This is a genomic window from Cryobacterium sp. Y82, assembly GCF_002929495.1.
Lineage (GTDB): Bacteria > Actinomycetota > Actinomycetes > Actinomycetales > Microbacteriaceae > Cryobacterium > Cryobacterium serini.
Window position 1 is genome coordinate 1 of record NZ_PJJJ01000019.1, and the last position, 56837, is coordinate 56837.

The 56837-nt window shown below is 62.9% G+C and carries 54 protein-coding genes; 38 read left to right on the forward strand and 16 right to left on the reverse strand.

The features are described from left to right. Positions 1 to 425: 425 nt before the first annotated feature. Complete coding sequence (locus tag CXY70_RS01270; protein WP_233205665.1) at positions 426 to 1205, forward strand: alpha/beta fold hydrolase; 780 nt, start codon at positions 426 to 428, stop codon at positions 1203 to 1205. Positions 1206 to 1251: 46 nt separating this feature from the next. Here the strand turns inward: CXY70_RS01270 and CXY70_RS01275 are convergent, their stop codons facing one another. Continuing rightward, positions 1252 to 1647 (reverse strand): hypothetical protein, encoded by a 396-nt coding sequence (locus CXY70_RS01275; protein WP_104190595.1) that lies wholly within the window; start codon positions 1645 to 1647, stop codon positions 1252 to 1254. A gap of 595 nt (positions 1648 to 2242) precedes the next feature. Then, complete coding sequence (locus tag CXY70_RS01280; protein WP_104190596.1) at positions 2243 to 2827, reverse strand: XRE family transcriptional regulator; 585 nt, start codon at positions 2825 to 2827, stop codon at positions 2243 to 2245. A gap of 101 nt (positions 2828 to 2928) precedes the next feature. Here CXY70_RS01280 and speB point away from each other — a divergent pair, with 101 nt between their 5' ends. The 5 genes from speB to CXY70_RS01305 all read left to right on the forward strand — a co-directional run bounded on the left by speB (position 2929) and on the right by CXY70_RS01305 (position 6772). Further along, a complete protein-coding gene (gene speB, locus CXY70_RS01285) occupies positions 2929 to 3891 on the forward strand; it encodes an agmatinase (RefSeq protein ID WP_104190597.1) in 963 nt (320 codons plus the stop codon). A gap of 75 nt (positions 3892 to 3966) precedes the next feature. After that, positions 3967 to 4362, forward strand: a complete 396-nt coding sequence (locus CXY70_RS01290) for a nuclear transport factor 2 family protein (protein WP_104190598.1) — start codon at positions 3967 to 3969, stop codon at positions 4360 to 4362. A gap of 29 nt (positions 4363 to 4391) precedes the next feature. Continuing rightward, positions 4392 to 5768 (forward strand): cytosine permease, encoded by a 1377-nt coding sequence (locus CXY70_RS01295; protein WP_104190599.1) that lies wholly within the window; start codon positions 4392 to 4394, stop codon positions 5766 to 5768. After that, complete coding sequence (locus tag CXY70_RS01300) at positions 5749 to 6429, forward strand: cyclase family protein (RefSeq protein WP_104190600.1); 681 nt, start codon at positions 5749 to 5751, stop codon at positions 6427 to 6429. Before CXY70_RS01295 ends, CXY70_RS01300 begins: the two co-directional genes overlap by 20 nt. After that, a complete protein-coding gene (locus tag CXY70_RS01305; protein WP_104190601.1) occupies positions 6422 to 6772 on the forward strand; it encodes a hypothetical protein in 351 nt (116 codons plus the stop codon). Before CXY70_RS01300 ends, CXY70_RS01305 begins: the two co-directional genes overlap by 8 nt. 66 nt (positions 6773 to 6838) lie before the next feature. Here the strand turns inward: CXY70_RS01305 and CXY70_RS01310 are convergent, their stop codons facing one another. Beyond that, positions 6839 to 7345 (reverse strand): GNAT family N-acetyltransferase, encoded by a 507-nt coding sequence (locus CXY70_RS01310; protein WP_104190602.1) that lies wholly within the window; start codon positions 7343 to 7345, stop codon positions 6839 to 6841. Positions 7346 to 7860: 515 nt separating this feature from the next. Between CXY70_RS01310 and CXY70_RS01315 the strand changes: the two genes are divergently transcribed. Together CXY70_RS01315 and CXY70_RS01320 are read left to right on the forward strand one after the other, a co-directional pair. Then, on the forward strand, positions 7861 to 8616 hold the full coding sequence (locus tag CXY70_RS01315) for a hypothetical protein (RefSeq protein ID WP_158250875.1): 756 nt from the start codon (positions 7861 to 7863) through the stop codon (positions 8614 to 8616). Further along, a complete protein-coding gene (locus tag CXY70_RS01320; RefSeq protein ID WP_104190604.1) occupies positions 8613 to 9146 on the forward strand; it encodes an RNA polymerase sigma factor in 534 nt (177 codons plus the stop codon). Before CXY70_RS01315 ends, CXY70_RS01320 begins: the two co-directional genes overlap by 4 nt. Positions 9147 to 9243: 97 nt before the next feature. Here the strand turns inward: CXY70_RS01320 and CXY70_RS01325 are convergent, their stop codons facing one another. Continuing rightward, on the reverse strand, positions 9244 to 9873 hold the full coding sequence (locus tag CXY70_RS01325) for a cysteine hydrolase family protein (protein ID WP_104190605.1): 630 nt from the start codon (positions 9871 to 9873) through the stop codon (positions 9244 to 9246). 374 nt (positions 9874 to 10247) lie between these two features. Between CXY70_RS01325 and CXY70_RS17945 the strand changes: the two genes are divergently transcribed. Further along, complete coding sequence (locus CXY70_RS17945; RefSeq protein WP_199183331.1) at positions 10248 to 11036, forward strand: hypothetical protein; 789 nt, start codon at positions 10248 to 10250, stop codon at positions 11034 to 11036. 464 nt (positions 11037 to 11500) lie between these two features. Here the strand turns inward: CXY70_RS17945 and CXY70_RS18535 are convergent, their stop codons facing one another. Next, positions 11501 to 11638: a hypothetical protein gene (locus CXY70_RS18535; RefSeq protein WP_199183332.1), complete on the reverse strand. Its 138-nt coding sequence runs from the start codon at positions 11636 to 11638 to the stop codon at positions 11501 to 11503. Between the two features lie 52 nt (positions 11639 to 11690). Between CXY70_RS18535 and CXY70_RS01335 the strand changes: the two genes are divergently transcribed. After that, on the forward strand, positions 11691 to 13115 hold the full coding sequence (locus CXY70_RS01335; protein ID WP_104190606.1) for a GntP family permease: 1425 nt from the start codon (positions 11691 to 11693) through the stop codon (positions 13113 to 13115). Here CXY70_RS01335 and CXY70_RS01340 read toward each other — a convergent pair. After that, positions 13099 to 13878, reverse strand: coding sequence for an IclR family transcriptional regulator (locus CXY70_RS01340; RefSeq protein WP_104190607.1), 780 nt, complete (start codon positions 13876 to 13878; stop codon positions 13099 to 13101). The two genes, CXY70_RS01335 and CXY70_RS01340, sit on opposite strands and share 17 nt — an antisense overlap. 113 nt (positions 13879 to 13991) lie before the next feature. On the opposite strand from CXY70_RS01340, the gene CXY70_RS01345 reads away from it, so the two are divergent. The 5 genes from CXY70_RS01345 (at position 13992) to CXY70_RS01350 (ending at position 17163) form a co-directional block, all read left to right on the forward strand. After that, positions 13992 to 15041, forward strand: a complete 1050-nt coding sequence (locus tag CXY70_RS01345) for a tartrate dehydrogenase (RefSeq protein WP_104190608.1) — start codon at positions 13992 to 13994, stop codon at positions 15039 to 15041. Between the two features lie 544 nt (positions 15042 to 15585). Continuing rightward, positions 15586 to 15756, forward strand: a complete 171-nt coding sequence (locus CXY70_RS17680; RefSeq protein WP_158250876.1) for a hypothetical protein — start codon at positions 15586 to 15588, stop codon at positions 15754 to 15756. A gap of 180 nt (positions 15757 to 15936) precedes the next feature. Next, positions 15937 to 16086 carry a hypothetical protein gene (locus tag CXY70_RS17685; protein WP_158250877.1) on the forward strand — a complete coding sequence of 50 codons (150 nt, stop codon included), beginning with the start codon at positions 15937 to 15939 and terminating at the stop codon, positions 16084 to 16086. Further along, positions 16056 to 16175, forward strand: a complete 120-nt coding sequence (locus tag CXY70_RS18125) for a S26 family signal peptidase (protein ID WP_233205666.1) — start codon at positions 16056 to 16058, stop codon at positions 16173 to 16175. The genes CXY70_RS17685 and CXY70_RS18125 overlap by 31 nt, the downstream gene beginning before the upstream one ends. Before the next feature lie 292 nt (positions 16176 to 16467). Next, on the forward strand, positions 16468 to 17163 hold the full coding sequence (locus CXY70_RS01350; protein ID WP_104190609.1) for a hypothetical protein: 696 nt from the start codon (positions 16468 to 16470) through the stop codon (positions 17161 to 17163). Between the two features lie 219 nt (positions 17164 to 17382). On the opposite strand, the gene CXY70_RS01355 is transcribed toward CXY70_RS01350, so the two are convergent. The 5 genes from CXY70_RS01355 to CXY70_RS01375 all read right to left on the reverse strand — a co-directional run bounded on the left by CXY70_RS01355 (position 17383) and on the right by CXY70_RS01375 (position 23304). After that, entirely contained in the window at positions 17383 to 18822 is a 1440-nt protein-coding gene (locus CXY70_RS01355) for an amidase (RefSeq protein ID WP_199183333.1), read from the reverse strand. Further along, positions 18822 to 20102 (reverse strand): M20 family metallo-hydrolase, encoded by a 1281-nt coding sequence (locus tag CXY70_RS01360; protein ID WP_104190610.1) that lies wholly within the window; start codon positions 20100 to 20102, stop codon positions 18822 to 18824. Before CXY70_RS01360 ends, CXY70_RS01355 begins: the two co-directional genes overlap by 1 nt. Before the next feature lie 52 nt (positions 20103 to 20154). Continuing rightward, entirely contained in the window at positions 20155 to 21486 is a 1332-nt protein-coding gene (locus tag CXY70_RS01365; protein WP_104190611.1) for an MFS transporter, read from the reverse strand. Positions 21487 to 21776: 290 nt separating this feature from the next. Then, on the reverse strand, positions 21777 to 22691 hold the full coding sequence (locus CXY70_RS01370; protein WP_104190612.1) for a LysR family transcriptional regulator: 915 nt from the start codon (positions 22689 to 22691) through the stop codon (positions 21777 to 21779). Positions 22692 to 23076: 385 nt separating this feature from the next. After that, the gene (locus CXY70_RS01375) at positions 23077 to 23304 is read right to left on the reverse strand and encodes a transcriptional regulator (protein ID WP_104190637.1); all 228 of its coding nucleotides are present in this window, start codon (positions 23302 to 23304) and stop codon (positions 23077 to 23079) included. Positions 23305 to 23798: 494 nt separating this feature from the next. Here CXY70_RS01375 and CXY70_RS01385 point away from each other — a divergent pair, with 494 nt between their 5' ends. The 4 genes from CXY70_RS01385 (at position 23799) to CXY70_RS01405 (ending at position 29358) form a co-directional block, all read left to right on the forward strand. Beyond that, complete coding sequence (locus tag CXY70_RS01385) at positions 23799 to 24362, forward strand: dihydrofolate reductase family protein (protein WP_104190614.1); 564 nt, start codon at positions 23799 to 23801, stop codon at positions 24360 to 24362. A 686-nt stretch (positions 24363 to 25048) separates the two neighbouring features. After that, positions 25049 to 25360, forward strand: coding sequence for a thioredoxin family protein (locus CXY70_RS01395; protein WP_104190615.1), 312 nt, complete (start codon positions 25049 to 25051; stop codon positions 25358 to 25360). Positions 25361 to 26197: 837 nt separating this feature from the next. Further along, a complete protein-coding gene (locus tag CXY70_RS01400) occupies positions 26198 to 28039 on the forward strand; it encodes an McrB family protein (protein ID WP_104190616.1) in 1842 nt (613 codons plus the stop codon). Between the two features lie 2 nt (positions 28040 to 28041). Further along, the gene (locus CXY70_RS01405; protein ID WP_104190617.1) at positions 28042 to 29358 is read left to right on the forward strand and encodes a hypothetical protein; all 1317 of its coding nucleotides are present in this window, start codon (positions 28042 to 28044) and stop codon (positions 29356 to 29358) included. Between the two features lie 12 nt (positions 29359 to 29370). Here CXY70_RS01405 and CXY70_RS01410 read toward each other — a convergent pair whose 3' ends face one another. Continuing rightward, positions 29371 to 30288, reverse strand: coding sequence for an IclR family transcriptional regulator (locus CXY70_RS01410; RefSeq protein ID WP_233205667.1), 918 nt, complete (start codon positions 30286 to 30288; stop codon positions 29371 to 29373). A gap of 135 nt (positions 30289 to 30423) precedes the next feature. On the opposite strand from CXY70_RS01410, the gene CXY70_RS01415 reads away from it, so the two are divergent. From CXY70_RS01415 to CXY70_RS01460, 10 genes are all read left to right on the forward strand, one after another. Beyond that, positions 30424 to 31062, forward strand: a complete 639-nt coding sequence (locus CXY70_RS01415; protein ID WP_369851367.1) for an ABC transporter permease — start codon at positions 30424 to 30426, stop codon at positions 31060 to 31062. Further along, positions 31055 to 32095, forward strand: a complete 1041-nt coding sequence (locus tag CXY70_RS01420) for an ABC transporter ATP-binding protein (RefSeq protein ID WP_199183334.1) — start codon at positions 31055 to 31057, stop codon at positions 32093 to 32095. Before CXY70_RS01415 ends, CXY70_RS01420 begins: the two co-directional genes overlap by 8 nt. Before the next feature lie 2 nt (positions 32096 to 32097). Beyond that, on the forward strand, positions 32098 to 32886 hold the full coding sequence (locus tag CXY70_RS01425) for an ABC transporter permease (protein WP_104190618.1): 789 nt from the start codon (positions 32098 to 32100) through the stop codon (positions 32884 to 32886). 83 nt (positions 32887 to 32969) lie between these two features. Beyond that, entirely contained in the window at positions 32970 to 33908 is a 939-nt protein-coding gene (locus CXY70_RS01430; protein ID WP_104190619.1) for a glycine betaine ABC transporter substrate-binding protein, read from the forward strand. After that, positions 33908 to 34462, forward strand: coding sequence for a formaldehyde-activating enzyme (gene fae / locus CXY70_RS01435; RefSeq protein WP_104190620.1), 555 nt, complete (start codon positions 33908 to 33910; stop codon positions 34460 to 34462). Before CXY70_RS01430 ends, fae begins: the two co-directional genes overlap by 1 nt. Then, entirely contained in the window at positions 34459 to 35562 is a 1104-nt protein-coding gene (locus tag CXY70_RS01440) for a mandelate racemase/muconate lactonizing enzyme family protein (protein WP_104190621.1), read from the forward strand. Before fae ends, CXY70_RS01440 begins: the two co-directional genes overlap by 4 nt. Next, positions 35559 to 37082, forward strand: coding sequence for an aldehyde dehydrogenase (locus CXY70_RS01445; protein ID WP_104190622.1), 1524 nt, complete (start codon positions 35559 to 35561; stop codon positions 37080 to 37082). The genes CXY70_RS01440 and CXY70_RS01445 overlap by 4 nt, the downstream gene beginning before the upstream one ends. Positions 37083 to 37116: 34 nt before the next feature. Further along, complete coding sequence (locus tag CXY70_RS01450) at positions 37117 to 38190, forward strand: NAD(P)-dependent oxidoreductase (protein WP_104190623.1); 1074 nt, start codon at positions 37117 to 37119, stop codon at positions 38188 to 38190. Beyond that, positions 38187 to 39416 (forward strand): iron-containing alcohol dehydrogenase family protein, encoded by a 1230-nt coding sequence (locus tag CXY70_RS01455; protein ID WP_233205669.1) that lies wholly within the window; start codon positions 38187 to 38189, stop codon positions 39414 to 39416. Before CXY70_RS01450 ends, CXY70_RS01455 begins: the two co-directional genes overlap by 4 nt. A 2-nt stretch (positions 39417 to 39418) precedes the next feature. After that, positions 39419 to 40945 (forward strand): NAD-dependent succinate-semialdehyde dehydrogenase, encoded by a 1527-nt coding sequence (locus tag CXY70_RS01460; RefSeq protein ID WP_199183335.1) that lies wholly within the window; start codon positions 39419 to 39421, stop codon positions 40943 to 40945. Positions 40946 to 41003: 58 nt separating this feature from the next. Here the strand turns inward: CXY70_RS01460 and CXY70_RS01465 are convergent, their stop codons facing one another. Both CXY70_RS01465 and CXY70_RS01470 read right to left on the reverse strand, forming a co-directional pair. Continuing rightward, complete coding sequence (locus CXY70_RS01465) at positions 41004 to 41642, reverse strand: MBL fold metallo-hydrolase (protein ID WP_104190624.1); 639 nt, start codon at positions 41640 to 41642, stop codon at positions 41004 to 41006. 141 nt (positions 41643 to 41783) lie between these two features. Beyond that, positions 41784 to 42107, reverse strand: coding sequence for a putative quinol monooxygenase (locus CXY70_RS01470; protein ID WP_104190625.1), 324 nt, complete (start codon positions 42105 to 42107; stop codon positions 41784 to 41786). 213 nt (positions 42108 to 42320) lie between these two features. On the opposite strand from CXY70_RS01470, the gene CXY70_RS01475 reads away from it, so the two are divergent. From CXY70_RS01475 to CXY70_RS01505, 7 genes are all read left to right on the forward strand, one after another. After that, positions 42321 to 43214: a glycerophosphodiester phosphodiesterase family protein gene (locus tag CXY70_RS01475; RefSeq protein WP_104190626.1), complete on the forward strand. Its 894-nt coding sequence runs from the start codon at positions 42321 to 42323 to the stop codon at positions 43212 to 43214. A 125-nt stretch (positions 43215 to 43339) separates the two neighbouring features. Further along, on the forward strand, positions 43340 to 43981 hold the full coding sequence (locus CXY70_RS01480; RefSeq protein ID WP_104190643.1) for an NADPH-dependent F420 reductase: 642 nt from the start codon (positions 43340 to 43342) through the stop codon (positions 43979 to 43981). A gap of 156 nt (positions 43982 to 44137) precedes the next feature. Continuing rightward, positions 44138 to 47857: a nitrate reductase subunit alpha gene (locus tag CXY70_RS01485; RefSeq protein ID WP_104190627.1), complete on the forward strand. Its 3720-nt coding sequence runs from the start codon at positions 44138 to 44140 to the stop codon at positions 47855 to 47857. Next, entirely contained in the window at positions 47857 to 49614 is a 1758-nt protein-coding gene (narH, locus tag CXY70_RS01490) for a nitrate reductase subunit beta (protein ID WP_104190628.1), read from the forward strand. The genes CXY70_RS01485 and narH overlap by 1 nt, the downstream gene beginning before the upstream one ends. Next, positions 49611 to 50231, forward strand: coding sequence for a nitrate reductase molybdenum cofactor assembly chaperone (narJ, locus tag CXY70_RS01495; protein ID WP_104190629.1), 621 nt, complete (start codon positions 49611 to 49613; stop codon positions 50229 to 50231). The genes narH and narJ overlap by 4 nt, the downstream gene beginning before the upstream one ends. 1 nt (position 50232) lies before the next feature. Continuing rightward, a complete protein-coding gene (gene narI / locus CXY70_RS01500; RefSeq protein ID WP_104190630.1) occupies positions 50233 to 50985 on the forward strand; it encodes a respiratory nitrate reductase subunit gamma in 753 nt (250 codons plus the stop codon). Positions 50986 to 50987: 2 nt separating this feature from the next. Further along, the gene (locus tag CXY70_RS01505; protein ID WP_104190631.1) at positions 50988 to 52214 is read left to right on the forward strand and encodes an MFS transporter; all 1227 of its coding nucleotides are present in this window, start codon (positions 50988 to 50990) and stop codon (positions 52212 to 52214) included. Positions 52215 to 52224: 10 nt separating this feature from the next. Here the strand turns inward: CXY70_RS01505 and CXY70_RS01510 are convergent, their stop codons facing one another. Both CXY70_RS01510 and CXY70_RS01515 read right to left on the reverse strand, forming a co-directional pair. Further along, positions 52225 to 53322 (reverse strand): SDR family oxidoreductase, encoded by a 1098-nt coding sequence (locus CXY70_RS01510; RefSeq protein WP_104190632.1) that lies wholly within the window; start codon positions 53320 to 53322, stop codon positions 52225 to 52227. A gap of 185 nt (positions 53323 to 53507) precedes the next feature. Then, entirely contained in the window at positions 53508 to 54089 is a 582-nt protein-coding gene (locus CXY70_RS01515) for a HutD family protein (RefSeq protein ID WP_104190633.1), read from the reverse strand. 248 nt (positions 54090 to 54337) lie between these two features. On the opposite strand from CXY70_RS01515, the gene CXY70_RS01520 reads away from it, so the two are divergent. Together CXY70_RS01520 and CXY70_RS01525 are read left to right on the forward strand one after the other, a co-directional pair. Beyond that, the gene (locus CXY70_RS01520; RefSeq protein WP_104190634.1) at positions 54338 to 54838 is read left to right on the forward strand and encodes a hypothetical protein; all 501 of its coding nucleotides are present in this window, start codon (positions 54338 to 54340) and stop codon (positions 54836 to 54838) included. Between the two features lie 92 nt (positions 54839 to 54930). Further along, positions 54931 to 56706, forward strand: coding sequence for a bifunctional 3'-5' exonuclease/DNA polymerase (locus CXY70_RS01525; protein WP_233205671.1), 1776 nt, complete (start codon positions 54931 to 54933; stop codon positions 56704 to 56706). Positions 56707 to 56837 lie beyond the last annotated feature (131 nt).

Sequence of the window (56837 nt, forward strand, 5' to 3'; positions counted from 1 at the left end):
GACAAACCCACCGAGAATGACCGACTCGAACTAGCCGCCTAAACTCCCACTGGCCTCATTCACCTTGACAAATTCCGTGGCCGTAGTGAGGGAGGTGCAACGTGAGGCACCCAACGGGGTCATCCTCAGCGGTGCCAGCGCCGGCGCATGTTTGTCAGCCGGCGCAGTCCTGCGCCTGCTCGGAAACCGGAGGATTCAGGCTCCAACTACACCCTCAATTGTGAAGAGCCGGTGACATCCTGGAATTCAGGGACCCCGACAACGTGGCGCTGGAACTCTTCGTCCCTGCCTGAGGCGTGTTCGACCTGAGATGTGTTCGATCCAAGACATGTTGGTGCGCTGCCTAACGGCGTATCGCTGTGCCGTCGGGCCTCTGTCCAGATAACCTCTGGCCAGATATGTTGCACTGCGCCTACAGTGAAGTCATGTTGCACTCAACCCGGCAAGGCTCCGGTAAGCCACTCCTGCTGATCCATGGGCTCGGTTCCAGTATTGGCAACTGGGACCCGGTAATCCCGGCGCTGGCCGCTGAACGCGATGTCATCGCCGTCGACCTCCCCGGCTGCGGCGAATCCGCGCCGCTGACCGGCGAAACCACCATTGCCACGCTGACCGATTCCGTCGAAGCCTTTATCCGCGACGCGGAACTGGGTGACCTTGATCTGGTAGGCAGCTCCTTGGGCGCCCGGATGGTAATGGAAATGGCACGCCGCGGGCACGCTGGCGCCACGGTCGCACTGGACCCTGGTGGATTCTGGAATGACCGCCAGGCAGCGATCTTTGGTGCAAGCATCAAGGCATCCGTCGCACTGGTGCGCCGCATCCAACCGGCTCTCCCCTTCCTCACGGGCAACCCTGTGGGTCGCACGGCCCTGTTTGCACAGTTCTCCGCCCACCCCTGGAAGCTGCCACAGGATCTGGTCCTGCACGAGCTTCGCGGGTTCAAGACATCGACCAGCCTGGATCCGTCCCTCGACGCGCTGATTCACGGACCCCGCCAGGAAGGCGCACCGGCCGGTTCACTCAAGGGCAAAATGGTCATTGGATGGGGGCGGAAGGACAAGGTCACCGCTCCCAGTGAGGCGGCGCGGGCCACGGAGTTGTTCCCGGATGCAACGCTGCACTGGTTCGAAAACTGCGGTCACTTCCCGCACTGGGACCAACCAACGGAAGCGGCGCGCCTGATTCTCGATAGCACCGGCTGAGCTGCGGCTGAGCGCCCGGGCGGAGCCACCTACGGCTGAGTTGGCTTCAGAAAGGGGTGATGAGTACATCGACCGGGCAGCCGGCGATCGCGGCCGCCGCGTCATGGTCCGTGGGGATCTCGGCGAGCCACCATTCCTTGCCGGGTACGCGCAGCTCACAATCGACGGATGCTGCCCCGCCGAAAGACATATACGTCGCGCCTCCGAGGCTGAACCGCAGCCCACGTGGCAACACCCGCACATTTCCACTGATCTGTACCGGTCGCCCGGGGGCGCCCGCCAACCAGCCGTCGAGACGATTCCAATCCTCATGGCTTCCGGGCGCCACGAGTACTCGATCGATGCGGGTGTTCTTGCACCAGAAATCGACGCTAGCCGGGAAGCCCTTGCCGGAGCGTTCCGGCCGGATGCCAAAATCGCCGACGTGCAGAATGGTGCGCACGTCGGGGCTACCCGGGCGATGGCCGGAATGATTGTCACCTCAAGACCGTCGGTCGCATCCTTGAGGATCTTCCACCGGGTGCTGAAGGCACTCAGTGGATGCCTCAGCAGCCATGATCTGGGCTCACCTGTTGGAGAACGCATTTGGGCGGCGAACCACACACGTAGACGGAGACTTGATTCACACACTTAAATTCAACGAATTTCTGGCCCGATCGGCCGGGGCGTGGACGGATGGTGATTCCTGCAGAGCAGGCCCCAGTACTCAAAAGCCTTTTAGCCACCACCCTGTGACAGTTCTCGGCGCCGCGCTTCCCCTGTGCACGGTAACTTCCAATAGCGCTTGCCCGGGTTTTACCCCCTTCTGAGCGACCGCGGGTGACGTCCATTATGTTGGTGGACTGAATCGCCCCGGGTCTCGGGGCAGGTCTGATTCTTAGAGAGGATGATGACCGAGCCAGTACCGAGCGCTGGAGCTTCGTGAGCGTGCGATGCGGCTTGTTGCCGAGGCCGAGAAGGAAGAGCCGAAGTTGTTCAGTCGGATAGCGTGGCGGCGTCGAGTCAGAGGTCGGTGGGGGAGGGTGTTACGGTCTCGGTCAGGCCGAGCCGCTCCACGGCGCGGGCACGATGACCCACAGCACGACGGCCGGCTCGCCGTCCTCGACCTGCCAGGTGTGCGGCTCGCGACCGGGGAAGGTCAGCGCGTCGCCGGCGTGGACGGCCACAGTGCGACCGGCGAATCGCACGGTGAGTAATCCCGAGACGACGTGGAGCGCTTCGACGTCGCAGTTGATCGTGTAGAGATCGGAACCGCCGTGCGCGTCGGGTTCGAGTTCTGATCGCAGCAGCTGAACCCGCTCCTCGCTGCGCGGTGACATCAGCCGCTCGTCGGCGTGCACTCCGCCCAAGTTGATCCGCGGGGCGTCGGCGTACGAAACATGGTGCACGTCGGGCTCGGCGAAGAGCGCTCCGACGGGCAACGAGAGCACCTGACACAACTGGACAAGCGTTGCCACGCTCGGTGACGTCTCGTCGCGCTCGACCCGGCTGAGGAAGCCCTTGCTAAGGCCCGTCGTCTGAGCGACCTGGGCGAGTGACATGCCCTGAGCGGTACGTGCGGAGCGCAGCTTGGCGCCGATGGGTGTCGCGGTGCCTTCGGCGGTGGGGTGGATGGCGCGCACAGTTCCTCCTCAATGCTACTCACACATTCGTCCTTGACGATCTGCCCGGGGCAGCGTACCGTAAGCATAAGTTGTCTATAGCGTACCGAAAGTTGTCAAATATGCAACCGTTCAACAAAGATGCGACGGTTGAGCCCCGCGGGCCGGTGGACGCGAGTGTCGTGCCCCGGTTCGCCGGAATCGCGACCTTTGCGCGACTCCCGCGGCTTGACGAGGTTGCGCGTGCAGACATCGCGATCGTCGGGATTCCCTTCGACAGCGGAGTGAGCTACCGACCTGGTGCTCGGTTCGGCCCCGCGCATGTGCGCGAGGCCTCGCGTCTACTACGACCGTACAACCCTGCGCAGGACGTCTTCCCGTTCGCCGCCCAGCAGGTCGCCGACGCCGGCGACATCGCCGCGAACCCGTTCGACATTGCTGCTGCTGTGGGCGAGATCGAGGCGGGCGCGCGCCAGCTCAGCGAGCACGCCGACCGACTAGTCGCCATCGGCGGAGACCACACGATCGCTCTGCCGCTGCTTCGCGTCGCGCACGCGCAGCACGGGCCCGTCGCGGTATTGCACTTCGATGCCCACCTCGACACGTGGGACACGTACTTCGGGGCGCCGATGACTCACGGGACCCCCTTCCGGCGGGCGTCCGAGGAAGGCCTCATCGACCTGACCGCGAGCATGCATGTCGGAATCCGCGGCCCCCTGTACTCGAAGGACGACCTCGAGGATGACGCCCGGCTCGGCTTTGCGATCGTCACGAGCGAATTCGTCGAAGAGCACGGCGTCGCGGCCGCCGTCGAACGCATCCGCGCCAGAGTCGGAGACGCGCCCCTCTACATCTCGATCGACATCGACGTACTCGACCCCGCCCACGCGCCGGGAACAGGAACTCCGGAGGCGGGCGGGCTCACGAGTCGAGAACTACTCCGGATGCTGCGGGCCCTGGCCGATCTGCGCATCGTCGGCGCCGACGTGGTCGAAGTTGCCCCCGCGTACGACCATGCCCAGCTGACCGCTATCGCAGCCAGCCATGTCATCTACGAGCTGCTGAGCGCGATGGCGCCTGGGTGACCCAGCCGAACGACGAAGCCCCGACCAGACACAGAAGTCCCGAACCGACCGGCCAGCCTGACACAGGAGACACCCATGACACTGCCTACCCCGACGGACGAAGCAGTCCGTGCCGCGGCATCCGCCATCGTCGAGGCGTTCGCCGCCACCGACGGCCCGCGCTATTTCTCACTGTTCGCACCCGACGCAACCTTCGTCTTCCACACCGAACCTGCACGAATCGAGGATCGGGCTGCCTACGAAGCCATGTGGGAGGAGTGGGTGGGCGACGGCTGGAGCGTGAGGTCCTGCGCATCGAGCGCGCCCGCGGTGCAGACGTTTCCCGGTGGAGCCGTCTTCACCCACTCCGTCAACACGAGCGTGAGCACCGCGGACGGACCCAAGTCCTACCAGGAGCGCGAAACCATCGTATTCCGGTCTGAATCTGCCGGCCTCATCGCCATCCACGAACACCTATCACCCCAGCCCTGACCCGACCCCATTCATCGAGGAGCCCAAAGATGTCGCTCTACACCCGTATCGAAGGCCAACTGGACACCAAATCAGATGACGCGGGCCCGGTTCGCGGTACCTACTCGCTTGGCCGCGTGCTCATGATCTGGCTGGCCGCGAACCTTGTGGTCACCACCCTTCTCACCGGCACGCTCTTCGTGCCGGATGTACCGTTCGGCCTCGTCGTCGCCCTGATCGTCGGCGGAACCATCGTCGGAGCAGCAGTGCTCGTGACGATCGGCGCGATCGGAACGCGCACCGGCCTGCCGACGATGGCAATCACGCGCGGACCGTTCGGGACGCGCGGGAGCCTGCTGCCGGTGGCCGCCAACGTGGTCATCCTGATGGGCTGGAGCTGGGTGCAGGCAATGCTCGCCGGGATCGCCCTTAACTACATCGTCGCGTCGATGACCGGGTTCTCCAATCCCGTCATCTTCGCCGTGCTCTGCCAGACGATCGTCGTGATCCTCGCGGTCTTCGGCCACGCCGGAGTCGCTCGCGTGGAACCGTGGTTCGCCGCGGTCATCCTCGCGATCGCCGCCTATATCTTCGCCGTGGCGTTCTCTACGTTCTCGCCGGCAGACTTCGCGGGCATCTCGGCGCCGCTTGAGCCGTTCTACTCCCCGGGACTAATGTTCGATGTCGTGGTCGCGACTGCCATATCGTGGACGGTGCTCTCGGCCGACTTCAACCGCTTCGCATCGTCGACCCGCGCGGGCGTGATCGGCTCGGGAATCGGTTACACCTTGTCGACGGTGATCTCGATGTCGCTCGGCGCGAGCGCGATCGCTTACGTCGTCCTGCGGGGCGGCGACGCGATACCGTTCGACCCTGTGACGATCATCGAACCCTTCGGCGCCCTGTTCGCGGTCGCGATCTTCCTGTCCGTGATGGCGACGAACACGATGGTCGTCTACGGCATGGTCACGAGCGTCGTGAACGCGCTCCCCGGCCGCCGGGTGCAATTCCTGTCCACCGCGATCGTGCTCGGGCTCATTTCAATCATCGGTTCGACCTTCTTCGGTCTTCTGGCCCAGTTCACGACGTTCCTGGTCACGATCGGCGCCCTGTTCGCACCGATCTTTGCGATCATGATCGTCGACTACTACATCGTCGCGCGCGGCAGCTACAGCGCCGACATCCTGAAGGCTCAGGGCGGTCGCTACTGGTACACCGGCGGCATCAACTGGCTTGCTGTCACGTCGTGGGTGGTCGGTGCAGCGTCCGCCTACGCGTGGGCGTACGTGTGGCCGCTCCCGTTCGGTGCGACTGTTCCCGCATTCCTCCTGACCTTCGTCGTCTACCTGGCCCTCTCGCGTGCGCGCCGCAGCAAGACGCCTTTCGAGCCCAGCCGGCACCTCGCTGATGCCGACACCCCTCGCTGACGGCCCTGGAGTGTCGCCGCGCGCGGCGCTCCGGGACCTCAGTCACCCGATCACCGACGGGATGCAGGTCTACCCCGGCGACCCGGCGGTCCACGTCGTCGCTGCGCTGGTCCTCGACAGCGACGGGGTGGCCGTGACGCGGCTCCAAATGGGGTCTCATACCGGAACTCACATAGATGCGCCGTCCCACACCATCGCTGGTGGTCGAACAATGACCGATGTGACTCTCGACGAGCTCCTCGGCGATGCGTTGGTGGTGCGGGTGCGAGCGCTCGCCGAGGGCGAGGTATACGGATGGGACCGGCTGAATGCGGAGCATCCGCTACCGGATCGACTGCCCCCGATCGTCGTGATCGACACGGGCTGGGCGCGATGGTTCGGCGACGCGCGCGCAGTGCGGCATCCGGCCCTCGATGCCGGTGCGGCGCGTGAGCTTGTCGCTCGCGGGATGCGGATCCTCGCGGTCGACACGCTGAGTCCCGACCCGACCGGTACGTCGTCGGTCGCCTTTCCCGTGCACGAGGTTGTGCTGGGCCGCGGCGGGCTGATCGTCGAGAACCTCTGCGGACTGAATGACCTGCCCTCACAGGTGCGGATCGGCTTCTTCCCCCTGCGACTCGGCGGAGACGGGGCGCCGGTGCGAGCGGTCGCCTTTGTCTGAGGCCGCTGGCCATACGGGCGAACTCACAACGGCCGAAGACGCCGGGCCGATCGCTCACAATGTCAATTACTGGGCTGGCCCGCAGTCCCTACCGCTGTGGCTTCCCCGCATCGACGCCGCCTTCGCTTGGCGCAGTCGCAGCCGGTTTGTCGAGGCAGGCGGAACCGAGCATTCCCTGCAAGACACCCTCCAGGCTGTGCTGGAGGATGAACGGGCTCGTGGACTCGATCGGGAACGTCGATCTGGCCTCACCCAGCAAGAGCAGCGCGCTCTCCTCACCGAGATCGACGCGCAACCGCCCGGCGGAGAACTAGTCAATCCATCCCTCAGACGCCACGGTTGATCATCCCGTAGGGGATTGGTCTGGCGACACCGTGAACAGGGTTTCCCGCCAGGGGTCTAAGTAGAGCTATCGAGCGCAGTTCTGCTCGCGTGTAATCCTCCAATAACTCACGTCATCGGTATCGAATGGCAATTCAATCATCCCCAACTTTGCTGCAACGCGTTTGGAGACCTCGTTCTCCGGCTCGATCGTCGCCGAGATCGAGGCCAGCGACGAGATGCGGAACACGTGGTCGAGCATGCCGATTCCGACTTCCGTTGCATAACCCTTGCCCCAAGCCTTCTGATGAAAGACATACGTGAGTTCATCGAAGTCTCGATTCGGCGCTCGAATCACGCCACAGTAGCCTACGAACTCGCCAGATCGCGCGTCGAAGACGGCCGAGGTGCCGTAACCGCGATCGACATACTTTCGCTCGCAGATTTCGATCCACTGCGATACTTTGGGGCGGCTGAGGACGGTCCCGTGCCCGACAAATCGCATCACGTTCGGGTCCGCGCAGAGGGCTGAGAAGTCGTTGAGATCGTCGCGGCGAAACTGACGCACTGATAGGTGTTCGGTCTGGAAGAGCATCGGCCCAGCCTATCCACGCCCGCAGGTCGTTCCTCTTGCGGGTCCGCCTGAGCGACTTGCCCCAAGGCCCTACAGCAGTTCGACGGTCGCACAGCGTCCGTCCACCGGAAAGGTGTTGACATTGGACCTGGCCAACTTAGCTGCACAGGTGTGGTTCGATCAGGTATGAGACGAAGCTTCCAAACTGCACTGACCGTAATCCTCATCGCCGTCGTCTTGCTTTGTGGCATACCCGTTGCCGCTGCCGCCTATCAGGCAGGAGTCCCGGACTACCAGTGCGCCATTTCCCAACAGATACCGGATGGTGCCGTGCGCGAGCTCGGCGCTTCAGGAACTTTTTNACGATCGCTCCAATCACGCAGCCGTGTACTCGACCTGCCTGGTGGACACGAACCGTCTCACTGAGGGTTCCTCTTTTGAGACGCGGATTTTTTCGCCGATTACATGGGTGAGTGTCACACTTTGACCTCGGCCGGTCATGTTCTAGGTGTAAGGCTGACGATTGGATGAGGTTCATGGCAATCACTGATGATGAACTTGACGGGCGACTGCGGAGCGGTCGAGTAGAAAGACGGGGCGACACCCTTCCCTCTGGAGTGGTCTCCGCGCTTATTTCCGATACGCGTGCGACGGCTCAAGGTCGAAAACTGCGAACGCGCGTCACGGCGGTGACAGCGGCTGGTGCGATAGTGCTCGGCGGTATTGTGGCTGGGCCCGCGACTGCTGACATTGTGCAGAAGTTTCTGGCGCAGACTGTTTTGAATCCGTCTTTGGATAGTGTCGCTAGTCCGATCGACGAATGGATCGATACCGCTGCGGCTGATTTTCCCGAGTACGCGGCCTCAATCTATCCGCAGTGGCTGCCGCTCGCGCCGGGTCAGACGCAGCAAGGGGTTGTTGCCCGGGTCGTATCTCAGCAGGCGGCCACTCCTGCGCTGACCCCGGAGCTAAACGTGCAGCGCAGTTTTGAAAACGTCGTATACGCCGCGTGGATGGGTGAATGGATCGCCGCCCACGACGCGGGCGATCAAGCCCGGATGACGGCCGCCATTGCTGTGTTGGAGGACGCGCCGACCTGGCCGGCCCTGGTAGCCACGGACGGCGGCGGTGTCACTAGGTTGATGGCCGGATTCGTGGCTGAAATGGCCGACGGCGACGCTGAGGTCGCGCAGGCCGCAGCGCAGTATGACGGCAACCCGGCTTGGGATGGTATCGACCGTGATGCGCTCATCGCGGAGCTCTTCAGCAAATACATCCCCGAGGCCTTGTGAGCACCGTTGAGGGAACCGATGAGCTCGTATTCGTGGAGCAGGTCGCGCTGGCCGTGCCCATTGAGGACGTTATGCGGGAACTGATCCCGGACCTTCTCGGGTATTTCTTGAACCGGTTGGATGATCGTGAAGATGCCGCGGACGCGGTCGCTGAGACGTTGCTCATTCTGTGGCGGAAGGAGCGCGCGGTGCCGGCCGCCGCCGAAGATGCGCGACGATACGCATTCGGCGTGGCACGCAAGATTCTCCACACGACACGACGTGGTCGCCGCCGCCACACCGCCTTGGCCGACCGGCTACGCGTCGTCGTTCGCGAGGAGGCCATCCCCGGCCCTGAAGTCGACATCGAGCTTCGCACCGCGCTCGGCAGCCTGACCGATCACGACCGCGAGCTGGTTTTGTTGGTTGCGTGGGAAGGATTCTCGGTCGCCGACGCCAGCCAAATACTCGGCATCCGACCGGATGCCGCGCGAGCACGCTACTCACGGGCACGCGCCCGACTTCGCGAAATACTCGGCGCGACGCCATGACGTCACCGCGAGACCAGCCCACTCTGCCGAGCCGACCGGCATCACCAGACGCACCTGACACTGATTGGGACGGCCCAATTCGGCCGTGCTTCGTTAATTACCTGGCGTCCCGCCCCCGGGCAGCTGACTCGATGAGGTTGTCTCCCGCGACAGCGTTCTCGGATGTTACGGCTTCGGTCCACGCGCTCGTCGTGGCGACCGCAGCCCAATTGGAGTTCAGGACGGCCATGATTGTTTCGTGCACTCGCTTTGCCGGCGCAGAACCGGCGGAATTCACAATGTCGATGGCTCCGGTTGCATCCGACAGGACCTCAACAGTGAATCCGAGGGGTTCGGCAGCGGCGGCGGAACCGACAACGCAGTTGTTCGTCATGTAGCCCACGATGGTGATTGTGTCGATCCCGCGCTCGCGCAACCATTCCTCGAGGCCAGTACCCGCGAAGATGCTGGCAAATGACTTCGTGAAGCGATGTGCCACGTTGTCGGCGCGCTTGGCGATCTCCGGGCGCAATGCGAAGGTCGACGACTCCGGCGCGAAGACCGGGAACCCCGCAGGGGATTTATGTTGCCCAACGACGACCGGAATGCCAGCCTGCTCAGCAACGTCCATCGCCTCGGCGATACGAGTAAGTGACTCATCGCGTGCGGGGTATTGGATCGGCAGCAGCCCTTCGAAATACTCCTGTTGGGCATCGATGACGATCAGGGCGCGGCGGGGTGAAGACATGGGATTTCCCTTGGTTGATGTGGTGAGATGGGACTTCCGGCGGATGCCCGGAGGCCTTTCAAACAAAACATGGCACTGTCCTGACGACATTAGACCTCGAGCTGACCCGCAGTGAAGGACCGCCGACCCTCATGCTTCCGCGAAGGCGCTATTACATCGACCTCCCTGAAGTCGATGGGACAGGGCCTCGTGGGTCTGCACCGTACGCCGATCAGAATCTCGCAGCACGGCTTCATCCGCAGTGACTCTTGAGCTTAATGCCCTAGTTCGGGGGGAGAGTTGTAACGACCTGAGAGCCGTGCCTACTGCGACGATCGATATGAGGCGGTCCGTCGACTAATCGCTGCCGGCCCAAGAGAAGGAACCCATCTAACGTGCGCACTGCCCCCTCGATTGCAGCCCTCGCCCTTGCACTGGCTCTTGGTTTGGTCGGCTGCGCCTCTGCGCCGGCGACTCGCGAACCTGCCGAGAGTAACGCTTCCGCTAGCAGCGCGAGCGAGAAGGACTCGAGCTCAAAGCAAGATGCCACGATTGAGGCGTTCATCAGCGCCGCTTTCGGAGATGGCTATGAGGACGCGTTGCAGCATGCCTCCCCCGGCTCGCCCGCCGAGCGTTATGTCACTCACCAGCAGGCACTGTTCACTGGACTGAACGCGAATGGTGACGGCGAGACGGACCCAGCCGACGAGCCGACTCTCGCTTTCAAAGGAGGTACCGTTCAGGTTGTTCAATCTGACCAGAGCGAGTACGCCCTGACTGACTTCATCTTCGATGAGGACGGTCTCGTCGTCTCCTGGATAGGTAAGTCCGGCCCGGTCGCCGACGTGCTCTGGACCACTCCGTGGTCCGGGCAGACCGGCGGGAACACCATCGACCTCGTCTCTGCGTACCGTGCAAACGGTGGCGGGCTCTTCGTGGTCCTCAAAGTTACCGCAAACGAGCGCTCGACAAATGCCTTCGGCTACAGCGCCACGTACTCCGCGTCCGACGGAATCACCTATACCGCCGACGGCGCGTCGCAGCCGCAGCAGATCGCCGTTGGGTCCGCAGGCTATGTCATCCTTACCTTCCCCGGTGCCCCTTTCGGCGGCACGGTGCTTCTGGAAGGCACCAGTCCGGACGACTTCTCGATCTCGTGGGCCGCAAGCGTCCCCGTAAAATGACCTGGCCCCGTTTCCCCTGTTCGAAACTTCAGATGGGTGTGAATTTCTGAGGGCTCGGTGTGGAAGTCTTTTTTCCCACGACTTACATCGAGCTCGACGGTTTTGGTCGGCCTCGGCATAGAACTCAGCCTCGGCCCCGCGCCGCATTGCGACGTCGACGACGAACGCACGAAGTCCTCATCACGATCGCCGATGTCCACGTCTTCGACGGCGTCTTCCGCGGGTTCCCCTGGCCACAAGACTGCCGACTAGGCCAGTCGCGCTCCAGCTGCGTCACGAAGCCGCTGGCGGGCATCCGCAAAAATCGCAATGTCATCCGAACAGGGCGGAGCCGTGTTGGTCGGGGTCGTAGGCGCCGAGCCAGTGGAGGTGCAGCGCGCTAATTTCCCAGACGAGCTAGGGGTGCCGATGCCGGCACGGCGGCACAACGCATGCTAGCAGCCCGTACGTGCACCGCAGTCAGTTCACCAGCGGTTGAGTTCGATCCATTCATTCTCGGCGTCGTCGACGCTGAGGATGTTCCAGTTGATCGGATGCGGGCGGTCGGTTTCACCGGGGGCATTCGATGACGGGCGACTTTGACGGCTTGGGGTTAAAGCCATAATCTGAGTTTGTAACTTACATACTGAGTTCTCAACGATGAGGAGAAACGCTATGGACGACTGGGCAGTAATCGCGGTGACCGCTGGGGTGATCGCCGCAATGGTCGTGTTGATCGTCAAAGTGCACCTGAACCCGGCCGTGGCGCTGGTCATCGGGGCCGGCGCCATTGCTTTGGTTGCCAGCGGAGACGTAACGCAAACGGCGAGCATCGTCACCGTTGGATTCGGCGAGATCATGGCCGAGATCGGCCTGCTCATCGCCTGGGGCGTGCTGATCGGCGCCATTTTGAGCGAGGCGGGAGCCATCCAGCGCCTGGTAGACGGGCTCCTGCGCATCTTCGGCGCACGTCGGGTACCCTACGCGTTTGCGACAACTCTCGCTGTGGCCCTGCCGTCAATTTATATCGACGTTCTGCTCGTTATGAGCGCACCCTTGGGGCGACGGATGGCGGCACGCCTCGGTCGCACGGGTACCGCCCGAGTCGCTACCGCCATCGCCGTGGGACTCGAATGCGGCCTCGTCATGATCGTGCCAGGCGTGGGTGCCCTCGCCCTGGCGGGCCTTCTCGACGTGCCGTTGGGCATGATGCTGCTCGGTGGCGTGGTGGTCACCGTGCCGACCGTCCTGCTCACACTCCTCGTGATGTATTTCGCCTTCGACCGCGGCTTCTGGAATCCCGAGCGCGATGAATCTGTAACCATCACCGACACGGAGGCTGACGAAGACGCCGACGATGAGTATGCTACCCGGCCGGCGACGGGCTATACCTCGGCCGTCGCCATGGTTGGCGCCCCGCCCCGCGTGCGAACCCGTGTGCAGCAGCCGACACGTGAGCCCGCTTTGGCGCTGCTCTTCGCGCCCATGATCGTGTCACTGCTGTTCGTTGCCACCGGCGCGATTGTGCAGGCGACGGATGCTGACCTCGGCCCGATCAGCATCGTTTTCGCGCCGGTCTTCGCCCTGCTGGTCGGGTTACTCGGCACGAGCCTCGTGGCGCGGCTTACCATTGGTGCCGAACGAGTCAACAAGGCCGTCTCCCGCGGGTTTCGGGAGTCGGGCCAGATTCTCATTCTCACCGGTGCGGGCGGCGCCCTGGCAGCGGCCGTAGCGTCAACGGGCATCGGCGAGATCCTGGGGGCGCTGTTCACCACCACGACCGTCGCTCCGCTGCTGCTCGTCTGGGTCGTCGCTGCCGTGCTTCATATGGCCATCGGATCGGTGTCGATATCAGCCATCACCGCCGCGGGACTGCTCGCCTCGGTCATGAGCGAGATTGACGTTGCCCCGGTGCTCGTGGCTCTCGCCGCCGCCGCCGGATCGCTCTTCGTCGTTCACGTCACCTCGAACACGTTCTGGTTGCTTCAGAGCTCGCTCAACCAGTCCACGCGTGGCACCTTCAAAACCTGCACCCTCGCTGTATCCGTTGCCTCCGTGATCGCACTCGGCCTCACGATGCTGCTCAGTCTGGTGCTGTGACCGCCGAACCGAGGGCTCGGCTCAGATGGGCGCCGGCCGCGACCACCGACGGAGTGAGGTGGGTGACGACATCCGGTGTCATGCGCGAACTCGGACCGAGCAGGCTCAGGGCTCCGAACAGCGAGCCGCCGTGTTGGAATACCGGTGCGGCGACACTGCTCACCGACGACGTGCGTTCGCCGACGGTGTACGCAAAGCCGCGCTCGCGCACGGTGACGAGGGATCGGCGCAACTCGTCGACATCGACAATCGTCTCTTGCGTCAAGGCAGGCAGCGGATGCTCGAACACCCGGGTCGCGAGCTCGTCGTTCCACGCCAGCAGCACCCGGCCGGAAGACCCGACGTTCACCGGCGTCACTTCGCCGAGGGCGATCACGCGTCGCACGCTGTGCCGACTCTCCGCCATCGCAACGCACACGCGTAGCTCTCGCGTAGAGATGAACAGGCACGCGGTTTCACCGGTTTCATCTCTCAGCGCGGCGAGCACGGGCTGCGCCAACTCACCCACGTCGAGACCGTGGAATGCGGATCCCGCCCAGGTCGCCATGCGCAGACCGATGCGAAATTGGTCGCCGTGGCGGTCGAGAAACCCGCTCTGCACGAGATTGGCGACCAGGCGTTGCACCGTCGACGCCGGCAGCCCGGTCGCGGTGCGCAGATCGGCCAGCGACCGCTCCGGAGTCGAAAACGTGAACGCGTCGAGGATGGTGCTGATTTTCGCCAGCACGAGCAACGGACTGTTCGACGCTACTTTGCCTGCCATTCCGCGAGTTTATCGCTATCCCAAACCCCCCACTAAAGGAGAACTCATGGTCGATGCACGACACGACAGGATTGCGCCCCTCGCCGATAACGGCACCTTAGGGGAGGTCACCCATGTCTGAGTATTCGCTCGCGCTCATTCCAGGTGACGGCATCGGCGTTGACGTCGTAGCGGCCGCTCTCGTGCCGCTGGAGGCGGTGGCTGACAAGCACGGTTTCTCGGTGCGTCACACGAGCTTCGATTGGTCGTGCGCTCGCTACCTCGAGACCGGAGCGATGATGCCCGATGACGGCCTCGAGCAGCTGAGCTCGCACGATGCGGTACTGCTGGGGGCGGTGGGGTGGCCAGCGCAGGTGCCGGACTCGGTGTCGTTGCATGGGCTGCTGCTACCCATCCGCAAGGGATTCGATCAGTACGTGAACATGCGCCCGCACCTGCTGCTTCCCGGCATCACCGGGCCCTTGCGCAAATCCGAATTCGACATTCTGGTGATTCGTGAAAACACCGAGGGTGAATATTCCGGTGCGGGCGGACGCGTGCACCGGGGCACCCAGAACGAGGTCGCGGTTGAGACGGCCATCTTTACGCGGGCAGCGGTCGAGCGCATCCTTCGCTACGGGTTCGAGCAGGCTCGCTCGCGCTCGGGTCGACTCGCGTCGGTCACAAAATCGAACGCACAGAAACACACGATGGTGTTCTGGGACGACGTGACCGACGAACTCGCCGCCGAGTACCCCGACGTGACCGTCACGAGGTATCACGTCGATGCCATCGCGGCTCGATTCGTGACCCACCCGGAGACCCTGGACGTTGTCGTCGCGTCCAACCTGTTTGGCGACATTCTCTCCGATATCGGAGCGGCCATTCAGGGCGGACTCGGGTTCGCCGCTTCGGCCAACATCAACCCTGACGGCGGTTTTCCGTCGATGTTCGAACCTGTGCACGGATCGGCGCCCGACATCGCGGGCCAAGGCATCGCCAACCCGATCGCCACTATCTGGAGCGTCTCGCAGATGCTGCAGCACCTGGGGGAGCAGGACGCCGCAGCCGACCTGCTTCGCGCTCTCGGCACCGTCACGGCCACGCCCACGCGGCTCACCCCCGACTGCGGCGGCACCGGAACCACAGACACTGTCGCCGCCCAGGTCGCCGCAGCCCTCTGACCTGCGCAGGCGTCGGATCGAGCTTGTCGAAATCTCAACCAGCGGGAGGCATAACTCCGGCCCTTTTCAAGCAGCCGAGCTGCTCGGTGAGGTGGCGGATGCGGGTGTTCGTGCCTTCACTGCTGACGATTTCACCAAACGCATTTGGCATAGTTCTTCGGCGGCGCCGATACTGGATTTCGGCGTGGCCAAGGACCGGACGGCGGTGACTGCCCGGGCCGCGGACTCAGCATCAACGGCATCTGTTTTCCCGGCTTTGCGCCGCAGTGCTCGCTCTGGTTGATTCACCTCGAACACTTTCACGTTCTGAGCTTGGAGCTACTTCAGCAGCGCGGTGCTTTAGAACAGATGAGCTCATGGCTACCTTTGGTGGGGCGTTGACGAGCAATTCCATAAGAAGAAGTCAGTCAGGACTGTGACGATCCACGCAGGCAGCGAACGCCCACGGAAAGATCCCAATTGGGACATAGCAAGAACACCATTGTGCTCGAGCGAATCTTCGCGATCATGCGGGGGACCGGTATTCGAATGTATATGGAGGTCGATGACGGCGCCGGTGAGCCCCGCGACGACAGTTTGGACGAGCCCCGTGGGTGACTGGCGCGTGGAACTTTACGGCGAGCTGGTCGGGCATCTGTTCGGCACGGACCGTCGCACTTTTGATTTCGTCACGGCGAGGAATGCCATCGAGACTTTTAGCCTTGGCCTCGGCTGATGCGGACACGGTCGGACGGATGCTCATCAACACGCAGGCCGCACCCCTCGGGAACCGTCCGAGATCTGGGCGCACGTCCTTGGCCGGGGTGCAAGACAAGATCGTGCTCGCTCGACAGGTGGCCACTGGTTTCAGGTCCTCGAAGGGTATCCGTCGACCCACATCGTCAAGCCTCTGTCCGTGCGCTCCCCGACCGTCACCTTCGATGAGGAATACGGCTTCCGAGCGGCCAAAGCTGCCGGCCTCACCATGCTCGATTCGTGGATCGAGCACTTCGGCGAAGTCCCCATCTTTGCCCGGTGTACATTCCGTCGGGTCATGTCTTTGTAATCGGTGACAACCACGCTGTATCGATCGACTCGCGCGCGTTCGGCGGAGTATTTCTGGAGAACTTGGATGCGACACTGCTCTGGCCGTGAGCTTCAGGCTTAAAGACTCAGCCACGCCGCTGCATGGATGCCACAGGGGCATGCTCAAGTAGTGCACCGCTTGAGAGCCCAGTTCCCGCTGTGACGATGAAAAAGGCATACGCAAACTGCGGACAAAGTCGGCAACGACCACTGGAATCCCGATTTCCGGATACCCTTCGCCGCAGGGATGCGTGAGTGCAAGTGAATAGTGCCAATCCAATTGGCTTAGGGCTACGAACTGACATTGTCTCATCTAGCCTTCGGGATCGTCCCGATGTGCGAGGTCACAAAGGAGTGAAACGTGAAGAAGAACATCAAACTGGTGCTTGGCTTGAGTGCAGCGGCGCTAATCGCCGTGTCGATGGGTGCTGCGCCGGCGTCAGCGCATGTCCCAAAATCGGTGCGCGGTAACGTGGTGCTCACCGCGCACCTTACGGAACTGAACAATTCAGGCGCGTCGGGGAAGGCGTTCGCCGTCGTTCGCGGCGAGACAATCCGAGCGATCGGGATCCGAGCGAAGGGTTTGTCGCCCGATGCTCCTCACGCCCAGCACATCCACTATGGCGAACAGGCCGTGAACGAGTGTCCCACGCTGGCGTTGGACAAAAACGGAGATGGACGGCTGAACACCGTCGAGGGTGTTCCGGCCTATGGACCCGTTGTGGTGTCCCTGAACACCAGCGGAGACACCACGCCGGCCAGTTTTCTAGATGTTTCTCGGTTCCCCGTCTCGAAAAACGGTTCCTACAACTACCTCCGGACCAACATCCGCTTTACGGACGTGGCGGGAACCGGATATCCGCGAGCCGGAGGGCTCGGCACCGCCGCCCAGATTGCTGAAGCCATCCGTGATGGTGAAGGTGTTGTCGTGATCCACGGAATCGACTACGACGGCAACGGAACGTACAACCTCAGCGACCCCGAGGGTGCAAGCGAGCTTGACCCCACCCTCCCCGCCGAGGCGACCGACCCGGCTGCCTGTGGAGTCCTGCACTAGCGGCAGGCATCAGGCTCACAACTGAGGTCCAGGCCCGTGCGAGCGCTCACAGTGCCGCACGGCGCCTGGACCTCAGCCCTCGACAGAATGTCAGTATCACTAGGCCTGCTCGGGCGCCTAAGAGAGCAGTGGTGTAGTTGGCGTCGGTCGCGCATTATCAGAATGGCCATGATCTGAGTGAGGGAGATCGAGCCCTCGCTCTCAACCTGCTGAGAGCGGTCAGCTGCCAATCTGCGCGTAGCGGTGGGCCCAGGGGCGCACTTTTTCGACGGCAACACCGATTCGAAAGACCATGTCGTCATCGAACGGATGCCCGACTATCTGTATCCCGGTCGGGATGCCACAGCTGGCCATGCCGCTAGGCACAGCGAGCACCGGGCAGCAATTGGCGATGTTGAACGGCACCGTCATGTGCCCCTGCCAGTAATGCTCGAGGTGCTCGCCGCCGACCGAAATGCCGTCAAGATAGTCCCCGTCCGCGGTCAGTGCGGCCGCCGCCGAGGTCGGGCAGATGAGTGCGTCGAAGCCGTTCATTACCGCCGCGAGCTCGCTCTGCATCCGAGTTTCGGCGGTGAGGCCGTCGAGAAAGCGGGTGTCGGCGGCCGCAGCGCGGGCATCCGCCATGAACTGCACCGTGTAAGCGGCGAGCTGACTCTCGGCCCCACGGGTCGCGTCTTCCATCGCCGGACCCAAAATATGACCGTAGTGTGTAAACGAAATTCGGTGGATCTCCGCCGTGGTCCAGGGCAGCTCGACTTCTTCGACGATCGCGCCGGCACTCTGCAGCGCGGCGGCGACCGCGCGGGTGTTGGACTCCACATCGGGGTCGACCCGGTAGTTGCCCAAGCGAATGCAAAGCGCTATTCGCAGGCCCACGACCGATGCCCAAGCGCCGGGCAACGGTTCGGCGGCAGCGAGCGAGGCATGGTCGTCCGGGTGACGGCCGGTCATCACGTTGGCGAGCAGGGCGGCATCGGCTACGGTACGGGCCATCGGGCCGTCCCCGCGGTAGTGATCGGCGGAGAGCGGCGCGACGCCCGGGATGCGGCCGTACGGCGCCTTGAACCCGACCGTTCCGGTGAAGGCCGCCGGTAACCGGGTCGATCCGGCAATGTCCGAGCCGGTGGCGAGCGGCGCAAAGCCGGCCGCGAGGGCAGCGCCGGAGCCACCGGAAGAGCCGCCGGGGGAGAGCTCGAGGTTGAACGGATTGCGAGTGACACCCCAGAGCGGCGAGTGGGTCACTGTGGCACAGCAGAATTCGGGCGTCGCGGTGCGAGCGTGCACGATGCCGCCAGCCGAGCGGATACGACCGATCACCGGATGATCCGCGTGCGCCACAACGTGACGCTGGTCGACGAGCCCGTTGCTCAGCACATGCCCGGCAAGGGAATGCTTCTCCTTCGCAGCAATAGGAAGGCCGAGCAACGGGGCGAGGCTACCGCCGGATCGATACCGCTGCTCGGCGTTTCGGGCAGACTCGCGTGCCTCGTTTACCAGCTGTTCGGTCAACGCATTAATCTGCGGGTTGACCGCGTCGATGCGCTGTAGAACAGCTTCGAGCAGCTCGACCGGTGACAGGTCGCGCGACCGAAACAGGTCGAGGGCCTCGCTCGCGCCGAGGTAATGCAGGTCACTCAGCGTTGTCGTGTCGGACACCATCAGGCCCCAGCAGACGTCGTCGAGGTGAGTGCGGGCGAGCGTGTCGGATCGACCAAAGCCCCGTTGACCAGGTCAGTGGCGACTTCCGTTAGGAGCGCGAGTCCGGCGACCATGTCGGCATCCGTGGTGAATTCGCGTTCACAGTGCGAGACACCGTCGATGCTCGGAATGAACAGCATGATTGAGGGAACGCTGGTGTTCATCGCGACCGAGTCGTGGCCGGCCATGGTCTGAATGCGGAGGGTGGAGAGTCCAGAACGCGCGGCGGCCTGCTCAGCAAGTTGCAGGCCGTTCTCGGGGAAATACCTGATCGGACGAATATCGAAGTCGGTCACGTTGATCTGGATGTCGTGTTCAACGGCGAGGGCGGCGATCTTCTCGAGCAAGATTGCGCGGGCGGTCTGCACTATTTGCGGGTCACCACTACGCAGGTCGGCGATCAGGCGCACCCGACGGGCAACGACGATCGGGGAGTTGGGTTCGAGCGTCAGCTGCCCAATGGACGAGACGATGGCCTCGTCAGCGAAGTCGGTGGTGACTTCTTGCACCATGAGGATAATCTTGGCGGCGGCGACGAGGGCGTCGCGCCGGTCGACCATGGCGGTCGCCCCGGTGTGGGACTGCTCGCCGAGCACCTCGATGTCAAGTTTCTGGGTGTACCAGCTGCGGTCGACGATCCCGATCGCGATCTTCTCGCGTTCCAAAATGCGACCCTGTTCAATGTGAATTTCGGCGTAGCTCACCGTGACGGGGCGGGGGTCGGTGCCGAGGTAGCCGATTTCGGCGAGGGCGGCACGGGCGGTCACGCCGGCCAGGTCGGTCACGTCGAGCATTTTCTCCTGGTCGAAAAGTCCAGCAAACACACTGCTGCCCATGACGCTCGGCGCAAAACGGCCGCCCTCTTCGTTGAACCAGTTCACGACGGCGAGGTTGAATGGCGGCGCCGTGCCGCTGTTTGTGATGAGCTCGTCGACGTTGCGGGCGGCGTGTAGCGCCGCGAGCACGCCGTAGGCTCCGTCGAAGCGCCCGCCGAGCGGCTGGCTATCGAGGTGTGAGCCCACGAGCACGAAAGGGGCGTCGGGAGTCCACTCGATCAGCCCGAACATGTTGCCGATGCCGTCTACGTGCAGGGTGTACCCGGCGTCGGTGACCCATTTCGAGAACCAAGCGCGGCTCTGTGCATCTTCGGGTGTTGCCGCCTGGCGGTCGACACCGTGATGGGGCGTGGCCCCGATTGTGGCAACGTGGTGAAAGTCGGTCAGAAAGTCAGCAGATGACATTTGTGCTCCTTCAAAAGAAAACGGATAGGGCGTGGACGGATGCTGCAACGCTTTAGCCCAGACGCCCCCGCGTCTCCGGCACCTTGGTGAGGGTCACGAGCAGGAACACGATTACGGCGGCGCCGGCCATGTAGAAGCCCGGGGCGAACGCAACGCCCGAGCTGGCGACGAGGGCGGTACCGACGAGCGGTGCGGTTCCGCCGAAGATGGCGTAGCCGACGTTATAGCTCACGGCGGCGCTCGTGAAGCGGGTTCTGGTCGTGAAGATCTCGACGAAGAAGGTGTAGCAGCCGCCACCGTAGATGCACAGCGGAATCACGAACAGCATCTGGCCGAGGAGAGCAAGTGGCAGACTGCCGCTCGTGACGAGCATGAAGCTCGGGATGGCGAGAACGGCTATCGCGGCTGATCCGGCGATCAGCATCGGCTTACGACCGAACCTGTCACCAATGCGCCCCCCGATCGGCAACAGCACGGCATAGAAGGCGAGGGCGGCCGCATTGGCAAGGAGGGACTGCTCGCGGCCGAGATTGCCCGTTGTCTGCACGTACGCCACGAAATAGGCCGAGAGAAAGTAGAAGCCCATAGCGGTGAGGCCCATCACGAAGATGACCTGCACCATGCGCAGCTTATTTTCGCGAAAGGTTTCCTTGACCGGGCTGAACTCCTTGGTCTTGGTGGCCTGGGCCTCAGTGAACGACTTGCTCTCGCTGGTCTTGCTGCGGATCCATACGCCGAACAGAGCCAGCGGCAAGGCGAGCAAGAACGGCAGGCGCCAACCCCACGCGGTGAACGATTCGTCGGACATGCTCTGGCTGAGGATGAGGATCATCGTGCCAGCGAACACGGACGGAAGCGCGGTGGCTGCGATAGTGATGTTCAGCCAGAGACCGCGGCGGTCAATCGGTGCGTGTTCGAAGACGAACGAGGGGGCACCGACCGATTCGCCGCCGGCCGAGAAACCCTGCACGAGCCGCAGGAGCAGTAATAGCAGTGGGGCCCAGACGCCGATCTGCCCGAAGGTCGGCAGCAAACCCATGCACGCGGTCGCGGTACCGATGGCGAGCAGGGTGATGGCGAGCACTTTGCGTCGCCCGATCTTGTCGCCGAGAGCGCCGAAGAACAGGCCACCAAGCGGGCGCACGACGAACGCTACGCCGAAGGTCGCGAAGGTGGCCAGCAGGGCAAAGATCGGATCCGAACTCGGAAAGAAGAGTTGGGAGAAGATCACGGCTGTCAGGCCGTAGAGGGTGAAATCGTAGAACTCGATGAACTGCCCGATGCTGCCGCCGAGCAGCACGCGCTTTTGGAGGCCGGTAATCTTCTTCGATGGAGCGGTTTCGACCGGCGAACTGATCGTGGCGGCGGCTCGGTTCGTGGTCATGAAATCCACTGTACGAACACGACGATGCCGGCGATCGCCGCTGAGTTTCTGACTTGTAATCTCGGCAGGGGCCGCGTGCCGGTCATATTACGGCGCATCCGCTGGCATGTAACCGGGGCGACGCATGAATTGCTTGCTCAAGCACTGATCCTCCTTGATCACGATCAGTCATATCCCGGTCAAGAACGAGCGGTGCCGAGACTGCGACTGATTGTGGTCAAGCTTGCGCGTCTGGAAACACCCGTGTCCAATTGATTCTCATGGCCGAGCGCATTGATTTTGGTGATGACCTATGACCACGTCGCACCATACAATCGCCGGCAGATCTCCTCGAAGGCCAGCGCACGTCGGGTGGGCACGGCGCTGTCGAGACGCACGAGCATGACCTCACTCGGCGGAAACTCGTCGATCAGGCGCAAGGGAACGACACGGCCGCCGGAGTACGGCACATCGTTGTAAACCCGTTGGTTGAGCAGCGCATAACCGTGGCCTTGGGCTACGAAGGAACGCACGGTTTCGTACCCGGCGAACCGATGGCGCACAGCGGGCACCAGCCCGGCCAGGGTGAACAAGCCCTCGTAGTATTCCCGGCTGTGCGGCAGGTCTAGCAGTATTAGGGGTTCGCCGGCGAGGTCGCGCAGGGTAATCTCCTGACCCGGAATGTTCGCGGCCCAATGGCCCTCGGGAACGATGACGTGCGGGGGAACCCGCTCGAGCACCTGACTGGTGAATCCGGTGCCGAGGCCGTGACCGTACAGGAGCGCGAGGTCGCAGCGGCCCTCACGGAGCGCCGTCTGGAGCAAAGCGAGGTCAGCCTCCACAAAAGTCACGTCGACGCCGGGATGTGTAGCCTCGAACGCCTTGAGAATGGCCGGCAGCCGAAACGATGCCAGCGGCGAAAACACACCGACGGTCAGCTCGCCGGAGAGAGTCTCGGTGGCCCCGTAGACCGACTCGAACAAGGAATCGGCATGGTCGAGAAACCCCTTCAGGTCAAGCGCGAACGTGCGCCCAGTCGGGGTCAGCTTGAGTCCGGCCGAGGGGCTGCGCAGGAATAGTTGGGCACCGAGCGTTCGCTCCAGCTGCACCATGGCTGTAGAAATAGCAGACTGGCTCACGAGCAGCCGGGCGGCGGCCTGAGTCATGCTTTCCAACTCCGCGACGACGGCAAAGTACCGTAACTGGGTGAGGGTGAAGTGTCGCATCGGGCTCCAGAGATCAGTGAGGCAGCCGGGAGCTACGGAGCAACCCCAAACAGACGAACAACTTCATAATACTGACGCGACTGCCGGTGCTCCCGATGTGTCTCGGTGGCAGCCATAGGGACACGCATGGTTTCCCGTTTCGCCGGGAATCGAAAGAAGGCCACATCGGAGGGATCGTTCGGTGCCCGTCGTGGCGCGTGTCGCGTTCCGTAACCACGAGGGTCATATCTTTGACAGGGAACACGGTTTCCCGATCGTCAGTCGGCGCGACTTCGACCGCATCGAATTGACGGCGAAGCAAGGAAGTAGTTAGTGGCCGCCAGCATCGCCACATGTAGTGACGCGAGCGTCTCCCCTTCGCTCAAATTAGCGCCGAGCAGATCGGCTATAGGTACTTTTTAAGTGCGCGAATGAGCTGTACCATTTCGCGGCGCCCGAGCTCAGTACTTCGCACAATAGTTTCGGAGTATCGCTCACGGCGTTCTTTGCCTACCAGGACGTACTCGTTCTCTCTGAGCACTCGTATCGTCTTGGACATATCAGTGATGCTCAGGCTGGTGAACTCACCAAGCGATGCATAGTTCGATTTCTCAACCTGGCACAGGAAGCCCATCACCTTGAACCGCTGAAGAGGGTATAGAACTTTGTTGATGGACTCGTCGATCACGCGCGACGTCGCCGAGCGGACAGCGCGGACAGACGTGACTGAGCCTCACCAGATTGCATTATTCCAATCCTTTCTGTCAATTCATCCTCTACTTGCAACCTACGCAAGAGTCTCCGAAAACGCAATCTTGACGTCTGCAAACAGCAACATGCAGCCTGCACGAACGCCCCCGAAATTTAACCGGAATTCTACACATATAACGCTGCCAAGCCACGCGGTTGCAGGCTCTCTCTCGCACGATCCCCGGCGGTGAACTGTCGTCGGATCCGCCGTGACTTCGTCGACGCGCATGCAGTCCTCCATGCGGTTCGCGTCAACGCGTCGCGTCGCGCTTGCGACGGCGACTGCTACGAAGTTGGGCGGTCGCGGGATCCCGCAAATCGCGTTGCGTTCTGCGGCGTCCGGCGTATCGTCGAACGCATTACCGAGGAGGATTTCCAATGCGCAAAGTGACCTGCTCCATGAGCGTTTCACTGGACGGCTACATTGTCGGGCCGGACGGCAACTTTGACTGGACAGCGCCCGACGAGGAGGTCTTCCGTTTCTGGATCGATGATATTCGACAGGTCGGTGTCCACCTGCTGGGACGAAGACTGTACGAGACCATGCTGTACTGGGAGTCAGCCGACCAGGAAGCATCGCTCGTCGCTGCCGACCGTGAGTGGAATGCGCTCTGGAAGCCGCTCTCCAAAGTGGTGTTCTCCACCACGCTGTCGGCAGTGCAGGGCAATGCCCGCCTGGCCTCCGGCACCGTCGCGGAAGAGATCGAGCTGCTACGCGCCGAGCCGGGGGAGGGCGACATCGCCATTGGCGGCGCCACTCTCGCCGCCGAGGCCGCCGCTCTCGACCTGATCGATGAGTATCAGGCCATGGTCTATCCGGTGCTGGTTGGAGGGGGCATTCCGTTCTTCCCCCGTCGGGAGCGGCGCGTCGATCTCGAACTCGTCGATAGCCGCACCTTTGCGTCGGGAATCGTCTACCTCCGGCACCGCGTGGCCCGCTAGCCGTACCGCCGATCCAGATCAGGCCACATTGGCAGAGGGTCCACGAGTCGTAGACGGGCGCCGGCCGAGGAGAGATCTTGACCGACGCGGACGAGCCGAGTTCGGCCTCGGTATTCCGAGTGCTTAGGAAAATGATCAAGAGCAGCGCAAGGTGGAGCTCCAGAAGGCTTCTGGTGTCGGATGTCTCCCACGAATAGGCGTGGTCGCCTTGGCGCTGCGATTGGTTCAGGTAAATTTCAAGGCTCGGAATGACTCGGCGCTCGGCCGCTTCTGGGCGGAGGCACTCGGCTGGGGCGTGTCCAGTGAGGGTCCCGGCGTGAGCAACGTTGACCCCCCGGCGATGGTCATACCGGACCCGGCGTCCGTCGGTCGATGTGGAAAGTTCTCACCGACCCGGAGGGGAATGAGCTCTGCGTCCTCACGCCGGGCTGCCCCAGCGGCTCGACCCCAAGCACCGTTTCATTCGCAAGCGGGATAGGCGACGCCGAGGGATCCATCTTAAAATCCAACCCCTTTGTGCGACGTCATGACAAATGTAGCGGGACTTACCCGGGAGCGGGCATCCATCGGTTGCCGCGGTGGGGACTTCGCGAGGAGGGGGAGTTGAACCGCTCACGGCGAGTGGTGACAGAATTGGGTCAGGGGTCGAAACGGATTTCGCTGGCCCTGTGCAGAGAGGGAATACCATGGCGACAATCGAGCTACTCCACATTGCCGGCTGCCCGAACTCCGAGCTGACCCTCGATCGACTGCAGCGCGCCGTTGATAACGCGATGCCCTCGAACGCACAGATCACATACACCCTGGTCGATTCTTCCGAGACGGCCGCAAGAGTCCTTTTTGCCGGATCCCCGACGATCCTCGTCGACGGTGTTGATCTCTTCCCGACGGATGGCCGAACCACCGATCTCGCCTGCCGCATCTATCTCACCCCGAACGGCCTGGCCGGAGCTCCGACCCAGCAGCAAATCGAAGCAGCGCTCTCAGCGCATGGCTAACGCTTCAGACTTCTTCTGCTCGTGTTGCGGTCGCGTCTATCCGCGCGGCCGGCTACAAGCCCCTGAATGACACGGTTTTTATCTGCCGTCGACGTGGTCTGTGGGTCGCGTTCCGGCTCCGGGCCGATCCCTCTGGGGACGATCAGGACTAACCGACTTCAGCCAGATCTCAAATGCTTTTGTATGGCCGCTGGCGCGGAAGTCGAGGCTCGTCGATGCGTATTCGATCATTAGCCCCCTGCCTTTGGTGAGAGTGAATCGCCCAGCGTTATCAGAGTTGTTCCCCTTCTACGGGTATTCACGATCTCGGAGTCCCGCTGCATCGCCGTGGGCAATATTCGAATCGTCGTCAGTGGGCCTCACCTAGTCGCCTTCGAAGTTTTCCTAGACGGTATGTGGAAAGAAGGAAACGCGCGGGATAACTTCGTTCCCTTGAATCCGAAAGTGTCAGAGGAATCGGATGATCTCACTCAAGTAACGAACGCACTGCGACACCTCCTCGCCGAGTCAGCTCGAATAAATTCGAATTGTGCGGACATCAGCAATGGGTTCCACGCCGCCTGCGTTGCCAAGAGCGTTGCTGAACACTCGAGAAATGCGATTGCGGCAGTCAGAGAAGTTCGCTACGGCCTGGAGCTTCAGCTCGCAGAAACGAGCGCAAAGTCGAGTGTAAAAGGATCGCTTGTCTCTGCACTGTTGCAATTGGGGATAATTCTTGGACGGGGCGCCCTTACTGAAGCGATACTTCCTGCATTTAATCCTGCGAACCGAACTAGGCACGCTTCCGTGCGATTGCTTCATAAAAACCTGACAGCGTCTGGGATGAGACCATAAGTCATGGCTCTTTTCTCTGAACGTGACCGCCGGCCCATTGACGAACTGTGCGCTCGTTGGCGCGAGGGCTCGCTGATCGGGGACGCCTCTCTACTGCATCCCGATGAGTATCCGGACGCCTGGTCAGAGCTCGAGCTAACCGAGCTGAACACGAAGTTCTGGGGCAACGTTCTAGAGGGTGACGAGGGTGGCGGAAGCTTCGAGAGCAAATGGGAACTGCAACTCGAAGATGCCACCGACAAAGTCAGGTTGTTAGCGGCGGAGTGCCTGTTGGTCTACTACCTGGTCACGGTTTCGGTCGGCCCCGACCGAAAACTTGAGATGATCAATAAGACCATCGGACCTGATCATCCAGAGCTGCACGTGAATCGCGACAGCGGGGCGTACCAGGCGCTGCAGAGCTGGATTGCCAATCCTGGCCAGTACTACACCTCCCGTCAGGACATCCATGTTGGTTATCTGATGGATCTTGCGTTGCGTCTGAAGCAGAAGTCACCCGAGGAACGGGCCGGGCTGCTGCACGATAACCCCTGGGAGTTCGCACAGTTCACCGAAGCCGGAGAGCGACAGAGCGACGCGATGCGCCACATCGTGTGCCACCTGCTTTATCCCGATCACTTCGAGCGGATCGCCTCGAACCAGCACAAGGAACTCGTGCTCAAGGCGTTTAGCGAGCTCGACACCAGTGGCCCAGACGTTGGCCCAGACGAGAAGCTGTATTCGATCCGGCAGACGCTGAAGCAAAGACTGCCGGAGTGGGATGAAAGCCGCCGCGATTACTACAGCTCTGATCTCGAACCAATCTGGCGTCCTGCGGCCAGGTCCGGGGACAATGAGTCACTGAACCCGGCGTTCGCGCTGGAGTTCAAGAAGCAGATCGTCTTCTACGGGCCGCCCGGCACCGGCAAAACCTATCGTGCGGGGAAGCTGGCCGAGAGCTTGATCCGGACCGCGGCCTTGCAACGGTGGGGTGTGGGTGAGTACTTCAACGACCCCAAGGCTGTTAATCTGGCCGTCGCCGCCAATGTGACGCGCCTTCAGATGCACCCGTCCTACGGCTATGCAGAGTTCATGGTCGGACTTCGGCTCGATGCCGACGGTGGGACAACCCACCAGCTCGGCGCACTGCCACGGTTGGTCGAGCGGATGCGTACCGAGCGAGAGCAGCTTGGGGAACATGCTTTGCCGCACGTACTGATCCTCGACGAGATCAATCGCACTGACCTCAGCACAATGTTCGGCGAGGCGTTCAGCGCCATGGAGCGCGACAAGCGCGACACCGAGCTCGAGCTGTTCGCCGAGGATGACGACGGTCATCCGATCCGCTTTATGATCCCTGCAAACCTCTACATCATTGGCACAATGAACGAGATCGACCAGTCGGTCGAGGCCCTGGACTTCGCGCTGCGTCGCCGCTTTTTCTGGTTCGCCACGCCGTACGACGAGGAGGACCTGTTCTCGATCTGGAAGGCGCAATGGATCGAGCAGTCCGTGGCGGTTGACCGGGAGAAGGCTGAGCCCCAGCTCAAAGAGCTTGCCGGGTGTATCACCCGGTTGAACACACGGATCGGCGAACTGCCCGAGCTAGGGTCTGAGTACGAACTCGGAGCGGCCGTGTTCGGTGATTTGCCGTACTTCCTCGGGCGCGAATGGCGTAACAAGCGCCACGGCCGTAACGGCGGCAAGTACCTGTGGGATGCCAAAGACAAGCCGCTCGCGCCGCTGCGCTCGTTGTGGGCCTTGTCGATCCAGCCTGTGCTAGCACAGTACCTGGCTGGATCTGACCGGCGGACTGAGCAGTTGGCTGAGCTCGAACAGCTCCTGCTGGCCCGTCCGACAAACTGACCATGGCCGACAAGAAGGGCAGCACCGAGGCAGGAGAAGCCCCTGCGGATCGGTTGGTGATCCACGACTTGACCTCGGAGGCGTACTGGGATCGCCGTCCCACTGCTGAGGAACAGCTCTGGCTGGCCGAGATCGCCGGGCTTTCACCCGAGCCGTTCGTCTTGAACGCACAGCTGGAGGCTGACCACGAGCCGACGATCGAGCCGATCCTGAGCCGTGACATTGACGGATGGCGCGCCAACCGTTACATCGGCGAGATTCGCCACAAGGGCAGGACCTTGGAGATCAGGCCTCGCCTGGGCATCGAAACCATTACCGGCTGGATCAGCACGATCCTCAACGTTCAGGTGCTCCCACGCACCGCCACACACTCTAATGACGCGAGCAGTGCGGTCACGCAACTCTTGGCCGCCCTGTGGCGGGCTTCTGTGCTGACGGCGGGCCAGCACGCCCTGCCAAAGTCACGGGTAAAAGTCAGCTCGCACGGCCTGTCCGTTCATGGACGCCTCGATGTGGCGGCCACCACGCGTCGGCGGGCAGCAGGGCACCGCGATTTGGTCTCGACCCGGGTGGTGCGCAGCTACGACAACGCGCCGGCCAGCGCGGTGGTCCTGGCGGATCGATACTTCGACCAGCGACTGGCCGGAGACCGCTGGCGTGGATCCCGGCTCCACGAACAGGTGGCCGTGCTGCGCACCGCCACCGGAGCTCGGCCAAAGACGCCGACCCTGCACGAGATCCGGACCGCCCGCTACACCCCGATCACTGTCAAATGGCGGCGGGCAGCTGAGCTGTCGTGGCGCATCCTGAACGAGGATCCGCTGGGTGTCGCTGCCGACGACGAGTCAACCCACGGCGTGCTGATCGACGTCGCCGAACTATGGGAGCTGTTTGTGTTGCACTGTGCTGGTCTAGCCGCCAAAGAGCCCGTGAGGCACGGAACAAACGAGCAAGTTTCGGGGCACCTCGCACGCTCCACAGTCGATCCCCGTCGCACATTGGGCAGGCTATATCCGGATGTCTTGGTGGGGGAGGACCCGATCACGGCGCTACTGGATGCAAAGTACAAGAGGCTCGGCGGCATGCGTGGCGTCGACCGTGAGGATCTCTACCAGCTGCATGCCTACTCGTCAACGTTCGAAGCACCGATCGCAGCTCTGGCCTACCCGGCTACCAGTGTTGACCTGCCAATGGCTGAGCGAAACAGCCCCTGGCAGACCGGCGACGGGACGCTTTCGTTCCTAACCTTGCCGACCGATAAGGATCGTTGCGTCGCAAAGCTGGCGCAATGGTTTGGGCGCTCTGATGTCTCACTCTGACCCGCCCCCTGTCTAGGTCTGCTCGGGCGCCCCGAGTTGAACCGAGAGCTCCCCAGCGACGCGGGCCGCCAGCATGCCAGCTTCGTTAAGGTGGGTTCCCAGTCGGGTTTTGGGCGCGCTGACGTTGATGGCTGCAATGATGTTGCGTCGAAAATCGAAAACCGGAGCGGAGACGCCCACGACGCCCTTCTCGAATTCCTCGTCAACGGTGGCGTAGCCACGCTGACGAATATGCGCTACTTCGCTCAGCAGGCTCTCAAAGTCGGTGACGAGGGGTACTCCCTGTGACTCGCGCGAGTTCGCGTGGGCCATGTCACTTCGCATGAGAAGGGGAGTGACTGGACCCACGACTGGCTCGTCATGACCGTGGGCCTCGTACCAGCGCCGAAGATCGTCCTCGGCCCAGTCGCTGACAAGTACACGCCCTGAGGACGTGCGCCAGGCGGCGGTGCTAACCCCCTCCCAACCGAGCCCGCGAAAGGCATACTCACTCAATTCGCTTGCGAGCGTCAACACGCTTCCCCCGCGCAAGACGCAGAGGTGTGTGGTCTCGTGAGTGGCCGTGACGACTCGTCGAAGGTAGGGCACGGAAGCTCGTACCAAACGTGATTCCAGCGTGCGCGCTGCGAGGGCATAGAGCTGGTACCCCAGTCGATAATTTTGCGTGGCGTCGTCGCGGGAGACTAAACCGACCTCGGCAAGTGTCGCCAGGGTGCGCGACACCAGGCCCTTATCGCGGCCGGCTAATTGGGCCACACGGAGCACGCCGAGCCCACCGGCAGACTCGGCTTCGGGCGATCCGAGTATCTCTAGAAGCTCCAGATCCCGACGTAGGCCAGCGGAATTTCGCCGTGGCGCTGCTTTGGCCGCTTCGGTTTCCGAGCCATTGAACGCGGTCATCATGATTGCAGAATAGTTCAGGGTTGCCATTTGCACAACTATGGTTGTGCAAAAGGCCACGACCTCGTAGTCTCGCTGTATTCCACCGCTGATTCATTTGAATTGCGGTTCACACAGAGTTGAGTGAAGGAGGGCGCGCCCGTGACCCTAGACCTGAACGGACTACTGACGTTCTGGGCCCGCCGGTGGGACGACATCCTGGAACTACTCGGCGAGCACCTCACCGTTGTAGCCGTCGCGCTCGTGATCGCAATGGCGATCGGTGTCGGAGTAGGAATGTTGGTGTGGGACAAGCCCCTTCCCCGGTCCGCCGTCATCGCCACTGCGGGCGTGGCACTCACCATCCCGTCCCTCGCGCTGCTCGCACTGCTGATTCCCGCAGTCGGCCTGGGCTGGACGCCGACCGTGATCGCCCTCGTGATGTACTCGCTGCTGCCGATCGTACGCAACACCGTCGTGGGCCTTCGCGAGGTTTCTCCAGCAATCATGGAATCCGCCCTCGGCATGGGCATGACGCCGCTGACGGTGCTGTTTCGCGTGCAGCTTCCGATGGCTTGGCCGATCATCCTGACCGGGGTGCGCGTGGCCGCCCAGCTCACGATCGGCGTCGCGGCCATCGCAGCCTACGTCGCCGGCCCTGGCCTCGGCCAGTTCATCTTTCAGGGCCTCAGCTCCCTTGGGTCTAAAAACGCCCTTAACTTTGCCCTCACTGGAACGCTCGGTGTCGTGCTTCTCGCTCTCGTCGTCGACGCCGCCTTCGTGGGCATCACCCGTTCAACCACCTCAAGGGGACTCCGTGCCTAAACAACTCAACACCGCGCTACTGCAGATTGCCGGCAAGACCAGTGGTGCGCTCATCGAGCTCGACAGTGTCACCAAGCAGTATCCCAACCAGCCGGTCGCTGCGGTGAAGAACTTTTCGATGACCGTGCAGCCCGGCGAACTGATCATGTTTGTCGGGCCGAGCGGATGCGGCAAAACGACCACCATGAAGATGATCAACCGCATCATCGAACCCACGAGCGGCTCGATCTCGATTGACGGGCGCGACGTACTCTCGCTCGATCCGAGTGAACTGCGTCGCCACATCGGCTACGTCATCCAGCAGATTGGGCTGTTTCCGCACATGACCATTGCCGAGAACATCGGCGTCGTGCCCAAACTCTTGAACTGGAGCAAAGAGAAGACCTCCGACCGGGTGCACGAACTGCTCACCACGGTTGGCCTCGAACCTGGCGACTTCGCGCACCGCTACCCCAAGCAACTTTCCGGCGGACAGCAGCAGCGTGTGGGCGTGGCACGCGCTCTGGCTGCCGACCCGCCCGTGATGCTCATGGACGAACCCTTCGGCGCCACGGACCCGATCACCCGCGAAAAGCTTCAGGCCGAGTTTCTGCGGCTGCAGGCCTCGATCGGCAAGACGATCATCTTCGTCACCCATGACTTCGACGAGGCCGTGCGTCTCGGCGACCGCATCGCCGTGCTCAGCAATCGCAGCCAGATCGAGCAGTTCGACACCCCTGCGAACATTCTCGCAAGCCCCGCTAACGAGTACGTCTCGTCCTTTATCGGTTTGGGCACAGCGATCAAACGTCTCGTACTCATTCCCGTGACCACGGCTCAACTCGGCCCCGCAAGCGCTGCGGTTGCGAGAGGGACGACGGTTCGCACTACCGACTCCCTGCGGGATGCACTTGACTCGCTTGTGCTGACGGGACTTCCGGCGTTGGCCGTTGTCGACGAGCTGAACAAGGCCGTCGGGTCGATCAGCGTTGATCAGATCTCCGCCGTGCTCGGCGCCGAGGTGCCCATTCTCACCCCCACTGCGGAGGCGTGACCATGGTCTTCCCGAGCGCCACCACTGCGACCCCGGTAGTGCGGAGCCGCGTCGCCCGGCGCAGCGACGAAATCTGGTCGATCAAACGGTTTGTGACCCCCGCCGTGGTGCTGCTCGTTCTTGTTGCTCTCTTTGTTGCGCTCTCGAGCATGACGCTCGACTCGATCGAGTCCCGTACCCTCAACACGGATTACATCATCGCCCGCGTTCGTGAACACCTCGGGCTCACGGTGGTCGCGTCGGCGCTCGTGGCCGTGCTCGCTATTCCGACGGGCATTGTGCTCAGCCGCACCCGGTCCCGAGTGCTCAAGGCGATCGTGCTTGGCATCGCCAATGTGGGCCAGGCTACGCCGGCGGTCGGCGTCATCATTCTGCTGGCCATCCTCTGGCAGACCGGCTACTTGACCGCCCTGGTCGGGCTCGTCATCTACTCTTTCCTGCCCGTTCTGCGCAACACGATGATCGGCCTGCAGCAGGTAGATGAAAACGTGCGCGAATCAGCGTTCGGCATGGGCATGACCCAAAACCAGGTGCTCCTTCGCATCGAACTGCCCCTCGCCGTACCGGTGATCCTGGCCGGGCTGCGCACCTCGCTGGTCTTCTGCGTGGGGGTGGCAACAATCGCCACCTTCATCAACGCCGGCGGACTGGGCGACATGATCGTCAACGGCCTCAAGCTGCAGCGTTACCCCGTGCTCGTGACCGGCGCGGTGCTCGTGGCTTGTATCGCTCTGCTCATCGACTGGGTCGCGGCCACCGCCGAAGACGTGCTGCGCCCTCGCGGCACCTAAATTCTCGAATTTCCTTTTCACAGTCACCACACGCATCCACGATCTCATCCCGCATCCCCACGCACCCCACAAGAGGAGTCACCATGAAGAAACCCACCGTCCTGTCGATCCTGGCCCTCACAGCAGTCGGCGCCCTCGCGCTCACCGGCTGTTCCGCTGGAGGTGCGGCCGACGCCGGCGGACAAGGTGACGAAGTCGCCGGACTCACCGGTTCCGTGGGAGCCAAGGACTTCTCGGAGCAGTACATCCTCGCCCACCTCACAAGTGCGCTGCTCAACGCCCACGGCGCCGACACGGATGCCAACACGCAGGTCGTCGGCTCTGCCAACGTTCGCGCCGCCCTCGAAAGCGACGACTTCATGGGGTATTGGGAATACACCGGCACCTCGTGGATCACCTATAACAACAACACCACCCCGGTGAAGGGCGAGGAAGCCCAGTTCGACGCCACCAAGGAGGCCGACGCGGCCAACGGCATCGCGTGGCTCGACCCGGCACCGCTTAACAACACGTACGCTTTCGCCATTCGCGCCGACAAGGCCGACGAACTTGGGGTCAAGACGCTCAGCGACATCGCCGACCTGCCCGCGGATGAGCAGACCTTCTGCATCGAAAGCGAATTCTCCACCCGCGATGACGGCTGGCCCGGTCTCAAGACCGCCTACGGACTCGATGTGCCCGATTCCAACGTGGCCTTGCTCGACACCGGCGTCATCTACACCGCCACCGAAAAGGGCGACGACTGTAACTTCGGCGAGGTATTCCAGACTGACGGCCGCATCACCGCGCTCGACCTGGTCGTGCTCGAAGACGACCTCGAGTTCTTCCCGGTCTACCAGGGGGCATTCACACTCAAGCAGAGCACCCTCGACGAGTATCCCGGCATCGCCCCGGTCATTGCCCTGATGAGCGACAAGCTCACCACCGAAGAGATGCAGAAACTCAACGCGCTGGCCGACGTTGACGGCGAGGACCCCGAAGACATCGCCAACGACTGGCTGACCGAACAGGGGCTGATCTGATGACGCAGGCTTTACAAATCGGCGAGAGCTTCATCGGTGACGGTGTGAACGCCGCCCACGTCAACACCGTTTTTGGGCACCGTGACGGTCCGGCGGGAATCGCCTGGGCGACCGCCCTCGCGACCCCGAGCGCGGGGCACGTGCCCTTCGTCACCGTGCTGCGCCCCTCGCTTCCGGTCAAACCGCTCACCCTCTTCGTGACCAAGGCCGCCCCAGCAACGGACGCCCACGGCCTCTTGATCTGGGGCCCGGCACAGGCCGGCATCGCGGCCGGAGTCGCCGAAGCGCTAGCTGACGGCACCATCTCGCGGGAACAGGCCGATAGTCACGTCATCATCGCCGCTGTCTGGGTCAATCCAGGAGCCGATGACGCCGAAGCGGTCTACGCCCACAACCGCTTGTCTGTACACACCGCCCTCGTCAACGGGGCGGCGTCACTGCCGAGCACCGACGCCGTGATCGCGGCCCGCGACAGCCCGTCCAACCCGTTCTTCACCCCGGCAGGCACCTCGTCGACCGCCTCGAACCTGGTCCCATCCGGAGCGTCCGCATGAAGATCACGGCGATCCGTCTCATCCGCTTGAACCTGACCCTCGACCCACCGTTTTCGGCGGCTTGGGACCCCGTTCCCCGCCGCAACTTTCCAGCCACCCTGGTGCGCGTCGAAACGGATGCCGGCCTCGTCGGGGTTGGTTCCGGCGACACGATGGACGGTTTCGAAGCCTTCGAAGACCTCTTCATCGGAACCGATCCGCTGCAGATCCTCAACCAGGTGCGCCGCATCGAGACGATCAATTTTCACGGCGGCCGGTACTGGCCGCTGGAAGCGGCGCTCTGGGACATTATCGGGCAGGTCGCCCGTCTGCCGGTCAGCGTGCTCTTCGGCGGCGCGCGCGACCGCCTCACCGCCTACGCCTCCTGCGGCGAGCTGAAGCCGGCCGCCATTCGGGCCGAGTCGGCGCTCGCGGCTCGGGAACGCGGCTTTAAGGCCATGAAGATCCGCATCGCCCGCGACCAGATCGAGCAGGGCATCGCGGCTGTGCGCGCCACCCGTGAGGCGGTCGGCGCCGACTTCGACATCATGGTCGACCTCAACCAGATGTGGCGCATGAGCGGGGACATCGAGGCCGCCCTCCCGTTGGCCCGGGTACGCCGCGTCGCTGCGGAGCTGCAGGAGCTCGGTGTTCTTTGGCTTGAGGAACCGCTGCCGCAGGCCGATGTTGTCGGCGCCCAACGCATCCGCTCGGAGACCGGTATACAAATCGCCGCGGGCGAAATGGTGCGCAGCATGGGCGAAATGAGCGCTCTCATCGAAGCGGATGCCTACGACATCTACCAGCCCGACGTCGCGCTCTCGGTCGGCATGTACCGCGCACGCCAGGTCGCTGAATCCGCAAACCTGCGGCACCGGCTGTTCACCCCACATACCTGGAGCAACGGGCTCGGCCTGCTCGCCAATCTGCACGTCGCCGCTGGGGTCGATGCCGGGCCGTATCTCGAGTTTCCCTACGATCCGCCCGGCTGGACGCCGGAACGCCGTGACTTCTTTCTCACCCCGCTCGACATCAACCCATCCGGCGAACTGGTTGTCCCGTCCCTGCCCGGGCTCGGCGCGCAGATCGACTGGACCGCAGTGAAGAGGTACACCGTATGAGCACTGTGATCGAGACACCCGACTGGATAGGTCGGGCCGACACGCTCACCCCCGAAACCCGGCTTTTCATCAACGGCGACTTTCGGCCGGCCCGTGACGGCGGCACCTTCGACAGCTTCTCGCCGCGTGACGGGCGTCTACTCTGCACGGTCAGCTCTGCCGGAGAAACGGATGTCGACGACGCCGTTCGCGCCGCGGCCCGCGCTTTCGAGCACGGGCTCTGGTCCCGCGCCGACCGTCGGGAACGTGCTCGGGTGCTCACTCGGCTGAGCGACCTCATGCTCGAGAACCTCGATGAACTTGCCCTATTGGAATCGATCGACTCTGGGCATCCGATCGGTGATGCCCGTCGGGTCGACGTGCCGCAGGCTGCTCGAACGGTGCGCTGGTACGCGGAGGCGATCGACAAGATTTACGACGAAGTGGCGCCCACGCCCCAATCGGCCCTCGCTCTCATCACTCGCGAGCCACTCGGCGTAGTCGGCGCAGTGGTGCCGTGGAACTACCCGCTCATCATCAGCGCGTGGAAGATGGCGCCAGCGCTCGCGGCGGGCAACTCCGTTGTGCTGAAACCGGCCGAACTCACGAGCCTGTCGGCCTTGAAGCTTGCTGAGTTGGCGGCCGAAGCCGGAATTCCCGCGGGTGTCTTCAATGTGGTTCCCGGGCTTGGGCCCGTGGCCGGGCAGGCGCTCGGGCGGCATCCGCTCGTAGACAAGATCACCTTCACCGGTTCACCCGCCGTCGGGCGGGGCTTTCTCACGTACTCGGGCGAGTCCAATGGCAAACAGGTCGCCCTCGAACTTGGCGGAAAATCCGCGCAGGTCGTGCTCGCCGATACCGAAGACCTCGCCGCCTGCGCAGAATCAGTGGCCTGGGGGATCTTCTACAATGCCGGGCAGACCTGCCACGGCGGCAGCCGCCTCATCGTCGACGAGCGGGTGCACGACGAACTCGTCGACCGGGTGCTCGCTGTGGGGCGCTCGCTCGTGCTCGGGGATCCGCTCGACGAGGCCACTCAGATCGGCACGATCGCGAGCGAGAAGCAGCTCGACCGGGTGCTTGGGTACACCGATATCGCGCGCGCCGAGGGCGTAGTCGTGCACGGCGGTGGCCGGGTGCGGCCCGACGGGCTCGGCGACGGCTATTACGTCGAGCCCACGGTTTTCGATGGCGTCGACAATACCGGGCGAATCGGCCAGGAAGAGATTTTCGGTCCGGCCCTGGCCGTAACCACCGTGCGCGGAGCGGCCGAGGCCGTGCACGTGGCCAACGACAGCCCTTACGGTCTCGCCGCGAGCGTCTGGAGCAGCAACATCACGACCGCCCACGCCGCCGCCCGCGAACTGCGCGCCGGCACAGTGTGGGTCAACACGTTTGACGCCTCCGACATCATCACCCCCTTCGGCGGATTCAAGAACTCGGGCAGCGGCCGCGACCGGTCGCTTCACGCTTTTGACGCCTATACCGCGCTCAAAACCACCTGGATCAATCTGGGTGCTTCCAACCTCCCCACCGACTAAACCGACCACCACAGACTGAATTGAGAGAACTGCTATGACCGCTACTCCGTCGACGCGAGTCGGCTTTATTGGCCTCGGCAACATGGGCTCCGGCATGACCCGCAACCTGCAGAAGGCCGGTTACGCGCTGGTGGTGAACGATATCCGTCGCGAATCGGCCGCTGCACTCCTCGCTAACGGCGCAGTCTGGGCGGACACCCCGGCCGAGGTCGCCGCGCAGACTGACGTCGTCATCACTATGCTGCCCACGCCGCGGCACGTCGACAACGTTGTCAACGGCAAGAACGGAATCCTCGCCGGAATAGCGGATGGCGGCTGCTGGGTTGACATGTCCACCTCCGTTCCCGACGTGGCCAACGGAGTGCGATTCGAACACGCCGACCGCGGGCTGCGCATCTTGGACGCCCCAGTCAGCGGTATGTCGGTCGGCGCAGCCTCGGGCATGCTGCAAATCTTTGTGGGTGGCTCCTCCGATGACTTCGACGAGCTGCGGCCGATGTTCGAGGCGATGGGAGACCCTGACCGAATTTTGCACGTCGGTGCCGCCGGAACCGGCTATGCCGTGAAACTCATGATCAACCAGCTGTGGTTCTCACATCTCGTCGCCACGGCAGAGGTGCTGAGCATCGGAGTGAAGGCGGGGGTCGACCTGGGCGTTCTGCGGGCCTCGCTCATTGCGAGCCCCGCCAATAGCAACTTCGTGCAGCATGACGTGCTGTCGATCCTGGGCGAGGGCGACTACGACGAGGGTTTCTCCATCGCCCTCGCCTGCAAAGACCTTGGGCTGTCCATCGACCTGGCACGTTCGGTGGGAGTCCCCGCCGAACTCAGCGGCCTGGTGGAACAAATCTACCGCCGCGCCCGCGCCCAATACGGTGACGGCGCCGGAGAGATGAGCCCGGTGCGCCTCTACGAAGATCTCAGCGGCATAAACCTGCGCCTGAACGATTCCACTCCGACCAGCCCCGCCGATGTGATCGCAGCCGTCGCCGCGGCCGAAGAAGCCGCCGAAGTGTCCGCTGCGGCGTCCATCGCGGCTTCTGTTGCGGCATCCGCTGCGGCCGCCGCCGTCGCATCGTCGGTCAACGCTGAATTGGCCTCCGCATGAGTGCGGCCGAAACTGCGCGTGCAGCGGCACAGACGGCGGCAGCCGGGCTCGCTCCGTTGCCCCGGCCGCTCAGTGAGATGGCGCTCGTGCTCGACCCGAAACCGGTCGCGCACTTCGGTCGCGGCACGGTCACTGAGGTTGGCCGAATTACCGCGCAGAGCGGTGTCACACACGCGTTGGTGGTGACTGATCCGTTCCTGGCCACGAGCCTGGTTGTCGCCGCTGTACGTGAGGCCCTCGAAGGCGCGGGGCTCGCTGTGACCATTTACGGCGGGGTTACCCCGAACCCCACGACCACGTGCGTTGACGAGGGCAGCGATCTCGCGGCATCGGTCGGCGCGGATGGCATTGTTGCCGTCGGCGGCGGGTCGTCGATGGATGCTGCGAAGGGTATCGCCCTCGGTGCCCTGAACCCGCAGCGCGGCGTCGACCTCGACTATCGCAGCACTTTCAAACACCCGGCGCTGCCGATCGTGGCCGTGCCCACTACTGCGGGAACGGGGGCGGAGGTGAACGCCTTCGGCGTGATCACGGATGTCATCAGTCGCCGCAAGTTCTACGTGGGTCATGACAGCGCGCTCGCCCGCGCGGCGGTGCTCGACCCCGATCTCACCGTCGGCCTGCCGGCCGGAGCGACTGCGGCTACCGGCATGGACGCCCTCACTCACGCACTCGAGTCATACCTCTCCGTGCGAGCGAACCCGTATAGCGACGGCATCGCCCTGCAGGTCATCGCGACCGTCGCCGAGTTTCTGCCTCGCGCGGTCGACAACGGCGCGGACATCGAGGCTCGGGCCGAACTGCTGCTCGCAAGCCACCTGGCTGGAGTAGGTTTCTCGCACACCGGCCTAGGCCTCGTGCACGGCATCGCGCATCCGCTCGGGGGACAGTTCAATATTCCGCACGGGCTTGCGCTGTGCATCGTGATCGAGGGTGTGCTGCGGTTCAACCTAGCCGCGCGCGCGGCCCGTATCGCCCGGGTGGCTTTTGCGCTCGGCGTCGGGCGCACCGACCTGCCGGAGGCCGAGAACGCGCAGCGCGCCATCGAGGCCATCGCCGCGCTCGCCGTGAGGGTCGGTATGACCGGCCCGCTCTCGAAATTCGGGGTCACCGCGGAAGACTTGGCGTCGCTCGCCGCCGACACGCTCGCCGATGCCGTGACCGTCAACAATCCGATCCAGCCCACCGTCGACGACGTGGTGCGTATTCTGAAGGAGTCCCTGTGACTATCACCCCCGAGGCCGGCACGACCGAAGCGCGGCAGCCCGCTGGTGTCGCGCGCGCCGACGAACTGGCACTACTCGCAAGCCTGCCCACCGGCCTGTTCATCGGGGGTGAGTGGCGACCGGCAAGCGATGGAGGAACCTTCGACGTCTGTGACCCCTCGACCGGCAACGTTCTGATTCAGGTAGCGGATGCGACGCCGCAAGACGGCCTGGCCGCGCTGGCGGCGGCATCCGCTGCCCAAAAGCAATGGGCGAAAACTCCGCCGCGAGTGCGCGCCGAAATCTTGCGGGCGGCATTCGAGGCAGTGACTGCGCGGGCCGACGACTTCGCCCTGCTAATGACTCTCGAAATGGGCAAGCCGCTCGCCGAGGCTCACGGCGAGGTAGCCTACGGCGCCGAATTCCTGCGTTGGTTCTCGGAGGAGACCGCCCGCATCTCGGGTCGGTTTGCGGTCGCGCCTGACGGACGAAGCCGCTTGATGGTGACCCGGCGCGCGGTCGGGCCGTGCCTGTTCATCACGCCGTGGAACTTTCCGCTCGCGATGGCCACGCGCAAAATCGCCCCGGCCATCGCAGCAGGCTGCACAATGGTGCTGAAGCCCGCGGCGCTCACCCCGCTCAGCGCGCTTCTCTTTGCCCAGGTGCTGCAGCAATGCGGACTGCCGGCCGGAGTTCTTAACGTGGTGCAGACCACGAGCGCGGGCGCGGTAACGGGACCGCTGATCACGGACCCCCGGCTTCGTAAACTGTCGTTCACTGGATCGACCCCGGTTGGCATCAACCTTCTGAAAAGTGCGGCGGATCAGGTGCTTCGGGTGTCTATGGAGCTTGGCGGCAACGCCCCGCTCATTGTCTTTGAGGATGCAGACCTAGACGCCGCCATCGACGGCGCCATGGTCGCGAAGCTGCGCAACGGCGGCGAGGCCTGCACCGCGGCAAACCGCCTGCTGGTGCACGAATCCATCGCGGAGGAATTTACGAAACGCTTGGTGGAGCGGATGCGCACCCACACCGTTGGCCGCGGCACCGAGCCCAGATCATTGCTCGGACCTCTCGTTGATGAGGCCACCAGGGCCAAAGTGCACGAGCTCGTGACCGATGCACAGACAGCGGGCGCACACCTCGCCCTCGGCGGGGCGTACATCGACGGTGCGGGATACTTTTACGAGGCGACCGTACTGACAGATGTTCCCGCCTCGGCCCGCATCATGCACGAGGAGGTCTTCGGTCCCGTCGCGCCGATCATCACCTTCGCGACCGAAGAGGAGGCGATCGCACTCGCTAACGACACCGAATTCGGTCTCGTTGGGTACGTCTTCACGCTCGATCTCAACCGTGCCTTGCGACTGTCCGAGGAGCTCGAGGTGGGCATGCTCGGCGTGAATACGGGCATCGTTTCGAACCCGGCAGCTCCTTTTGGTGGAGTAAAACAGTCGGGGCTCGGCCGGGAGGGCGGCTTCGAGGGCATCGAGGAATACCTGGAAACCCGGTATGTGGGCATCGCCGATCCCTTTGCCGCCGTGAACTAGAGGTTGCGATGGGTCGACGGTGGTGTGACCCAACGGATGCCCTAGGCGGGTGCCGTCATCACCAGCCGCGTTGTTTCCACTCGGAGAGTTTGCTCCGCTCGGCTCCAAGCGTTGTGCCTACCCCATGGCCCGGGTGCACCAGTGTGTCGTCCGGAAGGTAGTCGAAGATTCGGGTGACGATGTCGTTGTACAACGATGCGAAACGAACGGCATCACCGTTGGTATTTCCAACTCCGCCTGGAAAGAGCGAATCGCCCGTGAACAGATGGGCGGGACCATACGGATCGCGGTAGAGCACGGCAATTGACCCGGGGGTGTGTCCGCGCAGGTGGATTACTTCGAGTTCAATGCCGTCGATGGACCTGACGTCCCCGTGGTGCAACGCGATGTCCGTAGGCACGGCAATGTCCGCGATATCGTCGAGCCCAGCCGCAGTTGGTGCCTTCGTGAGTTCCCTGACCTCGCCAAGTGCCCGCACATGATCCCAGTGCGAGTGTGTGGTGATTATGAGGGCCAGCCTGGTGATGGCACTCGTGTCTTTCTGTGCCTCTTCGAGCAGGGTGAAGATGGCGGGTGCATCATCTGCGGCGTCGATCAGTACCTGCGCGCCGCTGGATTTCGAGGTGAGTACGTACACGTTATTGCTCATCTCGGACACCGAGATGCTGCGAACCGTGAGGGCATTGAGATCGCGCATAGTCCTGTTCCTATAACCGGTTGCCGGTCTCGTTCGGTGGCGTCGCGGCGTTCGCGGTCAACAAACCCCGTTTGCCGCGGCGCTTTGAGCTCATTGGCCTCTGGGTGCACCTCTTTGCGGCGCGGGTGAAGAAATAGGTCGCTACTCGGGCATCGTCATTTCTCCCAATGGCCCCCACCCTTCAGCATCGATCTTCTCGCTGATGACCTCTGGAATCTTCACGAGTGCTTGAGGCATAGCCTTCATGGCCGCCGAGAAGTGAGTGCTGTTCACGTGAGATCCCGCGGCGTCATCGTGGAATGCCTCGACGAGGACGAACTGGTGAGGATCATCAACACTGCGCGACCAGTCAAACCACAGGTTGCCTGGTTCCTGGCGTGTTGCCTCTGTGAAATCCCGGGTGAGGTCCAGCCAACGATCGCTCCACTCTGGTTTCACAGTGAACTTGGCAACGATAAAAATCATGGGATGGTCCCTTTCCGTGGGTCGCGTCCCATTGAATGGTGACGCTTCCTGAAAAACCTGACGGTGAGTTGTTCTAGTTTAGGCGGCAGCGAGTTCAGGACGGATCCTCGCCCGACAGCTGCGCTCCACCTTTGATCCACCGGCAGGACACCGGGGCGACATCTTCACGCGCGAGCCTGAAAGCGTTCAACGCTTCCAACGCAAGGAGATCTCATGAGCACGCCCACTCTCACCGTTCCCGCCGTATCGTTTCGGCGCCGTCGCCTAGCTGGTGCTGCCGTTGCTGCTTCCCTGGTCGCGGGCCTCTCCGTCGGCGCGGCACCCAGCGCCTTTGCGAGCGAATTCGACGACGTGATCAACGCAGCGCATCGCGGCGCGAGTCAATCTACCCCCGAGAACACCCTCGCCGCCTTCCGTGCAGGAACGGACCAGGGCGCCGACTTGATCGAGATCGACGTTCAACGCTCCGCCGACGGAGAACTCGTGGTTATTCACGACACGAACTTGGCCCGCACCACGAACGCGGAGGATCTCTTCCCCGACCGGGCACCATGGAATGTGGGCGACTTCACCGCTGCAGAGATGCAAACCCTCGACGCCGGCTCGTGGAAGGGCGCCCAGTTCACCGGCGAGAAGCTACCGACGTTCGCCGAGGCGATCGAGGTCATTCGTAAGAGCCGCTCCGGCATGTTGCTCGAAATCAAGTCACCCGAGCTGTACACGGGAATCGAGGCCGAGATATCCGCCGCGCTTCGTGAGTCCCGCGGCTACGTGCAGTCCGCCGTTGGCCAGGACAAGCTCGTGGTGCAGTCGTTCAACTTCGACTCCATGAAAACCTTCACCGCGCTCGAACCGACCGTTCCGGTGGGCCTCCTTGGCACACCGACCATCGATCAATTGCCGGAACTTGCCACGTGGGCAGATCAGGTCAACCCGTACCACACGTCGATTGACGCAGCCTACGTGGCCGAGGTTCATCGTCTCGGCATGGACGTGCTCGTGTGGACGGTCAACTCGGAAGCAGACATGGTGCGGGCCATCGAGCTGGGCGTTGACGGCGTGATCACCAACCGCCCGGACGTGCTCAACACCCTGCTCGAGAACTAACCCGAGCGCTATCGCCGGGTGTCAGGAGTTCCACCGACACCGTAATCCACGTCTTACACGGCGCTGCAGGCCGAACATGAGTGGCAGTCGGGAACATTTTCGGCGCCGCCCTCGTTGTCGCCACTATGACAACTATCGGAATCATCGGTGCAGGAAACATTGGTAGCCAGGTCGCCCGCAAGGCGATCGAGAATGGCTATGACGTCGTAATCAGCAATTCGCGGGGACCGGAGACGCTTGCGGCCCTCGTCGCTGAGCTCGGCCCGAAGGCGACGGCCGGAACCGCGGCGCAGGCCGCTGCGGCAGCCGACGTGGCGGTTGTGACTGTGCCGCTCAAAGCGTATGCGGACGTGCCCGTTGAGCAGCTCGCCGGCAAAATCGTAATCGACACCAATAACTACTACTTCGAACGCGACGGACACATCGCGGCCCTCGACGACGGCGAGACGACCGTGACGGGTATGCTGCAGAAGCATTTGCCGACCTCACGCGTAGCGAAGGGCTTCAACCACATCACGGCCACCGACATCACAGCCGACTCGTTCCCCGCTGGCGACCCGGCGCGGCGAGCGCTGGCCACGGCGTCCGACTTCGCGGATGCGTCCGCCTTCGTTACGAAACTCTACGACGAATTCGGCTTCGACACTGTGAACATCGGCCCGCTCGAGGAGAGCTGGCGCGCCGAGCGCGACCGCCCCGCCTATGGCATCCGTCAGACCGTTGCCGAGCTCGAGGCTAACCTGGCGAAGGCACCGCGCACCGTCTAATTTCGTGGCACGTCCGCGAGCACACGGGACATCCGCATCATCGCGTAGGGCTAGCGAGCGGGTGACGATACGTTGTCTTTCGCGCGAAGGTGGACCGATTAGAGACATAACGAATTTCCCCTAGCGCGTTGTGCACGGTCAACCTAGGCTGTCCGCATGGCAGCTGGTCCTATACCTGCCGGGTTAGACGGAAAAGCGTCGGACACGATGTTGGCCCTTGGTCGTTTCTTCACCCGCTGGGAACACACAGATGACGGACGCGCGGTCTTCCGCGAGGGCGGCCGTAAGGGAGACGTTTTCTACCGTGACCGGTGGAGCCACGACAAAGTCGTGCGCTCTACCCACGGGGTGAACTGCACCGGGTCGTGCTCCTGGAAGGTCTACGTGCGCGACGGGATCATCACCTGGGAGGCCCAGCAGACGGACTACCCCTCCGTGGGGCCCGACAGCCCGGAATACGAACCGCGGGGATGCCCACGCGGTGCCGCATTCAGCTGGTACACCTATTCGCCAACGCGGGTGCGCTATCCCTATGCGCGCGGTGTCCTCGTCGAAATGTACCGCGAGGCAAAGTCTCGCCTGACCGACCCGGTCTTGGCCTGGGCGGACGTCGTGAATGACCCGGAACGTCGTCGCCGATACCAGCAGGCGCGCGGCAAAGGTGGGTTGATTCGCATCCCGTGGTCGGAAGCGGTCGAGATCACCGCCGCAGCGCACGTTCACACCATCAAGACCTACGGCCCCGACCGCTGCTCCGGATTCTCGCCCATTCCGGCCATGTCGATGGTCTCTCATGCTGTGGGAAACCGGTTCATTCAGCTCATCGGTGGCGTCATGACGTCGTTCTACGACTGGTACGCCGACCTGCCGGTGGCGAGCCCGCAGGTCTTTGGCGACCAGACGGATGTTCCAGAATCAGGCGACTGGTGGGACGCCACGTACCTCATGATGTGGGGTTCAAACGTTCCTGTTACCCGCACGCCGGATGCCCACTTTATGACGGAGGTGCGTTACCGAGGTACCAAAGTCATTGCCATCAGTCCCGACTACGCGGACAACACTAAATTCGCCGACGAATGGTTACCGGCCCAGGCCGGCACCGACGCCGCATTGGCGATGGCCATGGGGCACGTCATTCTTAAGGAGTTTTTTGTCGAACGCACGATCCCGTATTTCTCGGGCTACGTGCGCCGGTATACCGACCTCCCCTTTCTCGTTCGGCTTGAACCGCACTCAGATGGGCTCGGCCTGGTGCCCACTAAATTCTTGACCGCCGCCGACCTGCCGGATCAGGCCGCAGCCGAGGGCGCGGCCTTCAAGACCGTCCTGCTGGATGCGGCAACGGGGGAGCCGGTCGTGCCCAACGGTTCAATCGGCTTTCGCTACGGAGAAGCCGGACAGGGTAAATGGAACCTCGACCTAAAAGGGATTGACCCGGCATTGTCGCTGCTGGGGGTTGCCAATGGCGAGGCCGCCAGCATCCGGATGCCATGTTTTGAAGCGCCATCGGGCGAGGGTTCGATTCTCACCCGCGGCGTTCCAGTTTGCCGGGTCGCTGGGCATCTCGTAACAACGGTTTTTGACCTGATGTTGGCCCAGTACGGTGTCGGCCGCCCGGGGCTTCCCGGGGACTGGGCGTCGGGCTACGACGACGCTTCGACGCCGTACACCCCGGCCTGGCAGGCTGAAATCACCAGCGTTCCAGCAGCGGCGTGCATAAGGGTGGCCCGGGAATTCGCCCGCAATGCGGAAGAGTCGAAGGGCCGCTCCATGATCATCATGGGGGCCGGGATCTGCCAGTGGTTCCACGGTGATGCCACCTACCGCGCGGTATTGTCGATGCTCATGCTGACGGGATGCATGGGCCGCAACGGTGGCGGCTGGGCGCACTATGTGGGGCAGGAAAAGACCCGACCGATCACGGGGTGGATCTCGCTCGCCAACGCCATGGACTGGAGCCGGCCGCCGCGCACCATGATCGGCACCGGCTACTGGTACATGCACACCGACCAGTGGCGCTCCGACGGGTACTCGGCCGACTCCTTGAAATCCCCGCTGGCGGAAGGGCACTTTGACGGCATGCACACCGCCGACACCCTCGCCCAGTCGGCTCGGCTGGGGTGGATGCCGTTCTACCCGCAATTCGACCGCAACCCACTCGACCTCGCCGACGAGGTACAGGCGGCAATTGAGCGGGGGGAGGCGACGGATGCCCCCAGCTACGTCGCCGCGGCTCTCAAATCCGGGCACCTGAAAAGTGCCATCGACGATGTCGACGCCCCAGAGAACTGGCCGCGAACTCTGGTGCTCTGGCGCTCAAACCTGTTCGGTTCCTCGGCCAAAGGTAACGAATATTTTCTCAAACATCTACTGGGTACCCACCACAATGTGCTGGGCCAGGACCACGTGAATGCGGCACGGCCTCGCGACGTCGTGTGGCATGAGGATGCACCGGAGGGCAAACTCGATTTCTTGGTCTCGGCCGATTTTCGCATGACCTCCACGACGCTCCTGTCCGACATCGTCTTCCCCGCCGCAACCTGGTACGAGAAACATGATCTCTCCTCGACCGACATGCATCCGTTTGTGCACGCCTTCACCCCGGCCATCGATCCGCCCTGGGAAGCAAAAACGGATTTCGAGACGTTCCACCTGCTCGCCGAGGAATTCTCCAAGCAGGCCAAAACGCATCTCGGCACTCGGCGGGACCTCGTCAGCGTGCCCCTGCAGCATGACACCCCCGGCGAGATCGCACAGCCGGGTGGGGTGGTCAGAGACTGGCGCCAGACGGATATCCCCGCGGTGCCCGGCCAGAACATGCCGATCTTCCAGCTCGTCGAACGGGACTATACCCAGATTGCCGAGAAGCTGGCCACGGTCGGGCCATTGGCGGAACAACACGGTTTCACCGTCAAGAACGTCACGTTCCGCATGGAACATGAGATTCCGCGACTGGCTCAAAGTAACGGTGTGATGCGGGGTGGTGCGGGTCATGGGCGGCCAGCGATCGACACCGATGCAAAGTTCGCGCAGGCAATTTTGAGCTTTTCCGGCACGACCAACGGCGAGCTCGCCGTGCAGGGATTCCGCGAGCTCGAGAAGCAAACGGGAATGCGCCTGGCAGACCTGGCAGAGGGGTCCGCTGAGAAGCGGATCACGTTTGCACAAACCCAGGCCGCCCCGGTACCGGTGATCACGTCGCCGGAATGGTCGGGGTCTGAAACCGGAGGCCGCCGCTACTCACCGTTCACGATCAACGTGGAGAGGCTGAAACCGTGGCACACGCTGACCGGCCGAATGCACTTCTTCCTTGACCATGACTGGATGATGGACCTGGGCGAAGCCCTACCCATCTACCGGCCGCCCCTCGACATGCAACGCCTGTTCGGCGAACCCAGGTTAGGTCCGAACGGCGACACGGAGGTGACGGTGCGCTATTTGACGCCGCATTCCAAATGGTCGATCCACTCGGAGTATCAGGACAACCTGTTCATGCTCTCGCTCTCCCGCGGCGGGCCGACCGTATGGATGAGCCCCCAAGATGCCGACTCCATCAAAGTCCTTGATAACGACTGGGTCGAATGCGTGAGTATGAACGGTGTTCTGGTGGGCAGGGCGATCGTCAGCCACCGGATGCCGCAGGGTGTCGTGTACGTTTACCACGCCCAGGAACGCACCATCGATGTACCCAAGTCCGAGGCCACCGGCAGACGTGGCGGCATCCATAATTCGGTGAGCCGGCTGCTGGTCAAACCCACGCACCTCATCGGCGGCTACGCGCAGCTGTCCTACGCGTTCAACTATCTGGGCCCGACCGGTAACCAGCGGGACATCGTCTCGACGATCCGCCGGCGCTCACAGGAGGTAACGTACTGATGCGAGTGATGGCCCAGATGGGCATGGTGATGAATCTCGACAAATGCATTGGCTGCCACACATGCTCGGTCACCTGCAAGCAGGCCTGGACGAATCGCGCCGGTACGGAATACGTCTGGTTCAACAACGTCGAGACCAGGCCCGGGCAAGGGTACCCGCGACGCTACGAAGATCAAGAGAAATGGCGCGGGGGCTGGCAGCTGAACAAAAAAGGCCGGCTGGTGCTGCGGAGCGGCGGTCGGATCAGGAAACTTTTCGGTCTGTTCGCGAGCCCAGTCCAACCGGAGCTGAAGGATTATTACGAACCCTGGACCTACGACTACAAGACGCTTATCGATGCCCCGCTGGGCGATGACTTTCCGGTGGCCCGTCCGAAATCCCTGATCACCGGCAAAGACACCAAAATAACCTGGTCAGCGAACTGGGACGACGACCTCGGCGGCGCGCCCGAGATGGGACACCTCGATCCCATCGTAGAAAAAGTGCGCAAGGAATCCGAAGACAAAATCAAATTCGCCTTCGAACAGACCTTCATGTTCTATCTGCCCCGCATCTGCGAGCACTGCCTCAATCCTTCCTGCATGGCGTCCTGTCCGTCGGGTGCAATCTACAAACGAGTCGAAGACGGCATCGTGCTCGTCGACCAGGACAAATGCCGCGGCTGGCGGCAGTGCATCACCGGATGCCCGTACAAGAAGATTTACTTCAACCACAAGACGGGCAAAGCCGAGAAGTGCACGTTTTGCTACCCACGCGTCGAAATTGGCCTGCCCACGGTCTGTTCGGAAACCTGTGTTGGGCGCCTGCGCTATCTGGGCTTGTTTCTCTACGACGCCGACCGGGTCACCGACGCGGCTGCTGTCACCGACGTGAAAGACCTGTACCAGGCGCAAATGGATGTGCTCCTCGACCCGAACGACCCCGCAGTGGCGGCCGCAGCAACCGCCCAGGGAATCCCCGCCGACTGGCTGGACGCGGCCAGACGCTCGCCGGTGTACGCACTCGCCAAGGTCTACAAGGTGGCCCTGCCCCTGCACCCCGAGTACCGCACGATGCCCATGGTCTGGTACGTTCCCCCGCTCTCACCCATCGTCGACCTGCTCACAGAACAGGGTCACGATGGCGAAGACCGCGGAAACCTGTTTGGCGCCATCGACGCGCTGCGTATCCCCGTCGAATATCTCGCGGAGCTCTTCACCGCCGGGGACACCGACATGATCACTGATGTCTTGCGCAAACTCGCAGCCATGCGCGCATACATGCGCGGAATCACCATGGGGGAGGAACCCGACCGGTCCATCCCCGAAGCCGTAGGGATGACGCCGGAGAGCATGTACGAGATGTACCGGCTGATGGCCATCGCTAAATACGAGGAACGCTATGTCATTCCGAAGGCCCACGTCGAACAGGCACATGATCTCGAGGAAATGGGATGTTCCGTCGACTTCGAGGGCGGGCCGGGCATGTACGAGGATTCCCCATTCGGTGAGGCCAGCGGGCGGCCAACGCCAGTCGCTGTGGAAAACTTCTATGCGCTCAAGGACCGACAGACTTCGGATACCCCCAGCGGGGAGCGCAGCCTGCGCAACCGAGTCAACCTTCTCAACTGGGACGGAAATGGCAGCCCAGAGGGTCTTTTTCCCGACAGCAGGGATCAGCCACGCGCAGCGCAGCCCTCGCCAGCAGATTTGAAAGTCCGCGGGCCGGTCGACGATTTGACCGACGGTTCGGCGGGTAACCCGTCGGTATCCCCATGAAGCGCGATTATCGGGTTCTGAACCAGGCAGCCTCCTGGTGTTTGTCTTACCCCGATGCCGAACTCATCGGCCACATCGACCTCATGCGCGCCGCGCTCGCCGAACAGGGTCGACATACGCCCAAACTCGCCGAATTCTTTCGCTATCTGGAGGGAACGGAGCTCGCCGCGTTGCAGCGTTCCTACGTCGACACCTTCGATCTCAGCAAGCACCATCCGCTATATCTGTCGTACTGGACCGACGGTGACACTAGAAGGCGCGGGAACGTGCTGGCGGCGTTCAAGCAGATTTACCGCAACAGCGACTACCTGACGAACACGCATGGAGAACTGCCGGACTTTCTTCCTCTGGTACTGGAATTCGCAGCGATCGTCGACCCGGCAGCCGGACGGGAGTTGCTGCTGCAATATCGACCCAGCCTGGAACTGCTGCGGCTCGCCCTATCCGAACATGAATCGCCCTATGCCGAGGTCCTGGCAGCGGTGTGCGGCACCCTCCCCGGGGCTTCGCCATCCGATCGCGAAGCGGTGCAGCGGATGGCCGGCTATGGACCGCCCGCCGAATCGGTCGGGCTCGAACCCTATGACCCACGTCTGCTACCCCTGCAAGGAGCTTGAGATGGACCTGTTGCTTTGGGGCGTGCTGCCGTACGTAATGGTGGCCATTCTGATCGGCGGATCGATCTGGCGTTACCGCTACGACCAGTTTGGGTGGACCACTCGGTCGTCGCAACTGTACGAATCCCGACTGCTGCGCATCGGATCGCCAATCTTTCACTTCGGGCTGCTGGCGGTGATCGCCGGTCACTTTTTCGGCCTCGTCATCCCGATGAGCTGGACGCTGTTCGTCGGGATGAGCCAGGATTTTTACCACCTCAACGCGCTGCTGGTCGGGGGCATAGCCGGGATCGGCACGCTCGGTGGAATCGTCATCCTGATCTACCGCCGGCGCAAAACCGGGCCGGTGTTTATGGCGACGACCCGCAACGACAAGGTCATGTATATCGTGCTGGCTGCCGCGATTATTTTCGGACTCTGGACGACTCTTGCCAGCGTGTTCGAAGGCGAAAACGGACACAACTACCGGGAGACCGTCGCGCCGTGGTTTCGCTCGTTGTTCATCTTCCAGCCAGATATCGTAGCGATGGCTGCAGCACCGTTCTCGTTTCACATCCACACGCTGGTCGGCATGCTCCTGTTCACCATCTGGCCATTCACCCGGCTCGTGCACGCGTTCACCGCGCCATTGCACTACCTGTTCCGGCCCTACATCGTCTATCGTTCGCGCGATAAAGTGCCGGGTGAGGTCAGGCCCGTTCGACGTGGCTGGGCACCGATTGGAACCGAGGACCGAGCGCGGGACAAACGATAGCCATGACTTCGGTCACCGTGCGGGAACGGGCCCGAGCCAGTAAAGGGTTCAATCTCGTACTGGCGACCGTGTCGTCAGTGGTGTGTTTTTGGGCGTGGACGAGTATTGCCCCACTCGGGGTGCGATACAGCGTGCAACTGGACTTGTCGTCAGCGCAGGCATCCGTTCTGGTGGCCATGCCCGTTTTCGTGGGTTCAATTGGTCGTATTCCGGTGGGTGTGCTTACGGATCGGTTCGGGGGGCGGATCATGTTCACCGTGGTCTTGCTGGCCACCGTTCCGGCCCTGCTACTCGTGGCGCTCGCCGGAACGGTGGAGATCTACTGGATTCTGGTGTTCTGCGCGTTACTGCTCGGCGTCGCCGGAACGGTCTTCGCCGTTGGAATCCCGTTCGTCAGCAACTGGTACGAGCTCTCTCGGAGTGGTTTCGCGACGGGTGTTTTTGGTGCCGGAATGGGAGGCACGGCACTGTCCGCCTTCTTTACGCCGCGCTTCGTTGACTGGTTCGGGTACATTCCCACCCACCTGATTCTGGTGTTGCTGCTGATCGTTACCGCCGTCCTCGTCTGGACCTGCATGGGAAATGCGCCGAAGTGGGTGTCCAATGCCCAGCCGTTCATACCCAAGCTCGTCGCCGCTGCAAAACTCGGTGTGACCTGGCAGATGTGCTTTCTCTACGGCGTAGTGTTCGGCGGGTTCGTGGCCTTCTCGACTTACCTGCCGACCTACCTGCGCGATATTTACGATTTCGACCTGACCGCGGCGGGAACCCGCACGGCAGGATTTGCCGTCGCCGCGGTTCTGCTGCGCCCGGTCGGTGGAATTCTCGCTGACCGCATCGGTCCCAAGCCTGTCGTCATCGTGGCGCTGGCCGCGGTCGCTGTTCTGGCCTGGGTGGTGAATCTGCGCCCGGACGGCGAGATACCGGCCGGGCTGACTTTCGTGGCGATGGCGTCGGCCCTGGGGCTGGGCGCGGGGGGAGTCTTCGCCTGGCTGGGGAGAAACTCGCCGCCCGACAAGGTCGGATCAATCAGCGGCATCGTCAGTGCGGCCGGTGGCCTCGGCGGATACTTCCCCCCGCTCGTAATGGGGGCGACCTACAACGCCGCCGACAACAGCTATGCCATCGGCCTGATCCTGCTGGCGGGAACGGCCGCCGTGGCCCTGGTCTTCAGCATTGTCGCGGTGCACGAACGACCCACCCAAACGAAGGCCAATTCGGTCACCTGATAGCGACCCGTTACTTGGTCGACTCCGGGATGAGCTTCTCGGCGCGGTACCGGTCGAACAGGGCGGTGAAGGAGTCGATCGTGCGGTGGTGCGGGGTGAACCCGGCGAGGCGGCTCTTGGAAATGTCGGTGAAGACCTCGATGTTCCGGCCGAGGTCGGCGTCGGTGTGCCACCACGACGCGATGCGCCCCAGGTCGGATTCGACGAGGCCGTGTGCGGCAGCAAGGTCGGCCCAGACCGGCTCCATGCCGGCCATCTGCACGTCGAGGGGTCGCGACTGGTCTACGAAACCTTCCGGCTCGACGCCGAAGTAGGCGGCGATCTTCGGCCACATTGCTCGCCAGCGAAAAACGTCACCGTTGACCACGTTGAATGCTTCGTTGGCGCCGGCATCCGTTGTTGCTGCCCACACCATCTGCTCGGCGAGGATGGTCGCGTCGGTCATGTCGGTGACGCCGTTCCACTGGGTCGCGCTGCCGGGGAAGACAAAGGGAATGTCGAGGTGCTTGCACAGGGAGGCCTGGGCGGCGAGAGTGAGTCCCATGTTCATGAGGTTGCCGACCGCGTGGCCGATCACGGTGTGTGAGCGGTGCACCGACCAGGTGAATCCCTGGCGAGCGGATGCCGCAAACAGCTCGTCCTCCTGCGCGTAGTAGAAGTTCGCGACGTCCAGTCGCGGTTCGTCTTCACTGAAGGGAGTGTCGGGCATGGCGCCCTGTCCATAGGCTTCGAACGGGCCGAGGTAGTGCTTGAGGCCGGTGACGAGAGCCACGTGGCGCACCGGCGCGTGGGCGAGCGCGGCGAGGAGGTCACGCACCATGCCGGCGTTCACCTCGATGTTGAGTTCCTCGGTGGATTGACGTGACCAGGCGGTGAAGAAGACATGTTCGGGCATCTCGCTGGCCAATACTCGGTTGAGGTCGGTGGCGGAGCGCAGGTCCGCCTGGATCCAACGCACCCCGGGCAGATCGCGGCCGCTTCGGCGCGCGAGGGCGAGAACCTGCCAACCCTGCGCCGACAGCTGGTCGACGACGGCGGATCCGGTGATTCCGGACGCTCCAACGACGAGGGCGGTACCGGTGCGGGGTGCGAGTGAAATAGTCATCATTGGATGCAACCTTGTGGGGGTCGAGGTATTCCCCAGCCCGCTAAGGTACGAGCTCACGGCGATGGGCGTCACTATGACCGTCGAGATGAGCCGTTAGTAGCGTCCGAAAACGGAAACAGGCGTCACCTCTTCCTTGATCGTGCGGCCTTGACTGATCAACCGCGCACCGTTCAGGAGTTCAAACTTCAGGCCAATTGGGCTTCTAAGGTGATCAGCGCGAGGAATCCGCGCCCTACAATTTTCGGTGCCAGATCCTGGCCACGAACGGCATCGAATTTTCGGAGCTCTGCGCTCTGGATCCCGGCCTGACCGGCACCGACAGGCGCTCCGGTTACGGCGGCAGTGCCGTGAAGCAGCACGGCAAATTGATCCACGAAGACCGGCTGGGCACGACGTTTGGACAGCTCAACAATGGAAATATACGACTTGAACTTTCCGCTTCGTGCCATCACATTGAGGTCTACTGTGGTTCCGACCGGGAGAGCGGCGCTACTGGCGCTGTCACCCGAAAAGCGAAATGGACGATACTTCTCCATGGCATGCTCAACACCGTCGACGGTCACCACCAGAAGCTCACCCTCGATCACGGTGAGAAGGCGCTCCACGCCCGAGTAGATGGAGAAATCACAGGCCTGAGTGATCTCAGCGATGCTGACTCGCCAATCGAAGTCAGTCGAGCCACCGGGAAAAGAAGCCAGTTCGCGGGTCTGGCCGCCACCGTTGCGCCAGGCAGTCGGCCTTATTTCGTGGTACCGAATGATGTCCATAGTTTCGGAGTCAGGCTAGCACCTGAAGTCCCCGCCGGAACGCGCGAAGTCCGGCCACGACTAGAGGTGAACCGATACCCAGCGCCAGCTTCGGTCAATTTGCCCGGAGTGCTGAACCATTTATCGGCCTACCTCGTGGTAGCTCCAAGGACGCCCACACCCAGTTTCACTGCACTGCGCACCACCGCATCGAATGGCACCTCATCAGATAGCACCTCATCGAATAGCACCGAGAGAAGGAAGCAGTCATGAACAGCAGAATTTGGCTCAAGGCCGGACCAGTCGTCGGGGCGTTAGCGCTGAGCGTTCTCGCGCTGACCGGATGCTCGCAGGAAACGACGACCCCAGCAGCCGACACCTCGAGTTCATCCAGTTCGACGAGCGATACCGCGGTCAAGCCGGCCCTTGCGACCGCGGACAGTTCACTCGGCACGATCGTCGTCGACACCGCCGGGATGACACTATATGTCTTCGATAAGGACGTCGCAGATTCCGGCACGAGCACCTGCGAGGGCGAGTGCCTCGTCAAGTGGCCCGCCGTCGTCGCCGAATCGGACACCCCAACAGTTGACGGCGTGACCGGCACGGTCGGCGTCATCACCCGCACGGATGGCACCAAGCAGGTTACTCTCAATGGTCTCCCGCTCTATTACTGGGCCGGGGACTCTGCTGCCGGGGACACCACCGGAGAGGGTGTTGGGGGCGTCTGGTGGGTGGTCGCTCCGAACGGAGACAAAATCGCTGGCTAAATCCGCAATCCGGCCTTGTTGCAGATACCGTACCCATCCGCGCCGCGAAATGGATGGGTACGGTACGCATCGGCAGCGGGCAGAATGGAGGGGTGTATGTACTGGTGCGGCAGACAAGTGGTGGTGACGTGCTGGTCGACACGCTTGATGATGCCGGCCTCCCCAGCGAGGCAGCTCGCCTCACCCTGACCGAGTTTGCGGTGTTCGTGTCTACGCTCGAATCCAGCACTCGTGAGTCGGCCAGTGGAGACCCCGCCGCACCTCGCTGGGTTTGGGAGGACACCGCCCGCATCTATCCGGTGCTCTTGGCGGCCGGCATCCGAGTGCAGCGCTGCCATGATCTCCGTCTGTGCCACATGATCTTGAAGAATTCCGCGCTTACGATGACGAGCGAACTCGCGCTGGCGGCGCCAGGGCCCTGGGACGTCGCGAGCGTTGGAATGCCCGATCAAGCGGAGCCCCGAGCAACACTTTTTGATTTTGACGTTCACGCGGATGCTGATGGCAGCGGTGAGTCCGGGACGGCTCGGGAGTTTCGTCGGCAACTCGACGCGGTAGCATCCGCTCCCGACTCTGGACGGATGCGGCTGCTGCTGGCTGCCGAGTCAGCCGGTGCGCTCGTAGCCGCGGAGATGCGTTATGCCGGACTGCCCTGGCGCACTGATGTGCATGATCTCCTCCTCACGCGTGAGCTGGGGCCGCGGGTTGCACCCGGCCTACGGCCGGAGCGTCTGGAACTGCTGGTCCGGCGTATCCGCTCAGAACTCGGTGATGCTACCCTCAACCCGGACTCCCCACAGGAATTGGTCAAAGCACTTCAGCGAGCGGGGCTCGCCGTTTCTACGACGCGTGCGTGGGAGCTGAAAAAGCTCGAGCATCCGGTCATCGAACCGCTTCTGCAATACAAGAAGCTGTCCCGGCTGCAGAGCGCCAACGGCTGGATCTGGATGGAATCCTGGGTCATTGACGGCCGATTCCACCCGGACTATGTGCCGGGGGGTGTTGTGACCGGTCGCTGGGCAACCCGCGGCGGAGGAGCCCTCCAGCTACCCAAGCAGATTCGTGGTGCCGTCATTGCCGACGAGGGCTGGAAACTCGTCGTGGCCGATGCTGCTCAACTCGAACCGCGCATTCTCGCGGCGCTGGCCCAGGACATGAGCATGGCGCTGGCGGGTCGCGGCAGCGACCTGTATGCCGGCATCGTGGCCAGTGGGGTCGTCGAGACCCGCGATCACGCTAAGGTAGCCATGCTCGGCGCCATGTATGGGGCTACGACCGGAGAAAGCGGCCGGCTCATGCCGCGCCTGGCCCGTGCCTACCCACGGGCAATCGCTCTCACCGAGGCAGCTGCTCGTGCCGGAGAGCGCGGTGAGGTGGTGACAACCCGGCTCGGCCGGTCATCACCAATACCGGGACCAGACTGGCATGCGGCCCAGGATCTGGCTTACGAGCTGGCTGCAACGGCGACCGACGAGCGACGCGCCCGCAGTTTGGCGCGCGACTGGGGGCGCTTCACCCGCAACTTCGTCGTGCAGGGCAGTGCCGCCGAGTGGGCGCTGTGCTGGATGGCTGAGATTCGACGGGAGCTCACAGCTTTGCCGAGCCCGGATGCCGGTACCGAGCGTTCTGACGAAGCGCAATCGACAACGCTGGCTCCGGGTGCCCGCGCGCCCTTCGACGCAGCGCCACATCTGGTATTTTTTCTGCACGATGAGGTGATTGTGCACACGCCGGCCGCGCAGGCGGAGGCCGTTGCCAACATCATCGTGAACGCGGCAGAGGCTGCCGGTCGGCTGCTTTTCGGCGATTTTCCAGTTGATTTCATGCTCACCGTCGCCACCGTTGATAATTACGCCCAGGCGAAGTAGCCCAACTCCGGCACGTTGTCACTGTGAAGAGGAGAACGTTCACTAACGATGTTTGTGGTGGGGTGTGCGATGTGGCGGGCCTCGCGTGCTGTGTGCACGTGGGGCCCGCCTGGTTCCTGCGAGGGAATTCT

Coding starts and splice junctions, on each gene's coding strand:
- CXY70_RS01270 (WP_233205665.1), top strand. CDS start 426: ATGTTGCACTCAACCCGGCAAGGCTCCGGTAAGCCACTCCTGCTGATC.
- speB (WP_104190597.1), top strand. CDS start 2,929: ATGCAACCGTTCAACAAAGATGCGACGGTTGAGCCCCGCGGGCCGGTG.
- CXY70_RS01290 (WP_104190598.1), top strand. CDS start 3,967: ATGACACTGCCTACCCCGACGGACGAAGCAGTCCGTGCCGCGGCATCC.
- CXY70_RS01295 (WP_104190599.1), top strand. CDS start 4,392: ATGTCGCTCTACACCCGTATCGAAGGCCAACTGGACACCAAATCAGAT.
- CXY70_RS01300 (WP_104190600.1), top strand. CDS start 5,749: ATGCCGACACCCCTCGCTGACGGCCCTGGAGTGTCGCCGCGCGCGGCG.
- CXY70_RS01310 (WP_104190602.1), bottom strand. CDS start 7,345: ATGCTCTTCCAGACCGAACACCTATCAGTGCGTCAGTTTCGCCGCGAC.
- CXY70_RS01315 (WP_158250875.1), top strand. CDS start 7,861: ATGGCAATCACTGATGATGAACTTGACGGGCGACTGCGGAGCGGTCGA.
- CXY70_RS01325 (WP_104190605.1), bottom strand. CDS start 9,873: ATGTCTTCACCCCGCCGCGCCCTGATCGTCATCGATGCCCAACAGGAG.
- CXY70_RS18535 (WP_199183332.1), bottom strand. CDS start 11,638: ATGGCTTTAACCCCAAGCCGTCAAAGTCGCCCGTCATCGAATGCCCCC.
- CXY70_RS01335 (WP_104190606.1), top strand. CDS start 11,691: ATGGACGACTGGGCAGTAATCGCGGTGACCGCTGGGGTGATCGCCGCA.
- CXY70_RS01340 (WP_104190607.1), bottom strand. CDS start 13,878: ATGGCAGGCAAAGTAGCGTCGAACAGTCCGTTGCTCGTGCTGGCGAAA.
- CXY70_RS01345 (WP_104190608.1), top strand. CDS start 13,992: ATGTCTGAGTATTCGCTCGCGCTCATTCCAGGTGACGGCATCGGCGTT.
- CXY70_RS17680 (WP_158250876.1), top strand. CDS start 15,586: ATGACGGCGCCGGTGAGCCCCGCGACGACAGTTTGGACGAGCCCCGTG.
- CXY70_RS01355 (WP_199183333.1), bottom strand. CDS start 18,822: ATGGTGTCCGACACGACAACGCTGAGTGACCTGCATTACCTCGGCGCG.
- CXY70_RS01360 (WP_104190610.1), bottom strand. CDS start 20,102: ATGTCATCTGCTGACTTTCTGACCGACTTTCACCACGTTGCCACAATC.
- CXY70_RS01365 (WP_104190611.1), bottom strand. CDS start 21,486: ATGACCACGAACCGAGCCGCCGCCACGATCAGTTCGCCGGTCGAAACC.
- CXY70_RS01370 (WP_104190612.1), bottom strand. CDS start 22,691: ATGCGACACTTCACCCTCACCCAGTTACGGTACTTTGCCGTCGTCGCG.
- CXY70_RS01375 (WP_104190637.1), bottom strand. CDS start 23,304: ATGGGCTTCCTGTGCCAGGTTGAGAAATCGAACTATGCATCGCTTGGT.
- CXY70_RS01385 (WP_104190614.1), top strand. CDS start 23,799: ATGCGCAAAGTGACCTGCTCCATGAGCGTTTCACTGGACGGCTACATT.
- CXY70_RS01395 (WP_104190615.1), top strand. CDS start 25,049: ATGGCGACAATCGAGCTACTCCACATTGCCGGCTGCCCGAACTCCGAG.
- CXY70_RS01400 (WP_104190616.1), top strand. CDS start 26,198: ATGGCTCTTTTCTCTGAACGTGACCGCCGGCCCATTGACGAACTGTGC.
- CXY70_RS01405 (WP_104190617.1), top strand. CDS start 28,042: ATGGCCGACAAGAAGGGCAGCACCGAGGCAGGAGAAGCCCCTGCGGAT.
- CXY70_RS01410 (WP_233205667.1), bottom strand. CDS start 30,288: ATGGCAACCCTGAACTATTCTGCAATCATGATGACCGCGTTCAATGGC.
- CXY70_RS01425 (WP_104190618.1), top strand. CDS start 32,098: ATGGTCTTCCCGAGCGCCACCACTGCGACCCCGGTAGTGCGGAGCCGC.
- CXY70_RS01430 (WP_104190619.1), top strand. CDS start 32,970: ATGAAGAAACCCACCGTCCTGTCGATCCTGGCCCTCACAGCAGTCGGC.
- fae (WP_104190620.1), top strand. CDS start 33,908: ATGACGCAGGCTTTACAAATCGGCGAGAGCTTCATCGGTGACGGTGTG.
- CXY70_RS01440 (WP_104190621.1), top strand. CDS start 34,459: ATGAAGATCACGGCGATCCGTCTCATCCGCTTGAACCTGACCCTCGAC.
- CXY70_RS01445 (WP_104190622.1), top strand. CDS start 35,559: ATGAGCACTGTGATCGAGACACCCGACTGGATAGGTCGGGCCGACACG.
- CXY70_RS01450 (WP_104190623.1), top strand. CDS start 37,117: ATGACCGCTACTCCGTCGACGCGAGTCGGCTTTATTGGCCTCGGCAAC.
- CXY70_RS01455 (WP_233205669.1), top strand. CDS start 38,187: ATGAGTGCGGCCGAAACTGCGCGTGCAGCGGCACAGACGGCGGCAGCC.
- CXY70_RS01465 (WP_104190624.1), bottom strand. CDS start 41,642: ATGCGCGATCTCAATGCCCTCACGGTTCGCAGCATCTCGGTGTCCGAG.
- CXY70_RS01470 (WP_104190625.1), bottom strand. CDS start 42,107: ATGATTTTTATCGTTGCCAAGTTCACTGTGAAACCAGAGTGGAGCGAT.
- CXY70_RS01475 (WP_104190626.1), top strand. CDS start 42,321: ATGAGCACGCCCACTCTCACCGTTCCCGCCGTATCGTTTCGGCGCCGT.
- CXY70_RS01480 (WP_104190643.1), top strand. CDS start 43,340: ATGACAACTATCGGAATCATCGGTGCAGGAAACATTGGTAGCCAGGTC.
- CXY70_RS01485 (WP_104190627.1), top strand. CDS start 44,138: ATGGCAGCTGGTCCTATACCTGCCGGGTTAGACGGAAAAGCGTCGGAC.
- narH (WP_104190628.1), top strand. CDS start 47,857: ATGCGAGTGATGGCCCAGATGGGCATGGTGATGAATCTCGACAAATGC.
- narJ (WP_104190629.1), top strand. CDS start 49,611: ATGAAGCGCGATTATCGGGTTCTGAACCAGGCAGCCTCCTGGTGTTTG.
- narI (WP_104190630.1), top strand. CDS start 50,233: ATGGACCTGTTGCTTTGGGGCGTGCTGCCGTACGTAATGGTGGCCATT.
- CXY70_RS01505 (WP_104190631.1), top strand. CDS start 50,988: ATGACTTCGGTCACCGTGCGGGAACGGGCCCGAGCCAGTAAAGGGTTC.
- CXY70_RS01510 (WP_104190632.1), bottom strand. CDS start 53,322: ATGATGACTATTTCACTCGCACCCCGCACCGGTACCGCCCTCGTCGTT.
- CXY70_RS01515 (WP_104190633.1), bottom strand. CDS start 54,089: ATGGACATCATTCGGTACCACGAAATAAGGCCGACTGCCTGGCGCAAC.
- CXY70_RS01520 (WP_104190634.1), top strand. CDS start 54,338: ATGAACAGCAGAATTTGGCTCAAGGCCGGACCAGTCGTCGGGGCGTTA.